53 protein-coding genes (2 of these 53 cut by a window edge) are annotated in these 57,671 nt (G+C 41.4%); 24 read left to right on the top strand and 29 right to left on the bottom strand.

Annotation, left to right across the window (positions count from 1 at the left end; translation table 11 throughout):
- From HH214_RS03675 to HH214_RS03665, 3 genes are all read left to right on the top strand, one after another.
- On the top strand, window positions 1-918 hold the 3' portion of the coding sequence (locus HH214_RS03675; RefSeq protein ID WP_169606059.1) for an acetylxylan esterase. It extends 405 nt beyond the left edge of the window; only the last 918 of its 1,323 coding nucleotides appear in the window; its start codon lies beyond the left edge, outside the window; the stop codon is at window positions 916-918.
- A gap of 170 nt (window positions 919-1,088) precedes the next feature.
- Window positions 1,089-2,456, top strand: a complete 1,368-nt coding sequence (locus HH214_RS03670; RefSeq protein ID WP_169606058.1) for an acetylxylan esterase — start codon at window positions 1,089-1,091, stop codon at window positions 2,454-2,456.
- 29 nt (window positions 2,457-2,485) lie between these two features.
- On the top strand, window positions 2,486-3,337 hold the full coding sequence (locus tag HH214_RS03665) for a hypothetical protein (RefSeq protein ID WP_169606057.1): 852 nt from the start codon (window positions 2,486-2,488) through the stop codon (window positions 3,335-3,337).
- On the opposite strand, the gene HH214_RS03660 is transcribed toward HH214_RS03665, so the two are convergent.
- Together HH214_RS03660 and HH214_RS03655 are read right to left on the bottom strand one after the other, a co-directional pair.
- On the bottom strand, window positions 3,334-3,795 hold the full coding sequence (locus tag HH214_RS03660) for an SRPBCC family protein (protein WP_169606056.1): 462 nt from the start codon (window positions 3,793-3,795) through the stop codon (window positions 3,334-3,336). The genes HH214_RS03665 and HH214_RS03660 overlap by 4 nt on opposite strands.
- A gap of 54 nt (window positions 3,796-3,849) precedes the next feature.
- Window positions 3,850-4,323, bottom strand: a complete 474-nt coding sequence (locus tag HH214_RS03655) for a ribonuclease H-like YkuK family protein (protein WP_169606055.1) — start codon at window positions 4,321-4,323, stop codon at window positions 3,850-3,852.
- A 209-nt stretch (window positions 4,324-4,532) separates the two neighbouring features.
- Here HH214_RS03655 and HH214_RS03650 point away from each other — a divergent pair, with 209 nt between their 5' ends.
- Window positions 4,533-6,578 carry a M13 family metallopeptidase gene (locus HH214_RS03650; RefSeq protein ID WP_169606054.1) on the top strand — a complete coding sequence of 682 codons (2,046 nt, stop codon included), beginning with the start codon at window positions 4,533-4,535 and terminating at the stop codon, window positions 6,576-6,578.
- A 91-nt stretch (window positions 6,579-6,669) separates the two neighbouring features.
- On the opposite strand, the gene HH214_RS03645 is transcribed toward HH214_RS03650, so the two are convergent.
- Together HH214_RS03645 and HH214_RS03640 are read right to left on the bottom strand one after the other, a co-directional pair.
- Entirely contained in the window at window positions 6,670-7,338 is a 669-nt protein-coding gene (locus tag HH214_RS03645; RefSeq protein WP_169606053.1) for a hypothetical protein, read from the bottom strand.
- Window positions 7,335-7,673: a PadR family transcriptional regulator gene (locus HH214_RS03640; protein ID WP_169606052.1), complete on the bottom strand. Its 339-nt coding sequence runs from the start codon at window positions 7,671-7,673 to the stop codon at window positions 7,335-7,337. Before HH214_RS03640 ends, HH214_RS03645 begins: the two co-directional genes overlap by 4 nt.
- A 137-nt stretch (window positions 7,674-7,810) precedes the next feature.
- Here HH214_RS03640 and HH214_RS03635 point away from each other — a divergent pair, with 137 nt between their 5' ends.
- The 3 genes from HH214_RS03635 (at window position 7,811) to HH214_RS03625 (ending at window position 12,020) form a co-directional block, all read left to right on the top strand.
- Window positions 7,811-8,566: a peptidase associated/transthyretin-like domain-containing protein gene (locus HH214_RS03635; RefSeq protein ID WP_169606051.1), complete on the top strand. Its 756-nt coding sequence runs from the start codon at window positions 7,811-7,813 to the stop codon at window positions 8,564-8,566.
- A 26-nt stretch (window positions 8,567-8,592) separates the two neighbouring features.
- Window positions 8,593-11,001: an ABC transporter permease gene (locus HH214_RS03630; RefSeq protein ID WP_169606050.1), complete on the top strand. Its 2,409-nt coding sequence runs from the start codon at window positions 8,593-8,595 to the stop codon at window positions 10,999-11,001.
- Window positions 11,002-11,117: 116 nt separating this feature from the next.
- Window positions 11,118-12,020, top strand: coding sequence for an MBL fold metallo-hydrolase (locus HH214_RS03625; RefSeq protein ID WP_211166301.1), 903 nt, complete (start codon window positions 11,118-11,120; stop codon window positions 12,018-12,020).
- A 188-nt stretch (window positions 12,021-12,208) separates the two neighbouring features.
- Here HH214_RS03625 and HH214_RS03620 read toward each other — a convergent pair whose 3' ends face one another.
- From HH214_RS03620 to HH214_RS03600, 5 genes are all read right to left on the bottom strand, one after another.
- Window positions 12,209-13,072, bottom strand: coding sequence for a glycoside hydrolase family 16 protein (locus tag HH214_RS03620; protein WP_169606049.1), 864 nt, complete (start codon window positions 13,070-13,072; stop codon window positions 12,209-12,211).
- A 104-nt stretch (window positions 13,073-13,176) separates the two neighbouring features.
- Window positions 13,177-13,569 (bottom strand): DUF1622 domain-containing protein, encoded by a 393-nt coding sequence (locus tag HH214_RS03615; RefSeq protein ID WP_169606048.1) that lies wholly within the window; start codon window positions 13,567-13,569, stop codon window positions 13,177-13,179.
- A 3-nt stretch (window positions 13,570-13,572) separates the two neighbouring features.
- Window positions 13,573-14,052: an HPP family protein gene (locus HH214_RS03610; protein WP_169606047.1), complete on the bottom strand. Its 480-nt coding sequence runs from the start codon at window positions 14,050-14,052 to the stop codon at window positions 13,573-13,575.
- Between the two features lie 64 nt (window positions 14,053-14,116).
- Window positions 14,117-14,662: a 16S rRNA (guanine(966)-N(2))-methyltransferase RsmD gene (gene rsmD / locus HH214_RS03605; protein ID WP_169606046.1), complete on the bottom strand. Its 546-nt coding sequence runs from the start codon at window positions 14,660-14,662 to the stop codon at window positions 14,117-14,119.
- Window positions 14,638-15,450: a DUF3822 family protein gene (locus tag HH214_RS03600; protein ID WP_169606045.1), complete on the bottom strand. Its 813-nt coding sequence runs from the start codon at window positions 15,448-15,450 to the stop codon at window positions 14,638-14,640. The genes rsmD and HH214_RS03600 overlap by 25 nt, the downstream gene beginning before the upstream one ends.
- Before the next feature lie 66 nt (window positions 15,451-15,516).
- Between HH214_RS03600 and HH214_RS03595 the strand changes: the two genes are divergently transcribed.
- Window positions 15,517-16,941 (top strand): ATP-dependent DNA helicase, encoded by a 1,425-nt coding sequence (locus tag HH214_RS03595; RefSeq protein WP_169606044.1) that lies wholly within the window; start codon window positions 15,517-15,519, stop codon window positions 16,939-16,941.
- On the opposite strand, the gene HH214_RS22210 is transcribed toward HH214_RS03595, so the two are convergent.
- Window positions 16,938-17,063, bottom strand: coding sequence for a hypothetical protein (locus HH214_RS22210; protein WP_256367683.1), 126 nt, complete (start codon window positions 17,061-17,063; stop codon window positions 16,938-16,940). The genes HH214_RS03595 and HH214_RS22210 overlap by 4 nt on opposite strands.
- Before the next feature lie 264 nt (window positions 17,064-17,327).
- Window positions 17,328-18,656: a sensor histidine kinase gene (locus tag HH214_RS03590; protein ID WP_169606043.1), complete on the bottom strand. Its 1,329-nt coding sequence runs from the start codon at window positions 18,654-18,656 to the stop codon at window positions 17,328-17,330.
- 383 nt (window positions 18,657-19,039) lie between these two features.
- Between HH214_RS03590 and clpB the strand changes: the two genes are divergently transcribed.
- The 5 genes from clpB (at window position 19,040) to HH214_RS03565 (ending at window position 25,191) form a co-directional block, all read left to right on the top strand.
- A complete protein-coding gene (gene clpB, locus HH214_RS03585; RefSeq protein ID WP_169606042.1) occupies window positions 19,040-21,631 on the top strand; it encodes an ATP-dependent chaperone ClpB in 2,592 nt (863 codons plus the stop codon).
- Between the two features lie 140 nt (window positions 21,632-21,771).
- Complete coding sequence (locus HH214_RS03580; RefSeq protein WP_169606041.1) at window positions 21,772-22,776, top strand: YhdH/YhfP family quinone oxidoreductase; 1,005 nt, start codon at window positions 21,772-21,774, stop codon at window positions 22,774-22,776.
- Window positions 22,777-23,041: 265 nt separating this feature from the next.
- Window positions 23,042-23,413: a hypothetical protein gene (locus HH214_RS03575; protein WP_169606040.1), complete on the top strand. Its 372-nt coding sequence runs from the start codon at window positions 23,042-23,044 to the stop codon at window positions 23,411-23,413.
- Window positions 23,414-23,539: 126 nt separating this feature from the next.
- Window positions 23,540-24,079, top strand: a complete 540-nt coding sequence (locus tag HH214_RS03570; RefSeq protein ID WP_169606039.1) for a ferritin — start codon at window positions 23,540-23,542, stop codon at window positions 24,077-24,079.
- Window positions 24,080-24,378: 299 nt separating this feature from the next.
- Window positions 24,379-25,191 (top strand): murein L,D-transpeptidase catalytic domain family protein, encoded by an 813-nt coding sequence (locus HH214_RS03565; protein WP_248282196.1) that lies wholly within the window; start codon window positions 24,379-24,381, stop codon window positions 25,189-25,191.
- Between the two features lie 91 nt (window positions 25,192-25,282).
- Here the strand turns inward: HH214_RS03565 and HH214_RS03560 are convergent, their stop codons facing one another.
- Both HH214_RS03560 and HH214_RS03555 read right to left on the bottom strand, forming a co-directional pair.
- Window positions 25,283-26,806 carry a L,D-transpeptidase scaffold domain-containing protein gene (locus HH214_RS03560; RefSeq protein ID WP_169606038.1) on the bottom strand — a complete coding sequence of 508 codons (1,524 nt, stop codon included), beginning with the start codon at window positions 26,804-26,806 and terminating at the stop codon, window positions 25,283-25,285.
- A gap of 134 nt (window positions 26,807-26,940) precedes the next feature.
- Window positions 26,941-28,506, bottom strand: coding sequence for a PQQ-dependent sugar dehydrogenase (locus HH214_RS03555; protein ID WP_169606037.1), 1,566 nt, complete (start codon window positions 28,504-28,506; stop codon window positions 26,941-26,943).
- A 177-nt stretch (window positions 28,507-28,683) separates the two neighbouring features.
- Between HH214_RS03555 and HH214_RS03550 the strand changes: the two genes are divergently transcribed.
- A complete protein-coding gene (locus tag HH214_RS03550) occupies window positions 28,684-29,694 on the top strand; it encodes a glycosyl hydrolase (RefSeq protein WP_169606036.1) in 1,011 nt (336 codons plus the stop codon).
- Window positions 29,695-29,696: 2 nt separating this feature from the next.
- On the top strand, window positions 29,697-30,215 hold the full coding sequence (locus HH214_RS03545) for a DinB family protein (protein ID WP_169606035.1): 519 nt from the start codon (window positions 29,697-29,699) through the stop codon (window positions 30,213-30,215).
- Between the two features lie 23 nt (window positions 30,216-30,238).
- Here HH214_RS03545 and HH214_RS03540 read toward each other — a convergent pair whose 3' ends face one another.
- Entirely contained in the window at window positions 30,239-30,874 is a 636-nt protein-coding gene (locus tag HH214_RS03540) for an HAD family hydrolase (RefSeq protein ID WP_169606034.1), read from the bottom strand.
- A 111-nt stretch (window positions 30,875-30,985) separates the two neighbouring features.
- Window positions 30,986-32,209: a 3-deoxy-D-manno-octulosonic acid transferase gene (locus tag HH214_RS03535; RefSeq protein ID WP_169606033.1), complete on the bottom strand. Its 1,224-nt coding sequence runs from the start codon at window positions 32,207-32,209 to the stop codon at window positions 30,986-30,988.
- A 69-nt stretch (window positions 32,210-32,278) separates the two neighbouring features.
- Here HH214_RS03535 and HH214_RS03530 point away from each other — a divergent pair, with 69 nt between their 5' ends.
- The 4 genes from HH214_RS03530 (at window position 32,279) to rfbB (ending at window position 36,946) form a co-directional block, all read left to right on the top strand.
- Window positions 32,279-33,625, top strand: a complete 1,347-nt coding sequence (locus tag HH214_RS03530; RefSeq protein ID WP_169606032.1) for a UDP-glucose dehydrogenase family protein — start codon at window positions 32,279-32,281, stop codon at window positions 33,623-33,625.
- Between the two features lie 212 nt (window positions 33,626-33,837).
- Window positions 33,838-34,818 (top strand): UDP-glucuronic acid decarboxylase family protein, encoded by a 981-nt coding sequence (locus HH214_RS03525; protein ID WP_169611029.1) that lies wholly within the window; start codon window positions 33,838-33,840, stop codon window positions 34,816-34,818.
- Between the two features lie 34 nt (window positions 34,819-34,852).
- Entirely contained in the window at window positions 34,853-35,875 is a 1,023-nt protein-coding gene (gene galE, locus HH214_RS03520) for a UDP-glucose 4-epimerase GalE (protein WP_169606031.1), read from the top strand.
- Window positions 35,876-35,893: 18 nt separating this feature from the next.
- Window positions 35,894-36,946 (top strand): dTDP-glucose 4,6-dehydratase, encoded by a 1,053-nt coding sequence (rfbB, locus tag HH214_RS03515; protein ID WP_169606030.1) that lies wholly within the window; start codon window positions 35,894-35,896, stop codon window positions 36,944-36,946.
- A gap of 102 nt (window positions 36,947-37,048) precedes the next feature.
- On the opposite strand, the gene HH214_RS03510 is transcribed toward rfbB, so the two are convergent.
- Together HH214_RS03510 and HH214_RS03505 are read right to left on the bottom strand one after the other, a co-directional pair.
- Window positions 37,049-38,140, bottom strand: a complete 1,092-nt coding sequence (locus tag HH214_RS03510) for a lipase family protein (RefSeq protein ID WP_169606029.1) — start codon at window positions 38,138-38,140, stop codon at window positions 37,049-37,051.
- Window positions 38,141-38,271: 131 nt separating this feature from the next.
- The gene (locus HH214_RS03505; protein ID WP_169606028.1) at window positions 38,272-38,625 is read right to left on the bottom strand and encodes a HesB/IscA family protein; all 354 of its coding nucleotides are present in this window, start codon (window positions 38,623-38,625) and stop codon (window positions 38,272-38,274) included.
- A gap of 95 nt (window positions 38,626-38,720) precedes the next feature.
- On the opposite strand from HH214_RS03505, the gene HH214_RS03500 reads away from it, so the two are divergent.
- Both HH214_RS03500 and dnaA read left to right on the top strand, forming a co-directional pair.
- Entirely contained in the window at window positions 38,721-39,263 is a 543-nt protein-coding gene (locus HH214_RS03500; protein ID WP_248282195.1) for a DUF7935 family protein, read from the top strand.
- 484 nt (window positions 39,264-39,747) lie between these two features.
- Entirely contained in the window at window positions 39,748-41,175 is a 1,428-nt protein-coding gene (gene dnaA / locus HH214_RS03495; protein WP_169606027.1) for a chromosomal replication initiator protein DnaA, read from the top strand.
- Window positions 41,176-41,292: 117 nt separating this feature from the next.
- Here the strand turns inward: dnaA and HH214_RS03490 are convergent, their stop codons facing one another.
- From HH214_RS03490 to HH214_RS03465, 6 genes are all read right to left on the bottom strand, one after another.
- Window positions 41,293-42,528, bottom strand: coding sequence for a BamA/TamA family outer membrane protein (locus HH214_RS03490; protein ID WP_169606026.1), 1,236 nt, complete (start codon window positions 42,526-42,528; stop codon window positions 41,293-41,295).
- 168 nt (window positions 42,529-42,696) lie between these two features.
- A complete protein-coding gene (locus HH214_RS03485) occupies window positions 42,697-43,248 on the bottom strand; it encodes an NUDIX hydrolase (RefSeq protein WP_169606025.1) in 552 nt (183 codons plus the stop codon).
- Entirely contained in the window at window positions 43,241-43,645 is a 405-nt protein-coding gene (locus tag HH214_RS03480; RefSeq protein ID WP_169606024.1) for a hypothetical protein, read from the bottom strand. Before HH214_RS03480 ends, HH214_RS03485 begins: the two co-directional genes overlap by 8 nt.
- A 12-nt stretch (window positions 43,646-43,657) precedes the next feature.
- A complete protein-coding gene (locus HH214_RS03475) occupies window positions 43,658-44,458 on the bottom strand; it encodes a TPM domain-containing protein (protein WP_169606023.1) in 801 nt (266 codons plus the stop codon).
- 10 nt (window positions 44,459-44,468) lie between these two features.
- Window positions 44,469-44,903, bottom strand: coding sequence for a TPM domain-containing protein (locus HH214_RS03470; protein ID WP_169606022.1), 435 nt, complete (start codon window positions 44,901-44,903; stop codon window positions 44,469-44,471).
- Window positions 44,904-45,023: 120 nt separating this feature from the next.
- A complete protein-coding gene (locus HH214_RS03465; RefSeq protein WP_169606021.1) occupies window positions 45,024-45,602 on the bottom strand; it encodes a LemA family protein in 579 nt (192 codons plus the stop codon).
- A gap of 270 nt (window positions 45,603-45,872) precedes the next feature.
- Here HH214_RS03465 and HH214_RS03460 point away from each other — a divergent pair, with 270 nt between their 5' ends.
- Together HH214_RS03460 and HH214_RS03455 are read left to right on the top strand one after the other, a co-directional pair.
- A complete protein-coding gene (locus tag HH214_RS03460) occupies window positions 45,873-47,588 on the top strand; it encodes an ArnT family glycosyltransferase (RefSeq protein WP_169606020.1) in 1,716 nt (571 codons plus the stop codon).
- 14 nt (window positions 47,589-47,602) lie between these two features.
- The gene (locus HH214_RS03455) at window positions 47,603-48,640 is read left to right on the top strand and encodes a hypothetical protein (RefSeq protein WP_169606019.1); all 1,038 of its coding nucleotides are present in this window, start codon (window positions 47,603-47,605) and stop codon (window positions 48,638-48,640) included.
- A 338-nt stretch (window positions 48,641-48,978) separates the two neighbouring features.
- Here the strand turns inward: HH214_RS03455 and HH214_RS03450 are convergent, their stop codons facing one another.
- From HH214_RS03450 to HH214_RS03430, 5 genes are all read right to left on the bottom strand, one after another.
- Window positions 48,979-50,601: an NHL repeat-containing protein gene (locus tag HH214_RS03450; RefSeq protein WP_169606018.1), complete on the bottom strand. Its 1,623-nt coding sequence runs from the start codon at window positions 50,599-50,601 to the stop codon at window positions 48,979-48,981.
- Between the two features lie 132 nt (window positions 50,602-50,733).
- Window positions 50,734-51,531 (bottom strand): carboxypeptidase-like regulatory domain-containing protein, encoded by a 798-nt coding sequence (locus tag HH214_RS03445; protein WP_169606017.1) that lies wholly within the window; start codon window positions 51,529-51,531, stop codon window positions 50,734-50,736.
- Between the two features lie 730 nt (window positions 51,532-52,261).
- Window positions 52,262-53,842, bottom strand: a complete 1,581-nt coding sequence (locus HH214_RS03440) for an IPT/TIG domain-containing protein (RefSeq protein ID WP_169606016.1) — start codon at window positions 53,840-53,842, stop codon at window positions 52,262-52,264.
- A gap of 534 nt (window positions 53,843-54,376) precedes the next feature.
- A complete protein-coding gene (locus HH214_RS03435) occupies window positions 54,377-55,111 on the bottom strand; it encodes a heavy-metal-associated domain-containing protein (RefSeq protein ID WP_169606015.1) in 735 nt (244 codons plus the stop codon).
- An 82-nt stretch (window positions 55,112-55,193) separates the two neighbouring features.
- Window positions 55,194-55,754 carry a helix-turn-helix domain-containing protein gene (locus HH214_RS03430; RefSeq protein WP_169606014.1) on the bottom strand — a complete coding sequence of 187 codons (561 nt, stop codon included), beginning with the start codon at window positions 55,752-55,754 and terminating at the stop codon, window positions 55,194-55,196.
- Between the two features lie 61 nt (window positions 55,755-55,815).
- Here HH214_RS03430 and HH214_RS03425 point away from each other — a divergent pair, with 61 nt between their 5' ends.
- Window positions 55,816-57,369, top strand: a complete 1,554-nt coding sequence (locus tag HH214_RS03425; protein ID WP_169606013.1) for a glycosyltransferase family 39 protein — start codon at window positions 55,816-55,818, stop codon at window positions 57,367-57,369.
- A gap of 120 nt (window positions 57,370-57,489) precedes the next feature.
- Here the strand turns inward: HH214_RS03425 and HH214_RS03420 are convergent, their stop codons facing one another.
- Window positions 57,490-57,671: the final stretch of a haloacid dehalogenase type II gene (locus HH214_RS03420; protein ID WP_169606012.1), read on the bottom strand. 493 nt of this gene lie beyond the right edge of the window; only the last 182 of its 675 coding nucleotides appear in the window; the start codon falls outside the window, past its right edge; its stop codon occupies window positions 57,490-57,492.

Here is a 57,671-nt window from a genome sequence, read left to right as displayed (position 1 = left end):
ACTGAGTTGCACAAGCCGACTGATTTTAACCAGTTTTGGAGTAAATCAAAAGAGCAATTAGCTAAAATCAATCCGGATTATCATGTAACAGAAGATACGCAGCAATCTACCCGCGATGTAAAGGTGTATAAAGTAGAAATGCGTTCTTGGAATAATGTAAAAATACGTGGATGGCTTACAGTGCCCACACAAGGCAAAAATTGGCCAGTGATTTATAAGTTGCCTGGCTACAATGTAGCCATGAAACCTGAAATTGATAAGCCGGATTTTGCCGTGTTTGCATTAGATGTGCGCGGTAATGGTATGAGCCGTGATATGGTGGCTCCAGCAACCGATCGTTATAATGTAACAGGTATTGAAAGCCGGGAAAGTTACATTTATCATGGCGTGTATATGGACTGTTTGCGTGGACTGGATTTTATCCTGTCGCATGCCGATTTGAATTTGAACACCAGCCGGGTATGTGCCTATGGAGGAAGTCAGGGGGCTACGCTGGCCATTATAGTAGCTGCATTAGATAAACGGGTAACGGCTTGTACGGTCGAATTGCCATTATATGCCGACATACATGATGCTTATGCTATCGGTACCTCATTCCCTACCACCACATGGCCCATGAACCATTTTCAGGATTATCTAAAACAGCATCGTGGTTTTACACCGAAACGTTTTTTTGATATTTGGGACTATTATGATCCGCAAAATTTTATTAGCCAGGTTAATTGTCCTATCCTGATGGGCGTGGGTTTACTGGACGAGTTTTGTCCGCCACGATGCAGCTTTGGTATGTATAACAAAATTGCTAAGAATGTACAAAAGGAATATCGTGTAGCTCCAGATAAAGCACACGAAATGAACTTTGATTATTTTATGTTCCAATTGTTGTGGTTTAAAGAATCATTGCGTGCGCCTAATTAATTAAGTGCTGTATTAAGTTCAGTAATTACATAACAAACCACCTTTACACTGCGTATCAAATCGCGGAGCTTAAATAGCTGTATAGGTTGGTGTAATGGTTAAGGCGAATGCCTCATCCTTAGTAAATGCGAATAGTTTATAGATGCTTTTTTATACAAATGCCTACTTGTTTGTTCGATAATAAAATAGTTAAATATGTACACCTGTTGTTTGGTGTAATGGGTTTACTGTGGCTTAGCAGTCAAAATAGTTATGCTGTCGGGATATCTGTAAAAAATCTCTCACCAACTGTACAAGGTAAAGCTGCCGACGACGATGAAGAGATTGTAATCACGGCTACACCCAAAGCAAAAGATGCCATCTTTAATTCAGGCAGTAGCATTGTATATGATGTGAAGCTGGAAAGTAAAATTAAAAGTGCACAGGTAGGTACAGTAGGGTATAGCATTACCAGCTTAAGTAATAAGGAAATTACCCAGCATGCGGTTGATGTAAATATTGGCAAGCTATCTACTAAAACCGTATCACTGAAAATACCAAGCCAGCCTTCCGGGTTTTACAAAATCATTATTACCGTAAATGTTACGGATTATGATGATACGGTAAGGCGCGTATTTGGTGTGGAGCCTACTCAAATCCGCTCAGAGCATTCTAAGCCTGCTGATTTTGACCAATTCTGGCAAACTGCAAAAGAAGATTTAGCGGCCGTTAAGCCTGAGTTTAAAACAACCGAGCTGCCTGATTCTTCGCGTGATAACCGCCGGGTGTATGCTATAGAAATGAAATCATTGGGCGGTATTACCGTTCGTGGGTGGATGACTTTACCTAAAACCAATAACAAGCGAAAGAAATTTCCGGTATTGCTAGGCTTGCCGGGTTATCAGGTGAATTTGTTACCCATGTTTGGTTCTGATGAGGATTTAGCCATTGTAGTACTCAACGTACGTGGGCAGGGTAATAGTCGCGACCGGATACGTACCTTACGAGATGACTACATATTTACCGGTATTGAAGATAAAAAGAAGTACGTAATGCGGGGCGCTATTATGGATTGCGTACGCATGATTGATTTTATCTTCACGCAAGATGAACTTGACCATAACAACATTATGGTATCTGGCGGAAGTATGGGCGGGTTTTTATCCATTGCAACAGCTAGTGTAGATCATCGGGTAAAATTGTGTTCTGCACAAAACCCTATTTTATGTGACGTAAAAGCACTGCCTGGTAAAGTAACCTGGCCATTAAAAGATTTTAGTCGGTACATACGTATCAACCGAGGCTTAACGATGGATAAGGTATTAGATAATCTATCGTACTTTGATACCAAAAACTTTGCTACCAATATCAAATGCCCAACCCTGATGGGTATTGGCTTGCTCGATCACCTGGCTCCGCCAGATAATGAATACACGGCATACAATAACCTGAAGGTTAAAAAGCACATGATCATCTTTAGAGATTTAGGTCATGAAGTAGCTGTGTACTATAAAGATTATGAAGGCCGTTGGATGCGTGATACATTTGGTTTATTTTAAATAGGGGTATAAACTATTAATTGTCTGCTTTGATTAAAAAGATACTATCGGTAACTGTATTATTATGCTTGACTGTGGCTTTTAAAGCTTACTGTGGCTGGCCTACCCGGCCGGGCAGGCTCATCATTTCGCCTTCATTCAGCTACTTCAACTCCAGTCAGGATTGGGATTCGGTAGGCCATGTGAATGCAAAACCCAACAATGGCATATTTACCAGCACCAATGTGAGTCTTTTTTCAGAGTATGGTATTTCTCGTCGTATTGCTGCCAACGTAACGCTGCCTTTTATTAGTTACCACCTCAGAAATGATTCCGCACAATATTCTAAAGCAGGTTTGGGTGATGCCGAATTGAGCTTGAAGTTTTATGTAGCCAATATTGGTTACCGTTATTACTTCACGGTGCAAACCACCGGCATTGTGCCTTTATATGGTACCGGCGATTTAGGCTACGGACAACTTGGTACCGAACTACGTTTAGGCCTTTCAGGCGCTGGTAAAATAGGTAGCAAGTTCTACTCACTAAGTTTTGAAAACGGCGTGCGCCAGTATTACGGTAGCAATGCACCTTCACAAGATCGCTATAATGCTTCTTTCGGCTTAACGCTCGATAAAAAGTTTCATGACCAGCTTACCTTAGGTATCTCTGGTATTTACTCTAAAAGTAGTTTAAAAGCTTTTACCAGCAATATTTACACCGCACGCGATTACTCGTTTACGCAGGCCAGCATAAGTTACGGGCATACGTTTAACAGCCACTTATCACTGTTTTTTACAGCCAGTCGGTTTATCATAGGCCGTAACACCAGCGTAGGTAATAATGGTTCGGTTTCGTTAATTTACCATATCGATAACGTATTTGCCCGCAAGGTAGATTACTAGCCGAAAAGCTCTTTAATCTTCTTTTCCCGGTAATTAAAAACGGCAGTAAGCTTTTTGCCTACTAGTATTTTGTTAGCCAAAGTTCCGGCTAAGCCATAAGGTATGGCATAGTTTAAAATATCAGTCATTAGTACGCCGCCAGGCACCTCTTTAAAATGGTGTTGGTGATGCCACAAGGCATAAGGACCAAAACGTTGCTCATCTACAAAATACTGCTTGTCATGCACCTGAGTAATCTCAGTCATCCAGTTCATCTTAATACCGAACAGTGGTGATACCTTGTACGTGATAATCATACCCGCATACATCTTTGTATCTTCACCATAAGGCGAAGTAATCACAAACCGCATATCCGGCGGCGTAATCTTTGATAAATTAAACGGCGACGAAAAAAAGTCCCAAGCTTTATCCAGGCTAATCGGAATGAATTGTTGCCAGCGGCGTTCGTACGTTTTCACGTATAGTCAACAGCCAGGTAAAGCAACTGTTTCGTTGTGGATCAACCTACAGGTTTAATGCACCATTTTATTAGCGCAGTAAGAACTGGCAAAAGCTTCAGGTTTAGCCTTAAATACAAATCCCATACTTAAAATATAACCCATAGCTTCATGCAAGGCTTGATTTGATTTAAACATAGGGTTAGTGTTAATATCAGCATGTACTTCTAAATCGACATCATACAAATCCAGCAAATCGCATAGTTTGTAAGCAATGTCGATAGATTTGTGTACTTCACTCAGCATACGCTCTTTAATGCTCATCTTTTGCGAGGTACGTTCTTGTTGAATATACATGAAACCACCACGCTGTTCGCGCAAAAAAACAATAACGGTAGCAAAGTCGGTCACATCGCCTTTTACCTGCGAGTCGGTACCGATACAAACTTTAAGCTTATTGCCTAAGGTAGTTTCGCGTTCAATAGTATGTTCAACTTCTTCCAGAATAGGGGTACGCAGTATTTCACCGCTAAATTTTCTCCAGGTCATAAAAATGTTTTTTAGTTAGATTTTTTGATGACCTTTTTGGGGTCTATAAAAATAAGCGATATTGATTGACATAAAGATGCATTTAGGATAAATTTTTTGTTAACAGGAGGTTGTTTATCAACAATTCAAGTTGTGTTAACATTAAATGCGTATTTATTTGCATTAATGTTATGGGTTATGCACTTTTAGTAAAAAATTTATATCCTAAAATGAAATCCAATAATTGGTTATGGCTGGCCGCTCCCATGCTGGCACTGGCAGCCTGTTCTCACAAACCAAATCCGGCAGATACGGAGCCTAAGCTTACCGTATTTTTTGATAAATCCGGTATGGACACCACGGTTAAACCTGGCGATAACTTTTTTGATTATGCCAATGGTGCCTGGCTAAAAAAGACTGACATACCTGCTTCTGAAACTGGTTGGGGCTCGTTTAACGTGCTGTACAACAACAACCAGAAACATCTGCACCAGATTCTGGAAGATATATCGGCTCAAGGCAACGATAAAGGAAGCAAAGAGCAAAAGGTGGCCGACTTATACGCAAGTGGTATGGATACCGTAGCTATTGAAAAACTAGGTTACTCACCCGTAAAACCAACCTTAGCTAAAATTAATGCTCTGAAAGATTATAAGGAATTATTGACTTATGTAGCTGATAGCTTTAAAGATGGTGATGGTTACTTGTTAGGCTTTTACGTAGGCCCTGACGATAAAAACAGCACTAAAAATATGCCGCAGTTTGGTCAGTCAGGTTTAGGATTGCCTAACCGTGATTATTACTTCAACCAGGATGAGGCTACTAAAAAGATACGGGCAGCCTACGTTGCTTATATCGCCAAGCTGTTTACCTTATCGGGCACTGATGCAGCTACTGCTGCCAAGAATGCAGATGCCATTATGAAGCTGGAAACTGAATTGGCTAAATCACACTCTACGCCGGTTGAACTACGTGATCCGGTTAAAAACTACAACAAGTTTGCCGTAGCCGATTTGCAGAAACAGGTACCTGACATGGATTTGAAAGATATTTTCAAGCGCATGGGTTTCAATTCTGACAGCGTATTGGTAGGGCAGCCTAAATATTATGTGGCTTTAGATCAGCTCCTGAAATCACAGCCTATTGACGTTTGGAAAAACAAGCTAATCTTTATGGCGCTGAGCACCTCGTCACCTTATTTGAGCAAAGCTTTCCGTGATGCTAATTTTGATTTTTACGGTAAAGCCTTATATGGGCAGAAACAGCAAAAAGAACGTTGGAAAGTGATGGTATCTACCGTTGATCGTGGTTTGGGTGAATTGTTAGGCCAACTGTATGTAGAAAAATACTTTACACCTGAAGCCAAAAAGCGTATCACTGAATTGGTAAATAACCTACAAAGCGTTTATCATGACCGTATCGAGAAGCTGGATTGGATGAGCCCTGAAACCAAGAAAAAAGCAGAAGATAAATTATCTGCCTTTATCAAAAAAATTGGTTATCCAGACCATTGGAAAAAGTACGATGACGTAGATATTGACAAGAACGGTTTCTACGCCAATATGCAGTCGATCTCAAAACACGATTATAAAGAGCAGATTGATAAAGTAGGTAAAAAGGTAGATAGAACAGAGTGGGGCATGACGCCGCCTACTGTGAACGCCTACTATAATCCAGGCTTTAACGAAATTGTATTTCCGGCTGGTATATTACAATTCCCGTTCTTTGATAAGGATGCCGACGATGCCATTAACTATGGTGGTATAGGTATGGTAATTGGCCATGAAATGACCCACGGTTTTGACGATCAAGGTAGCCAATACGACAAAGATGGTAACCTGAAACAATGGTGGACTAAAGAGGATGAAGCTAAGTTTAAAGCTAAAACCAAAGCCGTTGCTACGCAATATGATGGTTATACCGTTTTAGATAACATGCATGTAAATGGCAACCTTACCTTGGGTGAAAACATTGCAGATAATGGCGGTTTAGCTATTGCTTATGCGGCCTTCAAAAAAACTAAGCAAGGACAAAGCAACGAAAAGATTGATGGCTTTACGCCCGATCAGCGTTTCTTCTTATCATTAGCGCAAATATGGAGAAGCAAAAACCGCGATGAAACAGCTCGTATGCGTATCAATACCGATCCGCACTCACCGGCTATGTACCGCGTAAATGGTCCGATATCTAACCTGGATGCTTGGTATAATGCTTTTGGTATTAAACCTGGCGATAAGTTGTACAAGCCAGAAAACCAACGTATTAAAATCTGGTAACTGGTGATTCAGTTACTGAGTTACTAAGTTTTTTCATTAAAAACGCTGCCTTAATGAGCAGCGTTTTTAATTTTCTCAAAGTTTCAATTATTCATTTGGTAATGTATAATTGAAACTCATCCTGACTTAGCCTAATGAATGATAAGATATAAATAACGTTAATCACAATAAAAGCGGTCAGCAAAAATGGATCAACAGGTGGAAGGCTTTTATAATGTTGTTTCCGGGTGCTGTATAAAAACATAACACCCATATTGTAAAAGAACAGAGGCCGTCCCGCAATTTCCTCGCTAATTTTATCGCGGATAGATCGCTTAGTATCTTTAAAATAATAGCCCACACTAAAGTACCTGATCATGATAATGAGGGTGACTAATACAGTAAGGATCAGGTATAGCCAAAGCCATATGAAGTTAGATGCATTAAGCAGTACAACTAGGCTATAAGTAGCCAGTGTAAGCAGTATGGTAAAAATTATTTTAGATGATATGAAGTAAGCTTTTACATAAAACCATTGTTTGCGCAGCATATCCATCATAACTGCTTTATGGCATCTCTTCTCCATATCAGGCAGGCTATTAGCTCCGCCAAAATCATCTTTTAAGATAGTATTTACCGCTTCTTCAAACGAGATGGAATCTGGTTTGGCAGTTAAGGCTGTAAGTACGTGGTCGTACACTTCTTCGTATGTTTCACGGTAACGGAGTATGCTACGCAAGTATTTCTTCAATCCTTCAGCTTGTACAGTAGTATAGGTCATGATAAGGCAGGTTTAATATTTAATAAGGCTTGTAACTGCTGAATAAATGCTTGTGCTTCTTCAAGCTTAATAGTTACATCTTTCTTACCATCTTGCGTAAGGCGGTAATATTTACGCACACGATTATCTACAATCTCTGTATAAGTTTGTAATAGGCCTTCAGCTTCCAGCTTGTGCAGGGCAGGATATAAGGCACCTTGAGTAAGTACCACGGCGCCTTGGGTTAGCTCTTTCACCTTTTGCGTAATTTCATAACCATACATTTGTCCGCTATCTTCCAGTAGCTTTAAAATAATAGTTTGCAATGTGCCTTTAAGCAATGAACTGTTATTCATGTAGCAAAATTATAATTTAATTACATATGTAGCAATCTTACCTATTGATTTTAGGTATGTTGTTAAAAAATGTTAAGGTTGTAATTCACAAAGGCTTATACGCTACCTTAGTGTTGTTAACCTAAAACTCATCTGAAATGAAAGTTGTGGGCATACTGTTGCTGATGGTAATATCTGGTTCGCTACTGCCCCAAGATATTCACGTAACTGTACGAGATAATATCACCCACATGCCTGTTGCACAGGCTACAGTAAAAGCATCCTTTAATACTACGTTAACCGATGCCGAAGGCAAATTTAGTTTACCAAGCTTTCACGCAGGAGACACCGTAAGTATTACTCATGTAGGCTATAAGTCTTATCGTTTGCTGCTTACACGCCAAGTTTTTACGGATACTATACGAGTGTATCTGGAACCAATTTCGGTAGTGCTGAGACCAGTAACCGTAAAAGGTACCCGTAATTACAAAAAAGATTCGATTGCTAACCGGCGAATGTTTGCCTCAGTATTTACCTACAAAGCTCCTACTGTAAAGGATATGTTTATCAACAATGCCAAGCTCGCGTACACGCCTGATAATTACATCAACAATCCTAACAATACGACAACCATCGCCAGTGTGAATCTTTTGCAGGTACTAGGCTTTTTTGGTAAAAAGAAAGCGCCAGTTTCAAAACTGCAAAAAACATTAATTGTGGATGAACAATACAAATATGTAAGCCGTGGATTTTCGCGCCAGCGGGTCATGGCATTAACACCGCTTAAAGGTGATTCGCTGGATAAGTTTATAGATAAATACCGTCCATCAGCAACGCAGATTAAAATGATGACGGATTATGAGCTAATGCTATATATCAAAAATAGTTATACTGAATTTATTAAACCAGAATAAGTACATACCTGTATCACAACACCGCTATGATCAGAAATTACCTTAAAACAGCCTTACGTAACTTACGCAAAAACAAAGCTTTTACGCTGATTAACATTCTGGGCTTGGCTTTAGGTTTAGCTACTTGCTTGCTCATTATGTTTTACGTAGTGGATGAACTAAGTTATGATCGATATAACTCAAACGCCAATCGTATATTCAGGATCAATACCGATATTAAGTTTGGTGGTACTACTTCAGCATTAGCTATAACACCGCCACCTTTAGCAAGTGCTTTGCTAAACAACTTTCCGGAGGTAGAAAAAGCTTGCCGCTTATATCATGATTATGGCGTGCGCATCAAAAAAGATAACAAAAGTGTGCAGGAAGAAAAGGTGGTGTACAGTGATCCCGGCTTGTTTCAGGTATTTACTTTACCCCTAATAGCAGGTAATGCAAAAACAGCTTTATCCGAACCCAATACCATGGTGATTACCCGATCTACCGCATTACGCTACTTTAACCATACGCAAGTGGTAGGGCAAACACTGATGGTTAACGATCAGACACCTTACAAAATAACTGGCGTTATACAGGACATACCTGAACAATCACATTTTCATTTTGACTTCTTTTTATCGCTGGCTTCGCGCCCTGAGAACAAATCAACCAACTGGCTTAATTACAGTTGCAATACTTACGTGCTATTAAAGCCTAATACCGACTATTTGGCATTGAACTCTAAGTTATATGCTTTTATACAAAAAGTAATTCTGGAGAAAGATGCCAACATGGATTTAGATAATCTGAACAAAACGGGCAATTACATCAAAATGAATTTAATACCATTAACCAGCATCCATCTGCAATCTAACCGGCAGTACGAGCTGGGGGTAAACAGCAGCATGCAATACATTTACATATTTTCGGCCATTGCGCTGTTTGTATTGCTGATTGCCTGCATCAACTTCATGAATTTGGCTACGGCACGGTCAGCTAATCGGGCCCGCGAAGTAGGTGTACGTAAAGTATTAGGCTCTTCGCGCAGCAGTTTGGTTGTGCAGTTTATGGCTGAGTCGGTAATTGTAACCTTGGTGGCTACGTTATTAGCAGCAGGTACCGCTTGGTTAATGTTGCCATTGTTTAACCAGGTTTCGGGAAAAAGCTTAGCCGTATCATGGCATGTGGTAGCCGTGTTAATACCAGTACTGTTGTTTGTAGTTTTGCTGGTTGGCAGTTTAGCAGGTGCATACCCTGCTTTCTTTTTATCTGCATTCCAGCCAGTACAGGTACTGAAAGGGAAGTTAGCAACCGGATTCAAAAATAGTGGTTTTCGTAGCTTCTTGGTGGTTTTTCAGTTTGCTATTTCTATATTCTTAATTATAGGTACACTAGTCATTTATCATCAGCTTCAATACATTCAAAACAAAAATCTGGGCTTTAACCGTAGCCAAGTGTTAGTAGTTAAAAATGTACAGATACTCAATCAACAGGCTAAAACTTTTAAGCAGGAAGTAAAGCAGCTTACAGGGGTTGAAAATGCCACTTTAAGCGGCTATATACCTACAGGTAGCAACCGCAACCCTGATGAGATATTTACCACCCAGGTGGCCACACCGAAAAGTGCTACCATTACCGAAATATGGCCTGTTGATGCAGATTATATACCAACCATGAAGATGAGCATGTTACAAGGGCGAAACTTTTCCAAAAGCTTACTAACCGATTCTTCAGGAGTTATTATTAATGAAGCGGCAGCCCGCAGGATAGGAGACCGTATAAATGCACTTGATAAAAAGCTATACTACTTCTCGCCAGTACATAACAAGGAGTTCAGGGTAATTGGGATAGTTAAAGATTTTAATTTTGCTTCGTTGCGTGATAATGTAAGCCCTGTAATAATGGCCTTGGGTGATGATTATGGTGCTTTGAGCGTACGCCTTAACACCACGAACGTACAGGAGTTAGTTGCTAAAATTGAACAACAGTGGAAAGCATTATCACCTAACCAACATTTCGATTACTCGTTTATGGATGCTGATTTTGATGCCTTGTACCGGTCTGAACAGCGCATGGGTAAATTGTTTCTGGCATTTACAATGCTAGCTATTGGTATTGCCTGTTTAGGTTTGTTTGGCCTGGCTGCTTATGCAGCCGAACAGCGTATTAAAGAAATTAGCATCCGAAAAGTGTTAGGTGCAGATGTTAGTGCCATTGTTTTACTGCTATCACGTGATTTTATTAAGCTGGTGATTATTGCTATTTTGATTGCTGCACCATTAGCTTGGTTAGCTATGCACCAATGGTTGCAGGGCTTTGCTTACCGGCAACATATGTCTTGGTGGATATTCTTGTTGGCAGGAACGGGGGCTTTGTTAATTGCTTTTGGTACAGTTAGCTCACAATCAATTAAAGCAGCCGTAGCTAATCCGGTTAAAAGCTTGCGCAGTGAATAAATAAATGAAATGATTGGTATAAAAAGTATGTGTTTAATGACCTTAACAGAATTTTGCTAATTAATTTCATTTAAAACTTGCCTCATTATATCGTGTTAAAACATAAACAGCAAACTATGGCAACGCTAACTTTAAATGCATCGGATAGTACGGACGAAAAAGACTACTTTGAAGTAGCAGCAGGTGTATGGGGAACAAAAATTGTTTTTGTAAATATCTATATGATTGCTACAGACAATAACCAATGGGTGTTGGTAGATGCCGGCCTTAAAGGTTTTGCTGGCAAAATAGAAAAGATGGCGGCCGAGTTGTTTGGCGAAAACAATCCGCCACAGGCTATTATATTAACACACGGCCACTTCGACCATATTGGTGCCTTGAAGCAGTTGCTGGAGGTATGGACTGATGTGCCAGTATATGCTCATCCACTGGAACTTCCTTATTTAACCGGCTTATCGGCTTATCCACCGCCCGACCCTATGGTAGGTGGCGGTTTGATGAGTGCCATGTCTATCCTCTATCCTAAAAAGCCTATTGATTTAGGTAATAGGGTACATGCTTTAGATGAAAACGGTAGCTTACCTTTTCTGCCTGACTGGCATTTTATTTTTACACCTGGCCATGCACCAGGGCATATCTCCCTATTCAGAGGGCGGGATAAACTGTTAATTGCGGGCGATGCGTTTGTAACTACCAAGCAAGAGTCGGCCTTTTCTGTAGCTGCACAGAAAAAAGTAGTATCGGGTCCGCCTAAATATTTTACACCTGATTGGATTGCTGCTGCCGCTTCCGTTAAAAAGTTGCGTGATTTGCATCCGGCAATAGCAGCTACCGGGCATGGTAAACCTATGTATGGACAGGAACTTACTGAGGGGCTAAACTATCTGGTGAGCCATTTTGAGAAGAAGTGGCTAAGCCAAGCCAAGGCCGTTATGTTAAAGAGCCAGCCAAAACTAACAAGCACGGTGTTCAATACGTACCACCTGAGCTTTTTAATCCGGTACTGGCAGCATCAGTAGCTGGCTTACTGGCTATTGGGGTTTATACTCTGGTAAAGAAAGTAAAAAAGTAGGGCTTTAATACATTTGAAGCTTTTAGTAGTTTCTGAACTACTTTATTAATTGTACAACCTTTTAAATTACATATAACATCATACTGAGAACTAGATTCAGCATGATGTTATATGTTATAAAGAAAGCAATAAGCTTTATTGCTTAGCTCTGGTTATTAAAACCCAATCAACTAAAACTTTGGCTTGGCCGGCTTTAATGCGGTTAACGCTGGTTTGTGACAAACCAAAGTATGGTGTAGTTACTTTATTAACTCCGTTAGGGTAACCGCCACCTAAAGCAAAGTTCAGAATAATAAATTTTGGATTGTCATACGCCCAACGGCCATATTTTTTAACCATAGTGCGGGTTACCGTATAAGTTACTTTACCATCTACTTTAAAGATAAGGCTATCGGGTGTCCAATCAACCGAGTACACGTGCCATTGGGTTACATCAGTACCTGCCGGAAAGTGTGCGCGATAGGCAATAGGCGTATCACCAAAATAGCCTGGTCCATGCAATGCATGGCTCACCCATGATGAATCACCTACGGTTTCCATCATATCGATCTCACCGCAATCGGGCCATTTACCTTCTCCTAAGGCCCAAAAGGCTGGCCACATACCGGCACCTGTAGCCATTTTCATGCGTGCTGAGGCTGTACCATAAGTAAACTCAAACTTGGCCTGTGTATTAATGCGGCCAGATAAAAAATCATATTTATGTTGTTCCTTGCTCGTGTATCCCGGATGATAAAGTGCTTTAATAACTAAGGCTCCATTTTTAGCACCTTCGGCAGCTTTACCACGTACCAGGTAAAGGGTAGTAGCCGAATCAACATAAGCCTGCTGCTCATTGTTTACGGTATGGCCCGTAACTTCTACATTCCAGCGATTACGGTTGAGATTTCTTTCATTAAAATCTTCAAATAACAGGGTGTCGGTTTTAGTAACCTTCTTTTGTGCTAATGCGGAGAATGCAAAAAGGCTACTTAACAGCAGTAAACAATAGGTTTTCATGGTATAATAAATAGATATTGCAAAAAAGCAAAATAAACTTAGTGCAACCTACACTATTCCATAAATTATTCTGAGTTAAAGGAGCAACGTTATATAGCTAAATGTTAGCTTATATTGGCTGCTTTAGTTTCCACTTGCGATTCGCCTTCAGAAACTTTCTTTTCTTCCTGCATTTCTCTAGATAAGAAAAAGTTTAACCCTGTTCGAATAACTGCAATAGCACCTAACTTTCCTATTTCCTGCCAGCTAGGTGCAACAGCCGTGGAAAGAATATCTGCGCCTAATTGAAACTCAAGTGCTAAGGCCAGGTAGCGGGCTAGTGTGAGCCGGATGGCATTGAAGTCAGTTTCTTTACCTACCATTAAAGCTTTGGCAAAACGGAACAAAGAAATAGCTGAACCAATACCGATAGTACAGGCGCCGGTAATTTCAACACCCAGCCGCAACCATTGCACCAGGTTCATAATCAGGTTTTCTACTCCCGGAGTCGGATTCATGTTTTATAACTTACTAATTGGATTGGCTGGTACATTTCTGTTAATCAACCATACAGATACTTTTTGTAAAACTACCAATATAACCAGCAGGCCCAAGGCAATCATGAACAAGGGGAGGGTTTTACCAGTAGAAAAAGCAAATGTTAAGGCTGTAGATACAGCTGGCGGATGCATTACACCAACAAGCACCATAAATACAATGGCAAGTACCATAGCCAGTATGGCTGATGTATAACCTGGCCCTACAAGTTTTAAAACGCCAGCCCCAATAAGGGCAGCTGAAACTTGCGCCATTACCAGCGTATAAATGCTATTGGTAGGATGCTGCGGGTCGATATAAATTAAAAAAGCACTGGAAGCCAGCGAAGCAAAAAGCAGATGTTGCTTGCTATAAGCTTCTAATAAGAACAGTACGCCAGCCATGGTTAGGGTAGGCAGTAGTGCCAATGAAACTTCAGTTTTTAAATTGTACCGGTTGCGCATACGTTACATATTACTTTGTTAAGTAATGTTACAACCCGTAAAATGTTTGGTGATGGCGGTAAGACTATTGGTTTTCCGGCATCTCAAAAAATGAGAATGAAGAATGCCCATACCGGCGTTGCTCAGTAAAGTTAGGATGGTTGCTCAAATTTTGCATCGATTGATGTTCCACAATCAGCAAACCGCCGGGCAGCAGCAAGTTTTTATGGAATATTACCTTAGGCAGTTCAGGTATGCGGTTCAAATCGTAAGGTGGGTCGGCAAATATCAGGTTGTAGGTTTCGCTTTCCAGTTCCAGGTATTTGAACACATCAGCCTTAAACGTAGTAATTTGATTTAAGCCATGCTGGCGGGCAGTATCTTTCAGGTAATTGATGCAATGAATGCTACGGTCAATTGCAGTAACGTTTTCTGCATAGCGTGAAGCAAACTCCAGTGCCAGGTTGCCGGTACCGCTAAATAAATCAAGCACTTTAAGCCCCTCCAATTCAATTTGGTTTTGCAGGATGTTAAACAAGGCTTCCTTGGCTAAATCGGTAGTAGGCCTTACCGGCAAATTTTTAGGCGGGTTAAGCCGCAGCCCTTTTAAGCGTCCACCAATGATGCGCATAAGCTTAAAGCAGTAAGTGATAGCAATTGATGGGCTGGTAACAGTTGTGGTATGTTTAAAACGTTAATTGGGCTCAATATCACCCGGCTGAAGAAGGTAGATAAGCGACTGAAATACTGCTCGTCCATTTCAGTCATCCCGCTCAGGAATACACTTAAAGTGCCCGGATCCAGTTTTAGCTGCTTAACAGTAAAGAGCGTGTAGTAAGTTAATTCATCTTCGTGGGTGATTTCATACGTGTTAAAAAGCAATACTTTTCCCTGCCTGAAATACACCAAATCGAACGAATTTACGTTAATATTTATATACAGATTATAGCCTGAAGGATTGCTGCCGGCAATAGCCTGAATCCATCCTGATGGGGCAAAAAGGGCCTTTTGAATATCAAAACGGGCGATAGCCATCATCAGGTTTTCCGTAGTTTTAAAGATAACGCGGTTATCATGGTCAAGTGGTTGGGCCAGTACCGTTTCATGGGGCTGTACATCCAAGTAACGTGCAATGGCGCTTACATCATGGCCATCATACAAAGGTTCGGGTATTAAGGTAAAACCGGTAGCGCACAATCCGGTAATAACTTGGTGGTAAGGTGCGGTAAGTAGGGCATGCAGTTGGTTGGGTTGTGTTAACTCCTGTAAAGGGCATTGCTGAGCCCATACCAAGAGCTTTTCCTGGTTAGTTATAGCCAGCGAAAAGGTTTCTGCATCAATCAGCAGCAGCAGATTGCAGGCGCTGGTTTGCTCATGATTAAAAACTGGATCTGTATAATTTATTAATGTATCGTTCATGAGTAATGAACAAAAGTAACTATTTTTTCATTGTTTTGTGGCAGTACGCTGCCTCATTTTTAAACCATGCCCGCTCAAGAACAGATTAGTAAAGTATTTCAGCATCAGGCTACAGCTCAACAATTGGAGCTATTTAATCAGTTACATCAGTTTTTGCAAAGCAACAACGGTTACGAATGCTTTTTATTGAAAGGCTACGCCGGTACGGGCAAAACTACCGTGCTGAGCGCGCTGGTAAAAGCGTTGCGGGCTTATGGTCTGAAATCAGTATTACTGGCACCTACCGGTAGGGCCGCTAAGGTAATTACTGGTTATTCGGGCCGTAAAGCTTTTACTATCCACAAGCGCATATACCGTAAAAAGTCGGCCATGAACATTGATGAATCCTTTGTGTTGTCGGCAAATACATCCGAAAATACCTTGTTTATTGTTGATGAATCATCCATGATATCGGATGATTTGAGCGGAAATAATAATGAAACTCTGCTGCGCGATTTGGTTGATTATGTTTATAACTTCAAAAATTGCAAGCTGATGCTGGTGGGAGATACAGCCCAGTTGCCGCCAGTAGGTTCAGTGTACAGTCCGGCGTTGGATGCTCAGATACTTAAAGATGAGTTCGGCTTGGAAATTTTTAGTTATGAACTCACTGAGGTATTGCGGCAGCAAAAAAACTCGGGCATACTGCATAATGTAACGTCGGTACGTGAAATTATCCGGCGTGAAGAAGAGAGCATTCCTCAAATTGTGACTAAGGGCTATAAGGATGTGTATCGTATGCGTGGCGATAGGCTGGAAGAAGGGCTGAACTACGCTTACCACAAGTATGGTCATGAAAGTTCGTTGGTGATATGCCGGTCAAACAAAAATGCTAACCTGTATAATCGGCAGATACGCAACCGTATTTTAATGCGGGAAGAGGAGCTGACCGGCGGCGACCAGATTATGGTGGTGCGTAACAATTACTTTTGGATGCAGGAGCATGAAGAAGATAGTACCGGGTTTATAGCTAATGGTGATATAGCGCGTATTAAGAAAGTACGGCGCTTTGAAGATATGTATGGCTTCAGGTTTGCCGATGTGCAACTGGAGTTTATTGATTATGCAGAAGATCCGGTGATTGAATGTAAAGTATTACTGGATGCTTTGTACTCAGATGCACCAGCATTGCAACCTACTGATCAGAAAAGGTTTTTTCTGGAGGTGATGAAAGATTATGAGCATTTATCAAGCCGGAGAGCCAAGCTTAAAGAACTGAAATTGAACCCTTATTACAATGCCCTACAAATTAAATTTGCCTATGCAGTGACTTGCCATAAAGCTCAAGGCGGCCAATGGGAAGCAGTATTTGTTGACCAGGGATATTTAACCGATGAAATGGTAAATACCGACTTTTTACGTTGGTTTTATACGGCTTGCACTCGTGCAACTACCGAATTGTTTTTGGTTAACTTTAACGATAAGTTCTATCAAACGCCGGCTGAAGATTAAAAAGGCATGTGGTCATGAATGTGCGTATAGTAATGTTCCCGATCTTTAATGGTAAAGAAAATAGAAATCAATAAAGGCACAATTGAAAATATAAAAAGTATAGTATTAAATACCTTTTTCATAAATTAAGTAATGGTGATTTTATAATGGTTAATTGGTTGATTATGTCAATTAATTATTAAAATTTATACCAATATTTACATGTATGAGTGGAAAGTTGAAATTTTATTACTTGATACTTAGTATTGATTGTAACTCAACACAGAATGTTGGAAGAAGCTGTTTAGCTAAAAATAAAAGTTGACAACTTGAGTGTATATTAAGCAGCACAATGTATGCAAGCATGTACATTGTTCTAGTACACAAAGTACTACTATTAACAAGTGTTATGCAGGTTGTGGAAGCTGTATTTTGAAGGAGGAGCCTTGGTTTTCGGTACTGCTTACTTCAATTTTGCCGTGATGATTTTCAACAATTTGCCGCACAATGCTCAAACCCAATCCGGTTGATTGTTCTCCCCGAATACCGGTACGCCCAGCTTTTGAAAAACGATCAAAAATATAAGGCAGCATGTGTTGAGGAATACCCATACCGTAATCTTTTACCTCAATGTAAATATACTTATTCTGCTGATGCAGGTGTATCTCAATCTTGCCACCATCAACCGAAAACTTCATGGCGTTACTTACCAAATTATCTATCACCCGATGAAACTTTTCAGGATTAATATCGGCATAAAGCGGGTAATCGGGCGCTATAAAAACTACTTCATTGCTGTTTTTGCGGCTGTTCCAGTCCTTTACAAAGCTTAGCAGTAATTCATTCACATCCAAATGAACCAGTTCCATTAAACTTGGGTCTTCATTACGTGCCACATCCAACAAATCATTAATAATCGTTCGGGCTTTTACACAGGATGCTTTAATCATATTAACGTTATCCTGCATATCATCATCCAACTCATCCAGCTCCATCATCATGGTTAATGATTCAATAGCACCTATGGGGTTGCGTAAATCATGAGCGACCATACCCAAAACCTCAGTTTTGAACCGGCTGGCTTTTTCAATCTCGCTATTCTTCTGGGTAATTTCGTTCAGGTGATTATAATGGTTGGCTTTAAAGGTATAGATGTAGCGCGAAATAAGATAAAACGTACTCAGTACAATAATCGATGTAATTTCATTATAAATGCGTTCGGCCGCATCATGCTTTACATAAAAAAGGAAGATGGTAAAAAAAGCGCCTGTGGTTATAGTAAGCAACAGTGCATGCAGGTACTCAAACACGCATAATACACTAATGCTTAACAAGCCAATTAAGTAAAGCGTTAAGGTGTTGCGCGGGTTGTGCATGGCAATAAAACTGCATACCATACCACTTAAAATGATGTATAAGGCAAAGGCCAGCGTAAAGGATAATGTTAAAACAGTTGCCTTACTTTTATGCCTGTAGTTTTTGATTAAGGCTTGGCTCCCTATAAAAAACAATGGCGTAATGCTTACAAATATCCAGTTGGTAATATTATAAGGTACTATGTTAGGAGCATGCCTGAATCCTTCAGGAAAAAGTATATAAAATAACCGTATGCCGGCATTCAGAATAAAAAATACCAAGCTGCCATTACGTATAGCTTCCAGATTTTGCAGCGTATAATAATTCTGGAAATCAGTATAGCAAGGCGAATATATTTTTTTGAAAAAAAACGATTTCAATAGTTATTAACTTGATGTATCAAAAATATAGGTTTTCTAACAACCTGAACTAAGTTATAAGATAAATATTTTTAATCATCAATCGATTAATTAGAGTACGTTCTTATATAACTTACTCTAATTAACATCTTTAATAGTGAAGATATAAGTTAATATGAAAAATATCAGCACTAATAATGATAACAAGCCTGTAAATATCTTTTTCATGGTTTCATAAGGGTAGATATTGTTTCTACGCTTAACTAAGCCATATTGTTTTTTATATTTCATAAGCTGACTATAGTGGTTCGGATATGTTGTCAAAATGGCTGTGAACTTTGTTTTTGCCTGACTTTTTTTCATTAAAGCAGTTGTGGCAAATAATTTGAATAGTATAGTGTACCATGAATTTTAACAACTTTACCATCAAAGCACAGGAAGCCGTGCAAAAGGCTTCTGAAATTGCAACCGGTAATCAGCAGCAGGCTATTGAGAATGCTCATTTGCTGAAAGGTTTGTTACTGGTTGATGAAAACATCATCAGCTATTTGCTGAAAAAACTGAATGTAAACATCAGCCGCTTACATACTACTTTGGATGAGCAAATTGCTTCATTCCCGAAGGTAAGTGGCAGTAATGTTTATTTATCATCAAACACTAATAGTGCTTTGCAGAAAGCACAGAGCTATTTAAAAGAATTTAAAGACGAGTTTGTATCAGTAGAGCACATTTTGCTCGGGATACTTTCTGTTAATGATAAAACCAGTAGTGCCCTGAAAGATTATGGCGTTACTGAAAAAGATTTAAAAACGGCTATTATAAGCTTGCGTGGCGATAGCAAAGTAACTGGCCAAAATGCTGAAGCTACATATAATGCTTTAAACAAATATGCTCGTAACCTGAATGAATATGCTGAGTCAGGTAAGTTAGATCCGGTAATTGGTCGTGACGAAGAAATACGTCGGGTAATACAAATTTTGTCACGTCGTACTAAAAACAACCCGGTACTAGTAGGTGAGCCTGGTGTAGGTAAAACTGCTATTGCTGAAGGTATTGCCTTCCGAATTATTAAAGGCGATGCGCCCGAAAACTTGAAAACCAAAACCGTGTACTCGTTGGATATGGGGGCGCTGGTTGCCGGTGCCAAATACAAAGGTGAGTTTGAAGAGCGCTTAAAAGCCGTAGTAAACGAGGTGATTAAAAGTGATGGCGAAATCATCTTGTTTATTGACGAGATACATACCCTGGTAGGTGCAGGTGGGGGAGAAGGCGCTATGGATGCTGCCAATATTCTGAAACCAGCCCTAGCCCGTGGCGAATTGAGAGCTATTGGTGCTACTACCTTGAATGAGTATCAGAAGTATATTGAAAAAGATAAAGCGTTAGAGCGCCGTTTTCAACGCGTAATGGTGGAAGAGCCAGACGCTGCTGATGCGATATCGATATTACGTGGTTTGAAAGAACGTTACGAGGCTCACCACAAAGTTCGCATCAAAGATGAAGCTATAATTGCTTCGGTTGAAATGTCGCAACGTTACATTGCCGACCGCTTTTTACCTGACAAAGCTATTGACTTAATGGACGAGGCTGCTTCTAAACTGCGTTTAGAAATGAATTCGGTGCCCGAAGCGGTGGATGAGTTGGAACGCCGCATTATGCAGCTGGAAATTGAGCGCGAAGCTATCAAACGCGAAAACGATGAACGTAAGGTGCAAGACCTGAGCGAGGAAATTGCTAACCTGTCTGCCGAGCGCGACTCGTTGCGGGCTAAATGGCAAAGCGAAAAAGATTTGGTAGATGGCATTAACCTGAAAATTGAAGCTATTGAAGCCTACAAACTGGAAGCTGAACAAGCCGAACGTGCTGGTGATTATGGCAAAGTAGCCGAATTGCGCTACGGCCGCATCCGTGAAGCACAGGAGGAAGTAGAGAAACTGAAAGATGCTTTAAAGACTAACCAGACCGACAGCCGGATGCTGAAAGAAGAAGTTACTGCTGATGATATTGCCGGTGTGGTATCACGCTGGACAGGTGTTCCGGTAAGTAAAATGATTCAGAGCGAGCGCGAGAAGTTGCTGCATCTGGAAGAGGAACTACATAAACGTGTAGCTGGTCAGGAAGAAGCTATTGAGGCGATTAGTGATGCGATACGTCGTAGTCGTGCGGGCTTGCAGGATAAACGCAGACCAATTGGATCGTTCATTTTCTTGGGAACTACCGGTGTTGGTAAAACTGAGTTAGCTAAAGCCTTGGCCGAGTTTCTGTTCAATGATGAACAATCAATGGTACGTATTGATATGTCAGAGTATCAGGAGCGCCATGCCGTAAGCCGGTTAATTGGTGCGCCTCCGGGCTACGTAGGCTATGATGAAGGCGGTCAACTGACCGAAGCTGTGCGTCGTAAACCTTACAGTGTAATTTTGCTGGATGAGATTGAAAAAGCTCACCCGGATGTGTTTAATATCTTATTACAAGTGCTGGATGATGGCCGCTTAACGGATAACAAAGGTCGGGTGGTAAACTTCAAGAATACTATAGTAATCATGACCTCAAACATCGGCTCGCATCTAATTCAGGAAAACTTCCAGAATTATGATGAGTACGATAAAGAAGAAGTGATTGCCAAAACCAAAAGCCAGTTGTTTGATTTGCTGAAACAAACCATACGTCCGGAGTTTTTGAACCGTATTGATGAAATCATCATGTTTACTCCGCTGGGCCGTGATGAAATCAATGATATTGTGAAGCTACAGTTTAGAGGCTTACAAAGCACCTTAAGCGAAATGGGTATCCACATGGATGCATCGGCCGAAGCTTTAGATTGGCTGGCTCAGTTAGGTTACGACCCGCAGTTTGGTGCTCGTCCGCTGAAAAGAGTTATTCAAAAGAAAATTCTGAATGAGTTGTCTAAACAGATTCTGGCCGGTAAAGTGGATAAAGATACCCACATCAAGCTGGATATATTTGATAACCAATTCGTGTTCTTAAACGAATAATCTTCTGAAAATTTTCTTAACCGAATTATTAATACTGGTGTTAAAAAAGGGAGCTGCCTACGGACAGCTCCCTTTTTAGTTAAAGCCATTAGTGCCTTGCTTTTACCTGTGTATTATCGCACCTTTACTAAAACTTATCTATGGAACAGTTATTTAATGCCTTGCTGATTACTGAACAGGATGGCATGTATGTGAAAGAAATCAAGCAAGTAAATACCAATCAGTTACCTGATAATGATTTGCTGATTCGGGTTAAGTACTCTTCCATTAACTTTAAAGACGCCTTATCGGCCACAGGCAATAAAGGTGTTACCAAGAAATACCCGCATGTGCCGGGTATTGATGCGGCTGGTGTAATTGTACAATCAAAAGTGCCGGAGTTTGCTGTAGATACAGAGGTGTTAGTTACCGGGTTTGACTTGGGCATGAATACCTGGGGTGGTTTCGGCGAATACATTAGCATACCAGCTAGTTGGGCAGTTGCCTTGCCCGACGGCTTATCTATGCAGGAAGCTATGTGCTTTGGTACAGCTGGCCTTACCGCTGCTTTATCGGTACAGGCCTTGTTAAAAGCAAGGTTGGTACCAGCTACAGGCAAAGTGGCGGTAAGCGGTGCAACGGGTGGAGTAGGTAGTATGGCTGTTGCTATTTTAGCAAAGCTGGGTTTTGATGTTACTGCAGTATCAGGCAAAGAGGAAGATGGGTTTTTAATAGATACCTTGGGTGCGCAAAGCGTTATTACCCGCGAATCGTTTACGCAGCGTTACAACAGCAAACCTTTAACTACCCCTGCATTTGCAGCTGGTATCGATACTGTTGGCGGTGCTATCCTGTCGGCTATGTTAAAGGCTACGCACTATGGCGGAACAGTTACCTGCTGCGGTATGGTAGCTTCGGCCGATTTAAATACCAGTATATTCCCATTTATACTCAGGGGAGTTAGCCTGGTTGGTATTGATTCCGTACAGGCACCTATGCAGCTACGCCAGTACTTGTGGCAACAATTGGCTACTGATTGGAAACCTGCCAATCTGCATGCTTTGATTCAGGAAATATCATTAACGCAGTTACCCGAAAAGTTGGACGCTATTTACCAGGGCAAAGCTAAAGGCCGCTATGTTTTAAAACATAATACTGATAGTTAGCAGTGCTGTTAACAGCTGAAAAAATGTGCTTACAGTTATACGATAATTTATATGAGTGTATCTGTAAGTTTGAGCATATTGCTACCAGGCAGATTGAAAAACGTGTATTAAAATTACGAGATAGGTACTTCCCTGCACAAACATCTAACTTACTGGTGCATGTCCCAGCATAACAGGATAACATGCTATATATTGTGTAACGATACATCCATAAAATTTCCTAATTTATTTGGACTACTTCTAAATAGTGTTAAATTTGTCGGTGATGGCTGCGGCGAAATTGGCAATTAGTTCTACTTATACATATACTGAGGTGTTCAGTACGCCATGCGGTGCTGTTTACCAAAGCGATCGTGAAGGATGTTGGTATATTGATTTTGCAGGCAAGCTGGTTCGGTTTGATTACCGTAGCTTGTTAAAGTTAAAAAAGTCAATTTACCGGGTAGATATAGAGCAATTGTTACTGGATACCAGTAAATCGCCCGAAATTGAACTGGTATTTATTTGTGCCTGCAACCATTGTTATTTGCTTAATCTATTGCAAATCATTTCGCTAAAACAACTGCTGGAGGGTACATTTGCTATGCTGGAGCTTAACCAGATTATTCACGACCGATTGTACCGTACGGTTGTTTAATTTACTAAACATTACCGCCACATAGCTTAATTAGATTTATTTCATATTACGCTTATTTTTCATAGTTTATATAAGTAGCACTATTATTGTACAAGATATTTTGTACAATAATTAGAATTATACATTATGAAAGATATAATGCGCATCAAATGTCTGCTATCGGAAGATATAGAGTCACTTTTAAACCAACAGATTAAAAAAGAAGCTCATTCATCATCACTGTACCTGGCTATGGCTTCGTGGTGCAACCGTAATGGATTTGATTACTCGTCAGAATACTTTTTCAAACAATCGGATGAAGAACGTTATCATCAACTGAAGCTATACAAATATGTATTAGATATGGGTGGTACAGCAATATCACCTGAAATCAATAATATTAAACAAGAATTTAACTCCTTCCGTGAAGTATTTGAAGATGCTTTGGAGCAGGAAGTAGCCATTACCCAATCATTCAAAAACATTGCTGCGGCTTGTATGCGTGAGCAGGACTTTGTCACTTTTGAATTCCTGAATTGGTTCATGAAAGAACAACGCGAAGAAGAGTACAAAGCACGACGTGCGCTGGAGTTGTTTGAGGTGATTGGCGAAGAAGGCACCGGCCGCTGGGAAATTGACAAGCACGTTAATAAGATTAAATACGATAGCGAAACCGCAGGCGAATAAAAATTCAAAAGCCGGAACCTTAAATTTCCGGCTTTTTTTATGCTATATAATAGTTGATATTTAAGCCTGATTACCCAATATATAAGCAACATGTTGCTTATATATACGTATGAAGCTGTAAAGTAAGAAAAGGATCAATAAGTTTATAGGCTTAACCATAGGTTAATTAATGATACTTGTATGACTTGTATATTAATAAAACCTGATTATATTTGTAATACAAAATCGCTTATAAATCTTCCCGAAATTATTTGAGTATACCTTTTACTTACTAACTAGTTTAAACTAATCAACATTATATGAGAAGAAGTTTTTGGTGGTCTGCAAGTATACTTTTAATTCTGACTGTTGTAATTACCAGTTGGAGAACAGCTACAGCACACAAGTCAGTTTCGGCTGCTGCATCTGCTAAGCTGAGCATGAAGAAATTAACCGCTACTACAGCTTTCGTTACCTATGTGAACGATATCTATAAAGCTGCTGACTTAGCTACTTCAGGTTTAGATTACACTGTTTTTCAAAAAGCGCTTACTGGTTATTATAACTTGAAAGGTGAAAACAAGTTAGCTGATAATAGCAGTGTTATTACCATTGTTGATTTTGACAAATCAAGTTCTTCTAAACGTATGTGGATTGTGGATGTGCTAAAACGCCAATTGGTATTAAATACCTGGGTAGCTCACGGTCAAGGTAGTGGTGATTTGTTTGCCAACCGTTTTTCTAACAATGCCGATTCACATGAAAGCAGCTTAGGCTTTTACGTAACTGATGATGTTTACATGGGTAAACATGGCCGTTCATTACACTTGGATGGTATGGATAAAGGTTTTAACAGCAATGCTCGTTCACGTGCCATCGTTTTACACTCAGCTGCATACGTTTGCCAAAGTACTATCAATCAAATAGGTAGATTAGGCCGTAGCTTTGGTTGCCCTGCTGTATCTCCTGAAGTGTCCAACCAAATTATTGACCTCATTAAAGGCAAAAATATGTTGTACATTCATGCTAATAACAATGCTTATAATTCAAAATATCTGAACGACAATTTTATGGCTCAGTTTGCTTCACCGGTAAATGAGTCTTTAACTCAGGTATCAAAAGCAGTAATGTAGTTTTAATATTATCTCTATAAAAAAAGAGCCTGATTGATTATCAATCAGGCTCTTTTTTTATGTGCCTACATACGACGCTTGCTCGGGTTTATTAAGCAGTCAGGTATTTGTTTAAATGTGCAAACAACACTACATCTAACCCATAAACGTCGGGTCTGAATTGCAGCGTTCCAGCTTCATCAGGCCAGCAGGTAATATAAGTAATATACACCGGCATCTTTTTAGGGGTTGATAAATTTGTTGGATCAGGATTATCTGCATTCATATCATTAGAAATAGTCTGATACTTATCACTGTCGCCAAATATGGCATGGGCCAAGTCTAATGGTTTTTCCAAACGTACACAGCCATGGCTTACTGCACGCATATTTTTACCAAAAGCGGCTTTAGCTGGTGTATCGTGTAAATAAACGCTGCTTGAGTTTTTAAATAAAAACTTGATTTTACCTAAGGCATTATCATCACCCGGGCGCTGTTTAAATGCGTATGCACTGTTATCTACAGCATCGGCCCAGTTGATAGTTTCCGGATCTTCAATTTTTTTACCGTTTTTATAAACATCAATGTTTTTGTTCGACAAGTAATAAGGATCATCTTGCGCAGCTTTAATGATTTCTTTGTTAGCAATACTTTGCGGAATGTTCCAAACTGGATTCACCTGTACAGCATAAATTACACTATTCAGCTGCGGTGTTTCGCGCGAAAACGGACGGTCCACTTTATCACTTTCATCATATTCAACCAGCGTGTTAGAACGATCAACATTGCGACCTTCGCCCACGCAAACCTTCATGTTTAAAACAGATTTACCATCATTCATTACATCCAAGCGGTAATCAGGAATGTTTACAAGTACATATTCATTTTGAGATGGCTTGTTTTTCCAACGTAAACGCTCCAGGTTCACTTTCAACGTACGGTCAGCTTCTTCAGGTGTCATGCCTGGTACTTGTACGCCGTTTTTCAAAGCTTTTTGTAAAGCCAAGTAAGCCGGGCTTTTAGGCTGAATACTATCCAAATATGTTTTTAAGTTATTGGTAGTAAATACCCGCAACATGGATGCACTGTCCGGACGTTTAGTTTCTGTAAAATAACGTGCGTAAATTTTACGTGGGCTTACTACGCCATACTGCAAAGTATTAGAGTAATTGATTAAAGAATTGGACAGCATAACTTCCAGCTTAGCTACAGTCTGGTAAGCTTCGTCGGTAGTTTTAATACCCTTTTTATCATACAATTTATTAACTAGTTCATTAATCTGCGCTGCCTGAAACATTTTCGGATCCAAGCCATGTTCGCCAGAACGTTGCAGATAGATGGCCATGCTTTTTAACTGATTATCTTTCAGGTGATCAAGTACTAAAGAAGGGTCATATTCATTTTGGGCATAATAGCCGCTAATTAGGCTAGGGTTGCTCAGTTTTGATTTTTGCTCAGTTAAGGCTTGTTGTAATGCCGTGCTAAAGCCTTCTGGTGTAACTTTATTAAAAGCCTTGTTGTGGCTTAAATTATAAAGGTTTTGCCCAACATCGGTCCGCTTTTTCTTACAGCTTTCAAAAGTAATGATGAACAAGGCGCATATAGCCAACGTTAGGGCCATAAAGCGGTTCTTCATTGTTAAAGTATTATCTCGTATCATAAGTAGTTAATTATATCCGACATATCTAAGCAATACCTATACCATTACTTCAGGTGACCATTAAATATTTTTAACTATGCTGATAAAATTAAGTTACTTAATAACTATTGCTATTCCTCCCGTTCAGGATTGCGCATTTCGCCTGATGGTTTTTGTGGATGGTTTGAATTAGAATCATTATCCTGTCCTAAATAGCTGAATTCCAATATACAGCCCCGATAACTAGTTTGATGTGGGTCTTCAGCCGATGGGCCGGAACTAACAGCACCACTATCAAGCGCTAAGTAAATTTTCTTACCATCTGGCGAGATTTCTACATCCCGGTATCGTACATTGCCTTTAAAATAGTTCAGGGTATCACTAACAATTTGGTTCCCGGCAGCATTAAGCTTCAACCTAACCAATTTGCCGCCCTTTAATGTAGGCAGTAGTACTGAGTTTTGCCAGCCTGGTATGGCTGCCGAAGTATAAACCGCAATACTGCTGGGGGCTTCTGAAGGCCATTCTGTACCATCATGGCTGCCGCTGCTTATTTTATTGAACAGGTTTACTAAAAACTCATGGCTATTCGGGTATAGCGTTTTGATAGGATTACGATAATTAGCTGAACCAATGCGCTGAGCGTTCTCCGTTTCACTACCAATAGTAGGATAGGTCGTGTGCCAACGACCAGGCAATTTTGCATTGTCAGATACACTGGCAGCTAAGCCATTATAATTATCATCTGCATAACCAATAATTAATGGGTGCCCGTAGTTCTTACCTTTTTCAATAATATTAATTTCGTCATCAGAGTAGGGGCCATGTTCAGATGAATAAATACGTCCAACACCATTAATTACGGCATAAGTTAAACCTTGCGGGTTACGGTGCCCATAGCTCCATACCGCATTTTGCCGGCTACTATTAAAAGGATTATCATTCGGTATCCATCGGTCGAAGGTTTTTGCATCCTGATCTGGCTCGGTATTAAAGCGTAAAATCTTGCCTTCGTAAACTTGCGTTTGCTGAGCATGATTGGGGCGGCCACCATTACCAAACTGCCCGGCGCCCATATCGCCTATGCTATAAAACAAATAACTTTTACCCTTAACCGGTGCAATTAACAGTCTGCCGCCATTATGGTCACTGCTGCCTGGAATAGTATCACATAAGGTGACTGGCTCAGATAAGCGGTGCGCCTGCGCATGATAGGTATAGCGTACAATTTTGGTTTTAAAATAACAGCCGCCTGTATTCAATTTACAGCCCGAACCAGTGCTATCTGCTCCGGCAAAGTAATAGAGATATGATAAATATACATAAGGTTTGCCACTAAGCAATCGTGGGTGCAGGGCCATACCCATTAAACCACCCTGCGGCCAAGGCTTACCACCGGTTGCAGATTTAGGCAGTTTATCATAGCGCGGGAAATTTCGATCATGGCTAATATCCAGCAAAACCTCTTTTGCTCCACTGGTTGGATTAATGCGGCTTACCTTGTAGCCATGTGCTTCAGTAACCCACAGCTGCTGGTCGGGACCTAAAATGATCTCCCACGGGTCACTTAGCTGGTTAGCTACCATCCGAACAGCAAACTTTTCGTGCATAGCTGTGCTGAGTAGTTGCTGTGCCTGTAAGCAGTTAGTAAGTAGTATTAATAAACAGGATATAGTTATTGTTAAATTTTTATTCATTAAGTTAAATACCTGAAGAGCAGCATTATGTTTTAACAATTTTTAGGAGTAAGGCTTCTCGTAGGTGTTAGTTTAACGTAAAGCATTCAGCATGTTAAAAGTGTACGCACAAATGCCGTTTATCCATTAAATAGAGATCAGTACGACTGTTAATTTAGTGCCTGCACAATGTAACTTATGAAAAGAGCTTTATTCATATTGATATTATTAACATCAGGACTGGTTGGGTGGGCGCAAAGCATAGCGCCGGTAAACTCTCATGCAACCACCGAAGTGAAAAATTTGCTTCGCTATTTATATAGTATTAAAGGCAAAAACATTATTACTGGTCAGCATAATTATAATGAACAGTTAAATGCGTTTTCGGATAGTGCCCGTCATATTACGGGTAAAATGCCAGCCTTGTGGGGAACAGATTTCATTTTGTCGGGTACGCAGGATAATGGTCCTCAAATTGTAGCTGAGGCTATCAAAAAATCAAAAGAAGGTTATCTGGTTACCTTAATGTGGCACCAGGGGCGACCAATTGATAACCCTCCATATGGTTGGAAAGAAAGTGTGCAGGGGAAACTGACCAATGTACAGTGGCAGGAACTGGTTACTCCCGGTACGGCTTTAAACCAACATTGGTTAGCCCAGATTGACCAGATAGCAGGCTATTTAAAACAACTGCAAGATGCCCATGTACCGGTATTATGGCGACCTTACCATGAAATGAATGGGGTTTGGTTTTGGTGGGGAAATCGTAAAGGTTCAAACGGGATTAATAAATTATGGAAAATGATGTATGATCGTTACACCAATTACCATCATTTAAATAACCTGATCTGGATATGGGGAGCTAATGGCTTGCGCGACATTCCTCAGGATGAAGCTTATAATTATGCTGATTATTACCCCGGAGCCGCTTACGTGGATATATTAGGCGCCGATGTATATCACTTTGATTATGACCAAAGCGATTATAATAAACTATTGCAGTTGGCGCATGGTAAGCTGATTGCTTTAACCGAAGTAGGCGAACTGCCTAAGCCTGAAATATTGCAGGCGCAACCTCAATGGGCTTGGTTTATGGTTTGGACCAGCTGGTTGTGGACCGATAACCCAGCGGGAAGGGCAAAAGAAATTTACAATTTGCCGCAAGCTTTAAGCCATGATGAAGTGGCGCAAAAATTGTTGCACCCCTGAACATGATGCAAAAACAACCTGAGGTATGGCAACGCGGACCTTTGCCCGATATGCCAGCTCTGCTACAACCTGTGGCCCATGCACTATTGCAGGCTCGTGAAGAAGTAAATGAATTGATGGCCGGTTTTCCTGCCAGCTTGTTGTGGCAAAAGCTGGCAGGAATGGCATCACCGGGGTTTCATATGCAGCACATGGCTGGTGTGTTAGATCGGTTGTTTACTTATGCACGTAATGAAAGCCTAACGGATAATCAGCTGGCCTATCTCTCCGCCGAAGGCCAGCCACCTGCCGGTATTTACAGCACGGAAAGCTTAGTGGCAAATTTTAATCTACAGGTAGATAAAGCTTTAAATCAGCTACGCAGTACTGACGAAGCACAATTGCCTGATGTGCGTTGGGTAGGGCGTGCACGGGTACCCTCAACGCTGATTGGTTTGTACGTACACGCCGCCGAACATACTATGCGTCATACCGGTCAGCTACTGGTTACTGTAAAAGTTTTGCTGAACAGGGAAGCTTAGTAGGGATAGTTTACCTGTGGTTTTTATTGAATACTTTCAATGACTTTTTGTAGGTCTTTGTAGTTCTCAATTCGGTAATCAGCTACGTCTTCGCCATACTCATGATGCGGATCGTACAGTAACGTAGGCATTCCTAAATCTTTACCTGCTTTAATTTCCGAATCCGGATCATCACCAATTACCAGTACTTCTTCGGCTTTGTAGTGGTTGCGCTGTATAATGTCCTGAAAAACATCTTTCTTGGTTTCGTCAGTTTGGTCAGGGTCGTTAACAATAGTTTCTATAAAATCGGTATGCAAATCCAGCATCCGTATTTTACTTTGCTGCATTTTTTCAAACCCCATCGTCACCAGGTACTTATCCAAATGCACCTGCTTGATGAACGAGTAATCCGTAAACGGCACTATAGGATAACCATAGGTGGTTTTCCGAAGCAGTTCCATACCTTGTTCTCTAAGCTCCTCGTTAAAGCCATATTGGTCAGCAAGAATCTGAAAAGCTTTCTTGCTCATCAGTGTTTTTGCTTCTTCCATCTTTTCAGCACCTACTTCATTCTTATACTTATCCATTAAAGCAAATAGGTCTTTAAAAATAACAGGGCTGATAGATGAGGTATCAAAAATGGTATTGTCCAAATCCAATATTAAAGCACGAATCATATTCTCTATTTAAGATAGAGATAAACATTAGTGCAGGCTTATAGTTTCGGTTATCTGTATAAGTTTAAAGTTGGTTACTGTGCTTGTTTGATAAGTTTTATCGGGATGAATTTAAGTTTTAAGCCTAATCTGGCGCATAATAGTGTCAGTCGCACCAATATGGTTCTCCGTATAATAATGGGCTGCCTGACCTGCTTCCTGTAAAATCTCAGGGTGCTGAATTAATCGGTCAACTACATCCTGCAACTCATCATTGTTTCGGATGCTGAATCCGGCTTTTTGTTCAATCAAATCGTGAGCTTCTTTAAACTTGGCGTAATTAGAGCCGAAAATAACAGGGAGGCCAAAAGCTGCTGCTTCCAGCGTGTTGTGAATACCCGCACCAAACCCACCCCCTATATAAGCTATACTACCATACTGATACAAGGCCGATAGCATACCAATATTATCAATAATCAATACTTGTTTCTCGGATATAGACGTTGGGTAATTAGCTATCTCTGAAAACTTGATGACTGTTCCGGCAGGTAGTAAGGAGATTAGCTTATTAATCTGGGCTGCGTGAATTTCATGTGGAGCAATAATGAACTGCCAGTTGGTATGCTGTTTAACCAGGCCGGCAATCAATTCTTCATCTTGTGGCCAGGTGCTGCCTGCTATAAATACAGGTTTGTCATTTTTAAAAGCTTCTATTTCGGGCAGAGTACGTGGGTGTAGTGCATTAGCCCACACACGGTCGAAACGGGTATCGCCACTTACTGTTACGTTGTGTAAATTTAAAGCAGCCAATAACTGTTCAGAAGCTTGGTTTTGCGTAAAGAAGTGGGTTACCTTAGTTAAAATTTGCCGGTGTAAGCTGCCATACCACTTGAAAAATACTTGTTGCGGCCTGAATATAGCTGATATAACATATAAGGGAATTTGCTGCCGGTGTAGTTCATTAAAGAAATGGTACCAGTACTCATATTTGGTAAAAACAGCAGCAGCCGGCTTTATCGCATGAATAAACTGGCGGGCATTACTTGCGGTATCCAGTGGCAGGTAGTAAACAGCATCAGCCAGTGGCGTATTCTTGCGAATTTCATATCCCGATGGAGAAAAGAAGGTTACCACAATTTTATAACTGCTATATTGCTTACGGGTAGCTTCCAGTACTGGCCGCCCCTGTTCAAACTCGCCTAAAGAGGCAAAATGGAACCATATACTCTGCTGAAAATCTGTAACTTTTTGCTCTTGTCTTCCGTTTAGCCAGCGTTTAGCTTTGGTATTCCAAATTGATGCAATTTTCGCGATGAAGTAATAAAGTTGTACACCAATGTTGTATAATACCAGCATCAAATTCAAGAATTAGTATTTTAGTCGGGCATAAAAGTATACAATTCAACAAGTAAAAGGAAAGAAGATATGAGAATAGCAGTCGTGGGGACGGGGTATGTGGGTCTGGTTACCGGCACGTGTTTAGCGGAGACGGGCAACGAGGTGGTGTGTGTAGACATCAACCAGAAGAAAGTAGAGATGATGCAACAAGGGCAGCTGCCCATCTATGAGCCGGGGCTGGAGCAGCTCTTTCACCGCAACATTGCCCAGGGCCGCCTACGTTTTACCACCTCGCTCTCGGAGGGCATCGAAGAGGCCAAGATCATCTTTTTAGCCCTGCCTACCCCGCCGGGCGGCAATGGCGCCGCAGACCTGAGTTACGTACTGGGTGCCGCAGCTGATATTGCCGGGCTTTTGACCAGCTATAAAGTGATTGTGACCAAGTCTACCGTTCCGGTAGGCACAGCCGATAAGGTGACTGCTATCATGCAGCAGCACATTCGTGAAGGGGTGAGCTATGCCGTAGTGTCTAACCCCGAGTTTTTGCGCGAGGGCGTAGCCGTAGAAGACTTCATGAAGCCGGACCGCGTAGTGGTGGGTACCTCCGATGAGCGGGCCCGCAAGCTGATGGCCGAGCTGTACGGCCCTTATGTACGCCAGGGTAACCCCATCATCTTTATGGATGAGCGCTCTTCGGAACTGACCAAGTATGCGGCCAACTCCTTTTTAGCTACCAAGATCTCCTTTATGAACGAGATTGCCAACCTGTGCGAGCGCGTAGGCGCCGACGTGGACATGGTGCGCAAGGGCATCGGCGCAGATGAGCGCATCGGCAGAAGGTTCTTGTTTGCCGGCATTGGTTATGGCGGCAGCTGCTTTCCGAAAGACGTACAGGCGCTGGCCAAATCAGCCGAGGAAAACCACTACGACTTCAAGATCCTGGATGCGGTGATGGACGTCAACCAAACCCAAAAGCGCATGCTGGTAGAAAAAGTAAGCAACTACTACCAGGGCGATCTGAGCGGCAAGCACTTTGCCTTGTGGGGACTGGCCTTTAAGCCGGAAACGGATGACATCCGTGAAGCCCCGGCACTGGAGATTATTGATGCGCTGCTTTCGGCAGGCGCTACGGTGTCGGCCTTTGACCCGGAAGGCATGAACAATGTCAAAGCGCTGCTGGGCGAGAAGATTACCTTTGCCGAGAACCCGTATGCAGCGCTGGAAGGCGCCGATGCACTGCTGATTGTTACCGAGTGGCAGCTGTTCCGTACGCCGGACTTTGAGCGCGTAGGCTCGCTGCTGAAAGCCAAGGTCATCTTTGATGGGCGTAATTTGTACGACATTCAAAAGATGATTGACTGCGGCTTTTACTACAACTCCATCGGCCGCAAGGTGGTGGGCCGGGAACAAGTTGTAGAAAGTAGTAAGGCTTAAGTATTGAGTAAAAAATAGAAAGTAACCAGTAACCAGTAACCCTTCTACCGTATACTCTTAAACGAAAGACCCTCATAAAAAAAGAAAGGGTAAGCCAGCGGAGAAAAGTTCTTTAGGCTTGCTGGGTTTACCCTTTTAGTAGATAGCTTTAGCGCACTGATCCGATTTCATAACGCATTCAACTATTCAATAGCATTACCATTATGACTAACCTGCAAGGTAAAAGAGTACTCATCACGGGTGCAGCCGGTTTTCTGGGCTCGCACCTCTCGGACCGCTTTATTAAGGAAGGCTGCCGGGTGGTGGGTATGGATAACCTCATTACCGGCGATCTGCGCAACATCGAGCATTTGTTTAAGCTCGAGCAGTTCGAGTTTTATAACCATGACGTATCCAAGTTCGTGCACGTACCGGGCGAGCTGGACTACATTCTGCATTTTGCCTCACCGGCATCTCCCATCGACTACTTAAAGATCCCGATCCAAACACTCAAGGTAGGTTCCTTAGGCACGCATAACCTGTTGGGACTGGCCCGGGCCAAAGGCGCGCGCATCCTGGTGGCTTCCACCTCGGAGGTGTATGGCGACCCTTCGGTAAACCCGCAGCCTGAGGAGTACTGGGGCAACGTGAACCCGGTAGGCCCCAGAGGCGTGTATGATGAGGCTAAGCGCTTTCAGGAAGCCATCACTATGGCTTACCACACCTTTCACGGGCTCGAAACGCGCATCGTGCGCATCTTTAACACGTATGGCCCTAGAATGCGGCTGAATGACGGACGGGTGCTGCCAGCTTTCATTGGTCAGGCGCTGCGCGGTGAGCCGCTTACCATGTTTGGAGACGGTAGTCAGACGCGCTCGTTTTGCTACGTGGATGATCTGGTGGAGGGCATTTACCGGCTGCTGCTGAGCGATTACGTGCAGCCTATGAACGTGGGCAACCCCGATGAGATTACCATCCGGGAGTTTGGCGAGGAGATCATCAGGCTCACCGGCACCGATCAGCAGCTCATCAGTAAGCCGCTGCCCACCGATGACCCTAAGCAAAGAAGGCCGGACATCACCAAAGCCAAGGCGCTGCTGGGCTGGCAGCCCAAGGTAAGCCGGCAAGAAGGGCTCAAGATTACCTACGAGTACTTCCGCTCGCTGCCTGAACACGAAATTCAACATAAAGAATTTACACAGTTCATTAAGTAATTCTTTTACTACCTTGCATAGCAAATTTCCATTTATGAAAAAGATATTAGTAACTGGGGGCCTGGGTTTTATAGGTTCTCACACGGTAGTAGAATTAGTAAAGGCAGGGTATGAGCCTGTTATTGTAGATGATTTATCCAATTCACATATTAGCATACTTGACCAGTTAGCCACGATAATCGGCTTTAAACCGGTTTTTCACCAAGTTGATTTGGCCGATGAGGCAGCTGTAAGGCAATTAACAATCACCGAGCCTCAAGTAGAAGGTATTATTCACTTTGCTGCTTTTAAGGCAGTGGGCGAATCAGTGCAGTTTCCATTGAAATATTACCGGAACAATTTTTATTCACTGGTTAACTTGCTGAATGCTTATTACGGTAAATCATTAAATTTTGTGTTTTCATCCAGCTGTACTGTTTATGGCCAGCCAGACCAGTTACCCGTTACTGAAGATGCACCTGTAAAGCCAGCGCAATCACCTTACGGCAACACTAAACAAGTGGCCGAAGAGATATTGAAAGACATGATTGCATCAGGCAGCAACTATAAAGTAATATCATTACGTTATTTTAACCCGGTAGGTGCTCATGAATCAGCGCTGATCGGTGAGTTGCCATTGGGTGTTCCTCAAAACTTGGTACCGTTTATTACACAAACAGCCATTGGTAAACGTGAAAAGGTTACCGTTTTCGGTGATGATTATAACACTCCTGATGGTAGCTGCATCCGCGATTATATTCATGTGGTAGATTTAGCAAAAGCACATGTGGCCGCGCTGAAGTTAATGGAGCAGGATAGCTTTACCGGGTATGATGTGTTTAACATAGGTACAGGTAAAGGCACCTCAGTACTGGAAATTATACAAGCTTTTGAACGGGCAACCGGCGTAAAACTGAATTATACTGTAGGCCCGCGCCGGGGCGGCGATGTGGAACAGGTTTGGGGCGATGTAACAAAATCAACCGAAAAGTTGAACTGGAAAGCCGAATTAGACGTCGACACTATGATGTCATCAGCCTGGGCATGGGAAAAAGCTATTGCACAAAAGGCTTTGTAATTTAATTTATATTTGGGCATGAAAAAAATTATCATCACCGGCGGTGCTGGTTTTATTGGTTCGCATGTAGTACGTAGGTTTGTAAAATCACATCCTGAGTATCAAATCATCAACCTGGATAAATTAACCTATGCAGGTAATCTGGCCAATTTGAAAGATATAGAGAATGAATCCAACTATCGTTTTGTAAAAGGCGATATTGTGGATGCTGAATTTATAAATTCTCTTTTTGAAACAGAACAGCCTGATGCGGTTATTCACCTGGCTGCCGAGTCGCATGTGGATCGATCTATTACCAATCCGCTGGAGTTTGTGATGACTAACGTAGTGGGTACCGTAAACTTGTTAAACGCTGCACGCTATTATTGGAAAGACCGGTATGAGGATACCCGTTTTTACCATGTATCAACCGATGAGGTGTATGGTACCTTAGGTGAAAACGGTATGTTTACAGAAGAAACGCCTTATGATCCGCACTCACCTTATTCGGCTTCTAAAGCTAGTTCCGACCACATGGTAAGAGCTTACCAGGATACTTATGGAATGAATACGGTAATTTCTAATTGTTCTAACAATTACGGTTCTTTTCATTTTCCTGAAAAGTTAATTCCGCTGTCTATTCATAACATCAAGCAGAATAAATCCATCCCGATTTATGGTAAGGGTGAAAACATACGCGACTGGTTGTGGGTGGAAGACCATGCACGAGCTATTGATGTAATTTTCCATCAGGCTAAATCTGGCGAAACGTATAACATTGGTGGTCATAACGAGTGGAAGAATATTGACCTGATTAAATTGCTTTGCCAGATTATGGACAGAAAGCTAGGCCGGGAACCAGGTACTTCTGAAAAGCTGATTACCTATGTAACCGATCGCGCGGGTCATGATTTGCGCTATGCCATTGATGCTACCAAGCTGAAAACCGAACTGGGCTGGACCCCAAGCATTACGTTTGAACAAGGCCTGGAAAAAACAGTAGAGTGGTATCTGGATAATGAACAATGGTTAAATGATGTAACTTCAGGCCATTATCAGCAATATTATGAAGAACAATATACGCAGAGATAACGTATACCATGCTAAATTCAATTTAGCCTCTGATTTTTAAACTATAGAAACAGTAAAGCAGGTACCTTGATCAAGTACCTGCTTTTTTTATTTGCAACATTTTTAATGCGCGTACTCCTTTTCGGCCAGATAGTAATAAGGCCAGAATAAATGATGCGTAAAAACATTTTTAGTATCATCCGGAAACTTTTGCCGGTAATCAGCATTGGGCATCAGAATAATAGGTGTACCGCACGATACATATAAGTTGGTAGGAGCGTAAGCTGGTTCAGTAAATTGCGGCAATGTTTTTTTAATGAACTTATATACCAGATGCCCCAAATATTTTTGATTGTTTTTTACCGCTCTTACCGGCGGCTTTGCTAAACGGTTATACACATGTTTGATATATAGCCTAATCAGTAACGATTGGTTTTTGGTGCCTTCATTAATGTTACTGAACGGATTCAACGTATTAAAATCATGAACAGTTTGAATAGAAAAAGGAGTTTCGGGCACCCAATCGGCAGCATTGGTAATGGCTATGCCCCAGCCACCACGAGTTAGGTAATTATAGGCATACGCATAATAGGTATTACCTGGTTTAGGAGGGGCACTGCTGTAAACCTTAAAACGGATATCGGCAGGTAATTGCTTTCGTTGCTGTAAATCAGCTAAATAGGAGCGGAGTAAAAAGCTGATAGCCGCACCCTGGCTATGCCCCATGATAATAAAATCATGAATGTTTTGCTCCCGGTACAATTTGGTAATTTGTGGTACAATGGTTTTTGATAAGTTGGCTAGTCCTAACAACCAGCCTATATGTACAGCTGCTCTCGGGTTATCGGCCAAATGGTAGTTAAAGGTAGTGGTGTCATCAATATGGAGATGCCCGGTGGCTGGCACCATGGCCGCATAAAAGTTTTCCAGCCAGCTCACGTTTTCGGCTGTAGTTCCTCGTATACTGATTACCGCTGTTTGGTGGTTATTAATCCATAAATCCCAACGGTTGTTCAATGGCCCAACTGCCGAACGATAAATCATGTGATAAGTTTGTGGCTTGGGCACATGGTCGTTCTTCATCGCCGTATCCACCTGCTGGCGCGATATGCGCAGCATCTCCAAATACTCTTGAATATCAAAGCCGGGCTTTAATTGTGCCTGTGTATTTAAACACAACAGTAAACCACTTACAAATAAAATTAAATGCTTCATGTAAATAACTATGTCGATAGCAACCTGCCGATATTGTGTTTTGTTTAATTACATTTAACTATAGCCGTAAAAAACAGCAGCCGCATAGTAAAACTATGCGGCTGCCATTATATACAGGATTAAAAAACTAATTACACGGAAAACGAAGTGCCACATCCGCAGGTGCTGGATGCATTAGGGTTGTTAAAGGTAAAACCACGTGCATTCAGGCCATCTTGAAAATCAATCTGCATACCCACCAGGTATAAGCCATGAGCTTTATGCATATAAACTTTAACGCCTTCAATGAAGTATTCTTGGTCACCGTCTTTTTTCTGATCAAAACCTAATACGTAATTCATGCCAGCGCAACCGCCACCTTCAACGCCTACACGCAGGCCAAAATCATCACTCAGTTCTTGTTGATCTTTTAACTTTTTTAATTCCTTAACGGCACCTTCGGTAAAAGTAACCGGTGCAAGTTCAGTGGCAACAGCTATACTCATGGTATTAAATTTTATTTGCTTTAAACAAATATAAGTTAAAATGCAGATTTTTGTTACCCGCATCCCATTTAATGACGAATAGCTAACATTATCTTATGAACAACATAGCCATTTACAGCTTACTGCTTGATATTATTAAACTCACCATGGCCGGTATAGGTACCGTATGGGTAGCTTTTTACCTGGTTAAACCTTATCTGGATAAAACAGAGCGGCTGCGCATACTGGAACTTAAAAAAGCTGCCGATAGCCAAACACTGCCTTTGCGGCTACAGGCTTATGAGCGCCTGGTGCTGTTTATTGAACGTTGCAATCCGGCTAGTTTATTGATTAGATTGGGTGGTACTACCCTCAGTGCAACAGAGCTGTATCAGGTAGCTGCCAATGAGGTGCGCGAAGAATTTCAGCATAACTTAACCCAGCAAATTTACGTAAGCAGCCGAGCTTGGGTTGTTACCCGCAGGCTGAAAGATGACACATTAAATTTACTGAACAACACGCTGCAAGGCTTGCCGGCCGGCGCTACTGGCCTGGATTTTAGTCGGGCGGTGTTAACCAACTTAAGTCAGCTGGAAGATAACCCTTACGACTTGGCTACAGGTTTAATTCATAAAGATTTAGATGAATTATTTAACTAATCTGAAAGTTGCACTCTCTTGTTAGCGGACTTTGTAGTAAGCTGTTTATCAGTAATGTAGCGTAAAAACTATAGTGTCCTTTTTACAGTAGATGCCCGGTTTTTGAATAATCGGGCTCTAAAAATAATATATACCGCATCCTCAGTAACTTATATTTTGAAAAGGAGTGAAGGGTATTTTGTGGCGTAAGTATTGATGTAAATTCAGTGTTAAGCAAAGGTTGCTTTACTGCGCAGCCTTGAAAATGTACCTTTTATTTAGGTAGTCTTAAACCATAAAATTATTCAGCAGTCTGTTTAGATTGTATGGAGGTATGTATGGTATGAAAGCGTAATCGCGTACTTGATATAGAGTAAAAAATGCACCTGTGCAAATTTTTTATTTTATTTTTTAATTGACTTTTTTTTCGAAACTTCGATGTTCCGTAGCGGCGCCAATCAATGTGGAGCGAGGGTTTGGAAATCAGTATTTTATCTTGAACAATATGGAAAAAACTTGTACTAACGTTTGGAACAGCTGCTTGCAGATCATAAAAGATAACATACCGGCTCAAAGTTTTAAAACGTGGTTCGACCCTATTAAAGCTTTGAGGTTGGAAGGAAGCGTGCTAACCATACAAGTACCAAGTTTATTTTTTTACGAATGGCTGGAAGAACATTACGTAGGCTTACTGCGTAAAACTATTAAAAAACAGCTGGGCGATGAAGGTCGGCTGGAGTATAATATCGTAGTGGAGCAATCGTCATCCAGCAAGCCTTTTACCACCAATATGCCCTCAAATGGAAACGGTGCTGAAGCCAAGAATCAATCCATGCCGATACCTATTTCTATAAATAAAGATATCAAGAACCCTTTTGTTATACCTGGCTTGAAAAAGTTGCATGTTGACCCACAATTAAATCAACACTATACTTTTGAAAACTTTGTAGAGGGGGATTGTAATCGTTTAGCCCGCTCGGCAGGCTATGCAGTAGCTGCTAAACCAGGTGGTACTTCTTTTAACCCGCTCATGATTTACGGTCATGTAGGTTTAGGTAAAACTCACCTGGCACAAGCTATCGGTAATGAAATTAAACGTACACTGCCTGATAAGCTGGTTCTATATGTATCGTGTGAGAAATTTACCCAGCAGTTTGTAGATGCTCTGAAACATAATAACATTAATGACTTTGTGAACTTTTACCAAGCCATTGATGTACTGATTATGGATGATGTGCACAACTTTGCCGGCAAAGAAAAAACACAGGATTTCTTTTTCCACATTTTCAACCATTTGCATCAATCGGGCAAGCAGCTGATTATTACTTCAGATAAAGCGCCTAAAGATTTAGCTGGTTTAGAAGAACGTTTGTTATCACGTTTCAAGTGGGGCCTCTCTGCCGATTTGCAAATGCCTGATCTGGAAACCCGTATGGCAATCTTGAAAAACAAAACTTATCAGGATGGTATTGAGTTGCCGGACGATGTAATTGAATACGTAGCCCACAACATTGATAACAACGTGCGTGAACTGGAGGGTGCTATGGTATCGTTACTGGCACAATCAACCCTGATGCGCAAGGAGATTGATTTGAACCTGGCTAAATCAATGCTGAAAAACTTTGTGAAGCATTCTTCCAAAGAAATATCAATCGAGTACATCCAGAGCTTAGTTTGCGAGTATTTTGAAGTACCGGTAGAAATGGTAAAATCACAAACCCGTAAGCGAGAAATTGTACAGGCTCGCCAAATATCTATGTATCTGGCTAAAGCGCACACCAAAAGTTCACTGAAATCTATTGGTAACTTTTTCGGTGGTCGGGATCACTCTACAGTTATTTATGCTTGCCAAACGGTAGAAGATTTAATTGATACCGATAAGAAGTTTAAAGGTTATGTAGCCGATATTCAGAAAAAGCTGAAAATGGCTTAATAATATGCTCCCTTTTACTAACCAATTATAAACCCAGGCCCTGCCACTTGTGCAGGGCCTTTTTATTTTCAGTAAGATTTGTTTTTAGTGGAAGCTTAGTGGATTTGACTGCTATATTTAAAATACTTCGCCCAAATTCACGAACAAGCCACGTGAGCCTTTAATACCTACGCCATAATCAATAGCTACGTTGGTATTAGAGTGCTTGTTAATTTTTACACGCAAACCTGCGCCGGTGGCAGGTGCAAAGCCTGAAAATTTATTATCAGGATAGTTGGTAAACGTTTGCCCGTTGGCAAATACCACACCACCAAATAAGCCATTGGGTGTTATACCAAACCGGTATTCACCCTCAATGTACAACATATCGCGGCCACGAAATCGACCTTGTTCATAACCCCGGCCACTGTTATTATAGGTGTCTTGCCCGGTGGCGGGTAAATCCAGGTAAGGGGTTTGGGCCGAGCTGAGCCAGACCATGCTCCAAAATGCCAATACGTTGTTGGAAGTAGGCGAGGGCCTGAAATATTTACGTATATCAATCAGTAATGAACGCCAGTTAGTGTTGCTATTTAACAGTGTTGAGTTTTGTCGATAAATTACACTGGCATAAGCACCATTGAGTGAGTTAATGGAATTTTTGCGGTTATCAAACAAAAAATTCAATACCAAGCCTGATGAGGTAGAGGTAGTAGTTTGCCCATAAGCTTTAAAATCATCGCGGGTGCTGGTTTCGGTTGGGTCTTGTGTAATATTGTAATGATAGTCCAGATTGTAGCCTATGCCTAAATAATAATCTGTAACCAGTTTTTTGAAAAAAGTACCATAAGCCCGTACGTAATTGTAAACCAAATCGTATTCGTTAGCGGATGGCGTTCGGGTACCTAAACCATAGTTGTCTGTCGGGAACTTTTCCCACCGTATATCTGAAGTAAACTTATACTGATTACCGGGCGACCAAATTTCCCAACGGTTAACAAAAATGCGTTGTTGCCGAGTATCAAAAACGAGCTCTGCATTAATAGAGGATAAGTTTTCCAAATGTCTTTTACCTGTATAAAATGCAGCATTAGCTACGGCATCTGCTGCTAAGCCGGTAGAGAGTGAGTAGCCGGCTGATGGTACAACCGAAAAATTTAGCCGTTTGGCAGCTTGGTTATTTCCTGTGGCTTCCTTCTTGTGTAATATCCTACCTAGTACATCAATAGCATCTACTTGTTTTGATGAATCAGTAACCGGCTGTAAAACGGTATCTTTTTTTAAAGTTTGCGCAGTTGAATGATGGTTTATGCATAGCAATCCACTGATAAGAACAGGAATAACAGCAGCTTTTAAGATGGATAGTTTAATCATTTAAACTTGCGGACAAAAGGTATAAGTTTTGAGTACTACTATCTGGTATAATTTAGATAGCTACTTTATTACAAGCTACAACAAGTTAGCATAAACTAAGTTGTAAGCAAAAACAGGCAGTTGAAAAGAAAGTATTTAGGCTGACTTAGTTTTTTAAACGAATTGCTGTTAAGCAAGTGCGTTCAGCTTCATGAGTGCATAGAACAAAGTGGTGCAGTGCAAAGCTTGAGCTATTTTGTTATCAGCTAATAGTTGCTTTACTTCATCAATAGTATATTCTTCCACAATAATTTCTTCCTGCGCATCCAACTCCTGTTCTTGCACCTTAATGCCGCCTGTAGCTAAAAAGCAGTAAGTGAGGTTATCGGCAGTAGATGGATTGGCGTATATGGTACTTAGAAGTTCAAGATTGTCAAACTGATAACCGGTTTCTTCCAACAGTTCACGGCGCATACCCATTTCAGGTGTTTCTCCGGCTTCGAGTACACCACCGGGTATTTCTAACGATACAATGCTTGCCGCATGTCGGTATTGCCGTACCATAATAATTTTCTGATCGACGGTTACAGCTACTGCGTTAACCCAATTCGGATATTCCAGTACATAATAACCCGGTACAAAGCGCCCATCGGGCATACGGCATTGGTCAACCCGCAAAGTAGCCCAGGGGCCACGATGAATATATTCGGATGAGAGAACTTCCCATTTTAAATCAGGCATGCTGTTGCTTTAAATATTGATTGATCTGGTTTCGGCGACTGATGTTTTCGAATGATTGAACGTGATAGTGCTGTTCCAACCGGTCAAAAATGATTAATACTTTCTGTAAAGTAGTTAGTGTGGCCTGATCAGCAGTGAAGGGTTCAGCCTCTAAATACAACATTTGGGCTAAGCCATCCAGCTTTTGTGCGTTATAATTTCTTTGTTCCAGCAGCGCACCAAAATCAGCATTGCTTAACTGCAATAGTGTATTTTCATCCAAGCCAAATTCAGCAGATAAGCTTTGTTGATAAAGTTGTTTTGCTTCATCCGGGTTGGTATTCTTTAAACCCAGAAGTTTGGCAATTAACTGCGCAAACTTTTGGGCTTCATCTGCAATTAGATCTTTTCTATACATAAATAATAAAGTTTACCAGCTACCACTGCTGCCACCACCGCCAAAGCTGCCGCCGCCAAAGCCACCGAAACCGCCGCCTCCGCTACTACCACCGCCAAAGCCGCCACCGCCGCCCCAGCCACTGCCTCGGCTACCGCCGCCACCCAGCATGTTGCCAGCTAAAAACCACCAAAACGGACTAGAACTACCACGACTGCCAATAACCTGGCCACCACCACCGCCACCCCGGTTCCGGAAAACCAGGATAAGTACTACAACAATAATGATGATAATGACCACAGCACTACCACCGCCGCCATCATCAGTTTGCTTTTGTTGGTTTGGATCAGCTTTGAATTCACCTTTCAGGTACTTGAAAATATCAGTAGTAGCTGCATCTAGCCCGGCAAAATAGTTGTTTTGCTTAAAGTTAGGCTTAATATCTTGCTGTATAATGGTTTGTGTAGCCGCATCGGTCAAAGCGCCTTCTGCACCGTACCCCGTTTGTATGGTTACTTTATGGTCGTTTAATGCTACCAGCAGCAGTACGCCGTTGTTTTTACCTTTTTGCCCGATGCCCCATTTACGGCCCAACATGGTGCCATACTCATCAATATCATAGTCGCCAATTGATTTTATGATGACTACCGCTAACTGTGTTGAAGTAGAATCATTATAAGCCACCAGCTTATCTTCCAGCCTTTGCTTTTCATCAGCCGATAGCGTGTTGGTATAGTCATTAACCAGCGTATTGGGCTTTTCCGGAAAATCTTGCGCGAGGGCTGTGTAACCTAAAGTAAGTAAGGTAACAAACAGCCATAATCTTTTCAGCATCTTGTAAGTTTTATTCGCCATCCATAAAGGCAATATCGTCTGATAATTCGTTTTTATCTTTCTCCCGGTAAGGAAAGTAAGTTTTTAGTTGCTGTCCGGCTTCTAAAACGCCGGCTACAATACCACCTACCAAATCGCCTTGTTTAAAAAGGCTTAGCATATCTTCCTTAGTTAAATCCCAAAAGTCGTCTGGTACAGCCTGGTTAATGCCTACATCGCCAATAATAGCAAACTGCTTATCGGTAGTGGCTATATAAATGAGTACGCCGTTACGGTCGTGAGTTGTATGCATGTCCAGCTTTTTAAAGCAAACCGCAGCCCGATCAAGCGGATTGTTCGGACACTTCTTTTCTACACAAACCCTAATCTCGCCCGATGTATTCTTTTCGGCCTGCTCTATAGCGCGGCGTATGCGCTGCTGCTCGTCTTCATTAAATATTGGCATATTGAGTAAGATTGAAGGACTGAGAGATTGAACAATTGAAGGAAGGTAAGATTAGAGAGCAATGCTAAAATAATAGCTAATCAGCCTCTTAATCTTACCATCCTTTATATACTAGTTAACTTAGAACTGTACTTTAGGGGCGCTTTGCGCATTGGCTTCAGCTTGGAAATAACCTTTAGGCTGAAAACCAAACATTTTAGCTGTTAGGTTAGCCGGGAACGACCGTATTTTGCTGTTGTAAGCTTGTACAGAGTTGTTAAAATCCATACGTGCTACACTAATGCGATTTTCGGTACCTTCCAGCTGGCCTTGCAGCGCAGTAAAGTTATCATTAGCACGCAGGGTAGGGTAGGCCTCAGTTACACTTAGCAATCTACCTAAAGCTGTACTTAATTCACCTTGTGCTTGTTGGTATTTTTGTACGTTTTCAGGTGTTAATTTACTAGGGTCAATCTGTACGGAAGTTGCTTTAGCACGTGCTTCAGTAACAGCAGTTAAGGTGCCTTTTTCAAAGTTTGCTACGCCTTTTACAGTAGCTACCAGGTTCGGTATCAAATCGGCCCGGCGCTGATACTGGCTTTGTACAGTTCCCCATTTGGCTTTGGTGTCTTCGTCCATTTGCACGATGCCATTGTAGCTGCACGAACTGAATGACATGGCTACCATAATTAACAGAACGGCTGAGAATAGTTTTTTCATCTTTTACAGGTTTTTGTTTAAAGTTGAATTTTAGTACTTGGATTACAAATGTTGTACCGTTGTTACAACTTATTGTATGGAATGCCAAAATATAAAATATGTTTGCTTTCAGGCTATTAATATGCGTGCGTGATTAGCGTAGGTAAGAAAAGTAGCTAAATCGCTTCTGAAATTGCGCCTGAGTTGCACCACATAGTGAGTTTAGTTATCCTCCTCAGCTTTTTACTGTGTACAAAATATTTACCTTTGGCACATCGTTATCCACCCTGAATGGCCGCTACCCTGAACAATCCTAGCCGGAATGCCGACCGCCTGATTGGCTGGTTTTTACTGGTTTGGACGTTGCTGAACATTTTACAGGCAACCACGCTGGGCCTGCATTCTGATACCGCTTATTATTGGATATACTCCCGCTTGCTGGATTGGGGCTACTATGATCATCCGCCGATGGTAGCCATTTTTATCCGTATTGGTTATAGCCTGATTCATCAGGAACTTGGGGTAAGGCTGATGACGGTGTTAACCAGCACGTTATCCATGTATGTGCTTTGGCTGATTGCCAAAAGGTATAAAGCTGATGCACGGTGGTTTGTGCTGATTGTACCGGGTATTTTGATCTTCCACATTTATGGTTTTACTACCACGCCCGATGCCCCGCTGCTTTTCTTTACCATATTATTCTACTATGTATATCAGCGTTACCTGGATCGGGATAGCTGGGGTATTGCGCTGCTGCTAGCCTTGGTAATAGCTTGCTTGCTATACAGTAAGTACCATGCCGTACTGCTCATATTTTTTACCCTGGCAGCTAATCTGAAGTTGCTGAAACGACCATCATTCTGGCTAATTCCGGTACTGGCAGCCTTGCTATATGTGCCCCATATTTTGTGGCAGATACAACATGGCTATCCTTCTATCAATTACCACTTGTTTGAGCGCTCATCCGAAACGTATGATTTTGCACATACCTATCTGTATTTGCCAGGGCAGTTGCTGATGGCAGGACCCTTAATTGGCTGGTTTCTGTTTTACTATGCCTGGGGTACCCGAAATACCGATAATTTTACGCGCTGCCTGCTGGTTAATAGCTGGGGAACTTTCCTGTTCTTCTTAATTAATACCTTAAAGGGGAATGTGCAACCGCACTGGACATTGATTGGATTTGTACCACTGGCATTGTTGGTGTTGATTCGTATTCAGCGCAATCAACCACCAAAATGGTTCTACCGGTTGGCTATGGTAAACCTGGTTGTTATTGTTGCTTTCAGACTGTTGTTGGCAATGGGATTGCCCTACATTAAAAATCTACGTCCGGTTCGCAGCTATTTTGGTTATCCGGAATGGGCACGGCAAGTACATGAAAAAGTGGGGAATGCTTATGTAATTATGGCCAATGGTTTTCAGGAGCCATCAAAATACAATTACTATACCCGCAGCTTAAAAGGTTTTTCTTACGATGCACGCAGTTATCGCCGTACCCAGTATGACCTTTGGCCTATTGAAGATAGCCTGCAACACCAACGCGCTTATTACCTGAGCACTGTACCGCTGGCTGGTATTACTACGGATACCCTGCATACTGCTAAAGGCATTTACTATGGTACTTGGATAAATGATGTACGTACTTATCAGCGCATAGATATTCGGATTACGAATTACAAGTTATCTGCCCGGCCTCGTCAGCCCTTAACATTTAATTTGATGTTAACCAATCCATACCCGTTTGCTGTTGATTTTAGTAATGTGGGGCAAACTCATCCGGCATATTTAGCCGCGTGCTTTTTTCAAGGGGAAGAGCAAACGTATGCGCAACTGGCCGATAGTGCCTTTAATCAGCTTAAAATACCTGCACATCAAACGGCTACTTATACATTGCATGTAAATGCGCCGCCTAAACCGGGCAAGTATGATTTGATATTTTCTTTACGTACTACGCCGTTTCCGGGTGGGCGTAACAGCCGTATTGTTAACTTTACCGTTCAATAATTTAATTTCACTGTATGTTTAAAAAACTTTACCTGATCATATTTTTTTGCATAAGCGCCGTTGCTGCACAGGCCCAGATAATAGATAGCTTGGATGTGCATTTCAACGGTTTTAGTTTTTTAGATAACCGCGAGTATAAAGCATTTACCGAGCGTTCGCGCACGTACTCAGGTACCCGGGTGGCGCTTGATTTTGGCTTGAACCTGGATAGCCTTAACCATTTCCGGGTAGGGATAAACGGCATACATGAGTATGGTGCACATCCATACTTTTTGAAAGTGGACCCTGTAGCTTATTACAGCTTTGAAAGCCATAAATGGTTGTTTAACGCCGGTATGTTTCCACGCGCTGGACTAATTGATAACTTTCCCCGCGCTTTACTGAATGATACTTTACGGTACTACCGCCCTAATCTGGAAGGTTTGCTGACCCGCTACCAAACTGAATACGGTTATGAAACCCTTTTTCTGGATTGGGTGAGCCGCCAAACCGTTACTGACCGTGAACAGTTCATCTTTGGTTTATCCGGCAAATACCTGCCCGACCCTTACGGCCCCTTTTATTTGCAACACTATTTCATGATGTTGCATGATGCAGGCCCGTCAGTATCTATTCCGGGTGATCACATTCGGGATAATGGCGCTGGTCAAATCCGCTTGGGTATGGATTTCAGTCACAAAACTTTTTTTGATTCCCTTTCGGTAGAAGCTGGTGGTATGATATCATTAGAACGTGTTCGGCACAATACTAGTGGCGGATTCAGTAAACCCTTAGGCTTTGTAGCCAGTGCTTATGCCAGCTATCATCGTTTGGGTTTATTTGATGAGTTCTATGCTGGTCAGGGTCACCATGTCACCTATGGTGATGCTTTTTACGAGAAGAAACTATATAACCGGCTGGATATTATTTACTCTCCGTTTATTTTCAAGCACCTGAAAGGCCAGTTTATCCTGAGCTTGCACCAATCGCCAGGACAATTAGGCGACAGCCAGCAGGCATTCCGCATTGTTTATGATTTAGGGCGTAAAACGATAGCTCGGTTTAAAGATTAAATTAAAGAGCTACTTCCTTCTGCATGGAGTAGGGTTCATAACTTCTCATTAGCATCATAAAATAACTAACTTGCTAGCATAGGGGGGCGAATAATTTTTTATAGTGATATTATCTCACTAAAACAATTTGTTGTATTGCACTCGAATATCCTTTGCCTCTTACCAAGAGGCAAGCTCATGCTGATTAGGTGATAATTTTTTGTGAGTTGAATTAAGACAACCAGGTTTTTTTAAACATATTATCATTCTCGCTGCCGCACTTTCCTGCTTACTACTCCCCGTGCACCAGCACAGGGATGAAAGAGTAATAAGTAACCTTTTGAATTCCAACAACCCTGCTAAGGTAGAATCTTATAGAGCGTTTTAGCCGTGTTCAGGTATATGTTATTTGAACCATCTAATGCCATTCCGTAGATGGCTTCACCAAATGGATTGAGGTGCATGTCAGACACCATGCCATCTTTAATCTTATAAATCTTGTCGTACGTAGAAATAAGAATGTTATTCGAAGCATCAATAGCCATACCAACCGTGTTGAACGAAATAACGTTATAATAGGGTACGGTGATCTTTATAGTGCTAACGTACCCACCCGCTGTAACTTTCCTCAAATTACCGAGATAGGAATCATCTATTACGTAAAGGTCGCCGGTGCTGGCATCACATAACATGCTGTATATGTAAAGAAAGCTTGCTGCCGTTCCCTGTCCATCTTTCAATCCGTTGGTATAACTCGATCCTGCAGGGTTGTTACTGCCGGCCAATGTGCTTACTGTACCGTTGGCCGTTATTTTACGTATCACTAAGGCATCACTCACATACAAATCGCCAGTTTTGGCATTACGGACGATATGCGTAGGCGACCTGAATTTAGCATCCGTGCCTTGTCCGTCTGCTAGTCCGTTCGTACTTCCGGCAAAAACGCTGACTGCACCGCCGGGCGTTATTTTGTATACCTTTGAGCTGTTTTCGGTAATGCGATATAAAGGTAAATTATGGGGTCCGCTTGGTAACAATGTATAATCATCTCCCGAGGCAACATATACATTGCCGGCCGCATCGGCCACGCAGTCGCCTAAAATAAAATCTTTATCGCCTATGGTTGCTAAGGTATTGATGCCGCCGCCGGGGGTAACCTTAACCACTGTATTTTTTACCGTACCATACATATTGCCTGCGCCATCAAACGAAATGCTTTTCAGGATTGTGCTGGGGAAGGAGGTAAAAGTTGAGGAAAGCACGTTAACATCATTAGAGTAAGTAACAGATTTACCATAAGAAGTTACTACTAATTTACCTGTGCTGGCATTGGGTGGTATAGTCACATTGATTACCCGGCCAGTATACAGATTTCGGTTTACGCCTTGATAAATATTTCCGTTCACTACACCACCAGATGTACTTCCTTCATAGTTAGAGGATTTTAATGAATCTATAGCTATTTTAACGCCATTAAGCATAACCATGTTTTCACTTGGCACCGGGCTGAAGTAAGTGCCCGTGATAACCAATTTACTACCGCGCATGCCCGCTTCGGTATTAAGGTTTGCAATAGTTGGCTCAATTTGCTCTACTTTAAACGGTTTGCCGTAAATAGTGCTTTTCCCATCCATTACGATAGTAAGTGTTGACTCCGTTGTTACAGCAGCATCCGGTATATTGACCACAAATTGGAGAGAGTCGCCTGCAATGGCATTAGCAGTCAGATCATTAAAAAGAACCTTATAGTTTTTGAAATCCTTTTTAAAATTAATCCCAGATATAGCCAACGTGTAAAATGGCTTGCCTGAACTATTAAAAGCTGTATACTGCCAAATGCCTCCTATTACAGGATTAGCTGTTTCTGTTGGTGCGTTTTTTTCTTCCAGTTTATTACTATCTTTTTTACAGCTAAACAGCAATAACAGAAATACTGATAGTAGCAGGCCGGCTGCTTTTTTTGATATGGTTAATGTAAACATGTGAATAAGGAATGTGGTATAAACGTAACGCTAAGCAGTACAAAGTTAAAGGGTTAGCTGATTTTTTCAATTTAAGGTTGCTCTAGATACGCGAATTGCTAGCTGTTTGATTTAGCAGTATCTGGCAGCATATCAATATGTAGCATTGATTAGGCCATTCTTAATTGTTTTACTATCGGCTGCATTACCGGAGGCTGATGTAAGCGTAGCCGTAAACGTCCCTTTAATGGTTCGGTTATTAGGGTCTATAGAGGTAATAACCACAGTGCCTTCTCCTCCGGCATACTCTGTACTTTGATAGCTTATGCGGAACCCATTTCCTAACCTGTAGCCTGAATACGTGATTTTTGATTTTGATGCTCCTTTGCAGGTGTAAGTACCGGGCCCGGTTAAACCATCCAAGGTGATGGAAGGATAATAAGCTGTACGCATATCTTCAGGATAAGTACCGATAGACAACGGACCGATATTGAAAAGGGTGGATGAATAATAACCTTTGAAAAGCCAACCTTCAAAGGTTCCATTGATCTCGTAAGATAAGTAGAAATTGGCTTCCTTGGTTGTAAATTTACCTACATCCGTATTTCTTCCAGCTGTAACAACAGTGTTTACGGAAGCTAGGCCATTATAATGTGGGTCGGTTGAAAAATCTATCTTGTAATTCCCTTCAGGAAGATTGGCCAAGCTAAATGCACCGGTAACCGTATCTGCAGTGCATGAGTATGTTGTGCCTGTTTTCAAAAATAAAACGGTGATCGTTTTTACTGCTCTGATTGGAGAGATCATACCGCTTACGCTGCCGGTATTGGTAGTGGCACCTGATGTACCGGTAGTACTTGTTGTACTGGTGGGAATAATTGATTTCTCTTTTTTAGAGCAACTGTACAAACATGTAACAATGATGAGCAGTGAAAAAATTATTTCTTTCATGGATAAGGCTTTAGCGTTTTGTTTCACGTTTGATACTGCAATACGGTTTAAGTTGAAATTTACTATAAAGTTATCGTATAAGGCTAACCTTATCAATCCCCCAAATTGGGGGATTTTACCAGGGACGTAGAAAGTAAATTATAGTGAACTCCTCTTATGTGCTGGTGCATGCGTGCCGCGTATGCTTTAGCTACCTGTTTCAACAGTGTATAGCTTTAGTAAATTTGCTTGGTGTAGTTTAATAAGGCACACACGGCACGAGTGCGCCAGCACAAGGGCATACCTTTTCAAAATAGACCCTGCCGCTCAGGCTTGCCTTGTTACAACCAGCATCAACGCTAGTGCCTGCAATACCGGCAATCGGTCCGGTTAACGAAAACATTCTTTTATTTAACTCCTTGTTCTATTATAAAAGATACTGAGTTGTTCTTCCTAAGCGGTAGTAGCGAAAGTCGTTAAAAATTCAAAGTAATAGGTAAGGGCACTTTTACAACTTTCTTTACCTATTGAAAGACAACTATCTTATAGGTAAGCACTCTTTGAATCAATCGTAACTAAAGCTATGTAATGACCAGTTGATTACGGCAAACTTATTACAGGTTCGATAATCGATATTCGGATTTTTCTTGGTAGCCCAAGTAGACGTAAAACATACAAGATTCACATCGATTATCTACTGTAATTTTTCATTGTTTTTTGCTTGCTACTGAACAAACGGAATCATGATACATTAGAGTTTGACTTTATATACCGCATCGGAATCCAAATAATAAACGGAACCTCCCGTTATTTGCGTACTTAAAATCATGTAGCCATTTTTATCAATGGTCATTCCAGTGATATATTGACGAGATGGATTTAAATAACTGTTTGAAATTACGCCATCCTTAATTTTATAGATAGTACTATAAACCCCGTAGCCTACCGAGATATAAATAGCGCCCGACGCATCAGCCGCGGTGATCACGGACATGATATAACTATTTGGATTGAGTGCCTTACTGGAAGCGCCAGGTAAAACAGGCATATCAAATGAGGTTATCACTCCACTCGGTGTTATTTTCGTAATAACGCCGCTTCTGCTATTTATGTAATAAACGTCTCCGGTTATAGGATTAGATGCCATTTCATCCGCTATATAATAGGATTGATCGGGACCAATCTTCACTCCGGTAAGAGTACTCACTAAACCTGATGGTGTAATTTTCCTGAGGGCAGTCCCGGCATCGTTAACATATAATGTACCGGTGGTTATGTCTATTTCAAGTCCCATAGGTCTTTGGAATAGTGCGTTGATTCCTTGTCCGTCGGCAAATCCTTTTGTATCACCTGCAAAAACGCTTACCGTGCCTTCAGGTGTTACTTTATATATTTTATTGCTATACTGTGATATAATATACCTTCCCTCAGCATCGAAAGGAGATGAGAGGTAAAAATTGCCTCCTGCGTCCATTACACAGCCGGTAAACCAAGTATTACTTCTATTGTATACAGATACAGGATCAGTACCTATTGACGCAATTGCGCTGTAGGTGCCATTTGGGGCTATTTTAGTAAGCTTATTATATTGAGTGCCAAAAATATTGTCGGATGCATCTACAACCAGGTTTTCCATAGATGGTATTTTCCCGATCACAGCAAATGTTTGTGGAATAATCGTGAAATCATTTTTGTAAGTTAGCGTCTTACCGTGCGTTGTTACAACCAGCTTACCGGTGGAAGCATTTGGCGGTATGGTAAGGTATATATCTGTTAGACTTACCGAATCCAGAGCTGCCGGTATACCATTAATCGTAACGGTAGTTTTAGTAAGTGTAGGGCTGAAATCACTGCCGTGAATACCGATTTTGGCATTACGCATACCGCCTTCCGTCATTAGGCTGATTATTGTTGGATCAGGCGGTACAACTACTAGTTTTTTTGAATAAACAACTTTTTGATCATTAGTCACGATAGTAATAGTGTTTGGGCCCCAATTCGCTTGATCTGGAACTGCAATCATGATGTAGGTTGAGTCTCCTGCAAGTGCCTGCGCAACTACATCATTAAAAAGCACCTTACTATCCTTGAAGTTTTGACTGAAGTTATGGCCATTGACAAATATAAACGTGTTGGGCTTCCCAACAGTATCGGCGATAAGGCTGCCACTGTGGAAATATTTTCCATTATTATATTCAAAGTTTGAGATAACAGGAATGGCTTTGGGTTGCTCGTCAGATTGTCTGTCGTTTTTTTTACACCCTAGAATCAACACTATTGTAAGATATATTAATGCTAATGTGATTTTTTTATTCAATGCAAGGTTGGGCATGATCGTAGATATCTATTTTAAATAAAGCCGATTTTCTTTAACTAGAGTGTATGATTATACATACCATTTACAAAGTTACAACGATATTGACAAGGGGTCAATCCCGCAAATTGGGGGATTAAATCGGAAGGATATTTATTATTTTCTATATAGAAGGCCAAATAATCCTTTCCTCCCTCGTGCTGGCTCACGCGTGCCATATGTGCCATATTTGACTACCGGAGAACGCTAATGCGTTCGGCAGACTAGAGTTTGCAGGCATAGACCTTCGTAGTTTGGAAATTACGAAGAGCAGTAGGTTGATTAAAGAATTACACATAGCAAAAAAAGGTTTATGCCTTAAAATAAAGCATAAACCTTTTCACTTTTGGTGACACTGTTTTACCGGTGTTCACGGGTGTTCACATTACAAAAAAACGAACACTGACAAAACAGTGCCACCACTGCCAATGGTTTGTCAGTGTTACAGGGTGTTACACACTGAAACATGTAACACCTGTAACACTGACAAGAACCTGTCAGTAAAATACAACTCTATAGTAAAGTCACCAGCATGGCGGCACTCATTACTATCATTAGGCCATCCTCAACAATAGTTACCGTGCTCATGGGTAGGTTAAATACCGCACCTAAACAGGCACAACGTATAACTTTTTTGTTCAATACGGTTTGCAGTACGCCAATAATACTTACGGTCATTACTACCAAAGTAACAGTGTTAGTCAGTACCGGACTAAAATCGGTAGCATAAGCCAAGCCTAAGGCTAATTCCAGCAACGCATAGATGTAACCCCAACTTTTGAAGCGGCGGGCAATTACATCATACATCGCATAGCTATCGGCAAAGCCATCCAGGTTCAACATCTTGAAAAACGAAAACACTAGGAAAAAGCCGGCCATAAACACCCGCATAGCCAATACATCATCAAAACCTAGTGTAGTACTGCCTGCAATGATAGATGCCGTAAACACATAGGCAAAAATCAGCACGATAGGCTTATAAGTTTCAAACCATGATTTAGGCGCAGCATCATCACCACTAATAGGACTGGCTATTGGCGGCGTATCGGTAAGCTGATATTTCGGATAATCTTTCAAGGCGCTTTGCAGCGTGGGGGTTGGAACATGCTGCGCCATTTCTACGGCTACTTCACCCTTGTCCAAATTAACAGCAGCGTGCTGTACATGGGGTATCTGCGATAGCAAATGTTCTACTTTATATTGGCAGCCGGCACAGGTCATGCCGGTTACAGAATAGGTATGTGTCATAGTATTAATACTTAATTACAACACAAAGGTACGCCATACTGGGTGGCGAGCTTTATACTATTCAGGGTTTGGTTTATAAAATTTACAGTTCTTCAATATTACGGCGCTTGTTCTCCTTAATGGCTTTAAAGTGGCTGGGCGTAAGGCCGGTTTCTTTTTTAAACTGGCTGGAGAGGTAAGCCACACTGCTATACCCCATCTGGTAAGCAATCTCACTCAGCGTAAGTTCATTATAAATCAGTAGTTCTTTCACCTTTTCCATTTTCTGGCTGATGTAGTACTTTTCGATGGTTATACCTTCCGTATCCGAAAACAAGTTACTTAAATAATTATACTCATAGTGTAGCTGATCGGCCAGGTAGCTGGATAAATTGATAGTTAAGGGCTCCGTCTGATGATGAACTAATTGAACAATCAGGTTCTTGATTTTTTCTACCAGACGGCTCTTCCGGTCATCAATCAATTCAAAACCCATGCGTTTCAGCCGGGTATCCAACGTGGCTAACTGTTCGGTCGATAAATCTTCCGTAATTGTAGCTTCACCTAATTCAACTTGGGTAGGATGGTAGCCACTTTGCTGCAATTCAGCCTCTACAGCCAACTTGCAACGATGGCACACCATATTCTTGATATAAATTTTCATAACTCCTGTAACAGCCAGGTCGTAATCCTAATCTGATGTGTAAATTTATCGAAAATCGACCATGTACAACCCATCACAAAAGGCATATTACAATTCGAAGATTATATTACTACTATTAGTAGCATTAAAGCTATTCTTGAATTTTCTGGCGGCTCCACATTATGGCTTTCATCGGGATGAGTTGTTACACTTGGCTTTGGGCGATCATTTAGGATGGGGCTACATGGAAGTGCCGCCTGTAGTGGGTTGGCTGGCACGAATAACTACAGCGGTATTTGGTAGTTCATTAGTAGCTGCCCGGGTGTTTCCGGCTATTGCTAGTGCGCTTATGCTATGGTTTACCGGCTTACTGACTATCGAATTAGGTGGCGGTCGCTTTGCTGTTTTGCTGGCGGGCTTATGCATGTTGTTTTCGCCGGGTATGGTGGCTAGCTGCTATTTATTTCAACCCGTAGTTTTTGATCAGTTATGGTGGCTGTTGGCTACGTGGGCGTTAGTAAAATATGTAAATACCAATCAGGTAAATTATTTGTACGGGCTGGGTTTGATTGTAGGCATAGGACTGCTTACTAAATATACCATGGCCTTTTTTGCTGGTGCCTTATTAGTAGGTTTTGTACTTACTCCACAACGGAAGCTGCTAACCGTAAAGCCAATAATCATTACTATTTTAATAGCTTCTGTTATTTTTCTACCGAACATCATCTGGCAATATGAACACCATTGGCCGGTGGTTGCACACATGGATAAACTCCAACGCTATCAGCTGGACTATGTAAAACCTAGTGATTTTATTCTGCAGCAACTCTTATTGCATGGCTTGTTTGGCTTGGTATGGATAATTGGTTTAGGCTTTTTATTGTTTAGTAAAAAGCTTCGGCCATATCAGTTTGCTGGATTGGCGTACCTGCTGGTATTTGCCTTTTTATTATTCAAGCATGGCAAAGCTTATTATCTGTTAGCCGGCTATCCTATGTTGTTTGCTGCTGGTGGGTGTGGTATAGCATGGCTTGTGCATAATTACACTTGGCGTATTGTGTTGGCAGCAGTATGTTTAATACCTAATTTACTGCTGTTGCCGTTAGTATTACCAATTTTACCAATCAGGCAGACCTTAAGCTTATTCAGGTATAATCATCAGCACTTACCTTTGCTGGATTTTACCATTACTTGGGAAGACCAGAAGCCACACGCCCTTACGCAAGATTATGCGGATATGTACGGGTGGGATGAAATGGCTGCTAAAGTATCGGCTACTTACCATAGCCTTACACCCGAGCAGCAAAGGCATACGCTGGTTTATGCTGACACTTATGGCGAGGCGGGTGCCTTGCATCAATACCGTCACCAATACCATCTGCCTGATGTAATTTGCATGAACAGCAGCTTTGCATTATGGGCACCCGAAAGCTTGAAGGCAGATTATATTATTTACGTGAGTGATGACAATGATATTAGCGATTTAAATTCGTTGGTAGAAAGTTACCGTCGGGTAGGCATAATTGATAACCCGCTTGCTCGTGAAAAAGGAGTAGGGATATTCTTGATTGCGCATCCTAAACCTGCTTTGACACCATTGTACCAAAAAAACCTGCGCAAAAACCGCTTAGAATAGTAGCTTTGGCTTTGATATGCCTGTTATCTGTTTGCAAATTTTATTAACTATATGCCGAAACCGATAGCTGGCGACAGATTATGCTTTAAACAAGCTGTAAGTAAATAACTAGGGCTATCGTTACAATTCGGCTAAATCTTGAGCAATAGTTAGTAAGTCTTTCCCTATTAAATGCGGGGGAGGAGAGAGCGGGTATAAGGCTTGCCCTTCCCGTTCTACAAAGGCTGCCTGCAATCCGGCGTGCAGAGCACCTGCCACATCCCAACCGTGAGCGGCTATTAGCATACTATCAGCTGGTGCAG

The sequence above is a fragment of the Mucilaginibacter robiniae genome, from assembly GCF_012849215.1.
In the GTDB taxonomy this organism is placed as follows: domain Bacteria; phylum Bacteroidota; class Bacteroidia; order Sphingobacteriales; family Sphingobacteriaceae; genus Mucilaginibacter; species Mucilaginibacter robiniae.
Note: the sequence above shows the minus strand (reverse complement) of the source record. Positions and strands in the feature narration are given on the sequence as shown.

Bases quoted from the DNA above. Each gene is read 5' to 3' on its own strand.
- HH214_RS03580 (WP_169606041.1), top strand. From the start codon at position 21,772: ATGGAACAGTTATTTAATGCCTTGCTGATTACTGAACAGGATGGCATG.
- HH214_RS03475 (WP_169606023.1), bottom strand. From the start codon at position 44,458: ATGCTGAAAAGATTATGGCTGTTTGTTACCTTACTTACTTTAGGTTAC.
- HH214_RS03620 (WP_169606049.1), bottom strand. From the start codon at position 13,072: ATGAAAACCTATTGTTTACTGCTGTTAAGTAGCCTTTTTGCATTCTCC.
- HH214_RS03510 (WP_169606029.1), bottom strand. From the start codon at position 38,140: ATGAAGCATTTAATTTTATTTGTAAGTGGTTTACTGTTGTGTTTAAAT.
- HH214_RS22210 (WP_256367683.1), bottom strand. From the start codon at position 17,063: ATGAAAAAGGTATTTAATACTATACTTTTTATATTTTCAATTGTGCCT.
- HH214_RS03540 (WP_169606034.1), bottom strand. From the start codon at position 30,874: ATGATTCGTGCTTTAATATTGGATTTGGACAATACCATTTTTGATACC.
- HH214_RS03425 (WP_169606013.1), top strand. From the start codon at position 55,816: ATGTACAACCCATCACAAAAGGCATATTACAATTCGAAGATTATATTA.
- HH214_RS03455 (WP_169606019.1), top strand. From the start codon at position 47,603: ATGTTTAAAAAACTTTACCTGATCATATTTTTTTGCATAAGCGCCGTT.
- rsmD (WP_169606046.1), bottom strand. From the start codon at position 14,662: ATGCGCATCATTGGTGGACGCTTAAAAGGGCTGCGGCTTAACCCGCCT.
- HH214_RS03490 (WP_169606026.1), bottom strand. From the start codon at position 42,528: ATGATTAAACTATCCATCTTAAAAGCTGCTGTTATTCCTGTTCTTATC.
- HH214_RS03575 (WP_169606040.1), top strand. From the start codon at position 23,042: ATGGCTGCGGCGAAATTGGCAATTAGTTCTACTTATACATATACTGAG.
- HH214_RS03545 (WP_169606035.1), top strand. From the start codon at position 29,697: ATGATGCAAAAACAACCTGAGGTATGGCAACGCGGACCTTTGCCCGAT.
- rfbB (WP_169606030.1), top strand. From the start codon at position 35,894: ATGAAAAAAATTATCATCACCGGCGGTGCTGGTTTTATTGGTTCGCAT.
- HH214_RS03435 (WP_169606015.1), bottom strand. From the start codon at position 55,111: ATGACACATACCTATTCTGTAACCGGCATGACCTGTGCCGGCTGCCAA.
- HH214_RS03595 (WP_169606044.1), top strand. From the start codon at position 15,517: ATGCCCGCTCAAGAACAGATTAGTAAAGTATTTCAGCATCAGGCTACA.
- HH214_RS03440 (WP_169606016.1), bottom strand. From the start codon at position 53,842: ATGCCCAACCTTGCATTGAATAAAAAAATCACATTAGCATTAATATAT.
- HH214_RS03625 (WP_211166301.1), top strand. From the start codon at position 11,118: ATGGCAACGCTAACTTTAAATGCATCGGATAGTACGGACGAAAAAGAC.
- HH214_RS03600 (WP_169606045.1), bottom strand. From the start codon at position 15,450: ATGAACGATACATTAATAAATTATACAGATCCAGTTTTTAATCATGAG.
- HH214_RS03530 (WP_169606032.1), top strand. From the start codon at position 32,279: ATGAGAATAGCAGTCGTGGGGACGGGGTATGTGGGTCTGGTTACCGGC.
- clpB (WP_169606042.1), top strand. From the start codon at position 19,040: ATGAATTTTAACAACTTTACCATCAAAGCACAGGAAGCCGTGCAAAAG.
- HH214_RS03610 (WP_169606047.1), bottom strand. From the start codon at position 14,052: ATGCGCAACCGGTACAATTTAAAAACTGAAGTTTCATTGGCACTACTG.
- HH214_RS03470 (WP_169606022.1), bottom strand. From the start codon at position 44,903: ATGCCAATATTTAATGAAGACGAGCAGCAGCGCATACGCCGCGCTATA.
- HH214_RS03480 (WP_169606024.1), bottom strand. From the start codon at position 43,645: ATGTATAGAAAAGATCTAATTGCAGATGAAGCCCAAAAGTTTGCGCAG.
- HH214_RS03640 (WP_169606052.1), bottom strand. From the start codon at position 7,673: ATGAATAACAGTTCATTGCTTAAAGGCACATTGCAAACTATTATTTTA.
- HH214_RS03565 (WP_248282196.1), top strand. From the start codon at position 24,379: ATGAGAAGAAGTTTTTGGTGGTCTGCAAGTATACTTTTAATTCTGACT.
- dnaA (WP_169606027.1), top strand. From the start codon at position 39,748: ATGGAAAAAACTTGTACTAACGTTTGGAACAGCTGCTTGCAGATCATA.
- HH214_RS03485 (WP_169606025.1), bottom strand. From the start codon at position 43,248: ATGCCTGATTTAAAATGGGAAGTTCTCTCATCCGAATATATTCATCGT.
- HH214_RS03645 (WP_169606053.1), bottom strand. From the start codon at position 7,338: ATGACCTATACTACTGTACAAGCTGAAGGATTGAAGAAATACTTGCGT.
- HH214_RS03630 (WP_169606050.1), top strand. From the start codon at position 8,593: ATGATCAGAAATTACCTTAAAACAGCCTTACGTAACTTACGCAAAAAC.
- HH214_RS03555 (WP_169606037.1), bottom strand. From the start codon at position 28,506: ATGAATAAAAATTTAACAATAACTATATCCTGTTTATTAATACTACTT.
- HH214_RS03550 (WP_169606036.1), top strand. From the start codon at position 28,684: ATGAAAAGAGCTTTATTCATATTGATATTATTAACATCAGGACTGGTT.
- galE (WP_169606031.1), top strand. From the start codon at position 34,853: ATGAAAAAGATATTAGTAACTGGGGGCCTGGGTTTTATAGGTTCTCAC.
- HH214_RS03560 (WP_169606038.1), bottom strand. From the start codon at position 26,806: ATGAAGAACCGCTTTATGGCCCTAACGTTGGCTATATGCGCCTTGTTC.
- HH214_RS03650 (WP_169606054.1), top strand. From the start codon at position 4,533: ATGAAATCCAATAATTGGTTATGGCTGGCCGCTCCCATGCTGGCACTG.
- HH214_RS03535 (WP_169606033.1), bottom strand. From the start codon at position 32,209: ATGCTGGTATTATACAACATTGGTGTACAACTTTATTACTTCATCGCG.
- HH214_RS03635 (WP_169606051.1), top strand. From the start codon at position 7,811: ATGAAAGTTGTGGGCATACTGTTGCTGATGGTAATATCTGGTTCGCTA.
- HH214_RS03460 (WP_169606020.1), top strand. From the start codon at position 45,873: ATGGCCGCTACCCTGAACAATCCTAGCCGGAATGCCGACCGCCTGATT.
- HH214_RS03570 (WP_169606039.1), top strand. From the start codon at position 23,540: ATGAAAGATATAATGCGCATCAAATGTCTGCTATCGGAAGATATAGAG.
- HH214_RS03615 (WP_169606048.1), bottom strand. From the start codon at position 13,569: ATGAATCCGACTCCGGGAGTAGAAAACCTGATTATGAACCTGGTGCAA.
- HH214_RS03655 (WP_169606055.1), bottom strand. From the start codon at position 4,323: ATGACCTGGAGAAAATTTAGCGGTGAAATACTGCGTACCCCTATTCTG.
- HH214_RS03500 (WP_248282195.1), top strand. From the start codon at position 38,721: ATGAACAACATAGCCATTTACAGCTTACTGCTTGATATTATTAAACTC.
- HH214_RS03445 (WP_169606017.1), bottom strand. From the start codon at position 51,531: ATGAAAGAAATAATTTTTTCACTGCTCATCATTGTTACATGTTTGTAC.
- HH214_RS03465 (WP_169606021.1), bottom strand. From the start codon at position 45,602: ATGAAAAAACTATTCTCAGCCGTTCTGTTAATTATGGTAGCCATGTCA.
- HH214_RS03450 (WP_169606018.1), bottom strand. From the start codon at position 50,601: ATGTTTACATTAACCATATCAAAAAAAGCAGCCGGCCTGCTACTATCA.
- HH214_RS03430 (WP_169606014.1), bottom strand. From the start codon at position 55,754: ATGAAAATTTATATCAAGAATATGGTGTGCCATCGTTGCAAGTTGGCT.
- HH214_RS03505 (WP_169606028.1), bottom strand. From the start codon at position 38,625: ATGAGTATAGCTGTTGCCACTGAACTTGCACCGGTTACTTTTACCGAA.